Origin of the sequence: Xanthomonas arboricola pv. guizotiae, from assembly GCF_002940205.1 — a bacterium.
Taxonomy (GTDB): Bacteria; Pseudomonadota; Gammaproteobacteria; order Xanthomonadales; family Xanthomonadaceae; genus Xanthomonas; species Xanthomonas arboricola_C.
The window spans coordinates 1-57671 of sequence record NZ_MDSK01000012.1; the positions used below are offsets into that span (position 1 = coordinate 1).

Genomic DNA, 57671 nt, shown 5'->3' on the forward strand with positions numbered 1-57671 from the left:
GGTAAGCAATGTTCGATGAGGGCAAATTGTGCTGGCGTGATCTCCATGTCCAATAGTTTAACCTCCCCAGCCACTAGCGTTAACAGGACCTAGTTTGCCTGACCCGCCGGGGTCAATTTACGGCAGCTGAGGATGAGGCCGCCGTGAGCCGGTTGCCGGCGGCCGCAAAACTGCCATGATCGGGGCCATCTGCCGCCACGGAAGCGCGCCATCGCCACCGGCACCACATCGCCAGCCGACAGCGTCGCCGTCACCCCGCGGGTGCATTGGCGGCACAGCCTGCGCATGCGCGTGTTGCTGGCCGCCACCGCAGTGCTGGTGGTATTGCTGGCGGTGCTGGGGACGGTGTTCTACCTGGGCGCACGCGCCGAGCTGGTGGAGGCGGCGCGGATCGAGGTGGATGGCCTGACCGAGCAGACCGCGCTCAGCCTGGCGGCGATGCTGGACTCGGTGCAGGTGAGCGGCCGCACGCTGGCGGCCAGCAGCAGCGCGGTGGGGCTGCAGCCGTTCAATCTGCGCGCCTTGCTGCTGGCCACGCTCAGCGGCGACCCGGATATCGGTGCGGCGCGCCTGATCATCGAGCCGCGCACGCAGAAAGCCCGCGACAGCGGATTTGTCTGGTACGTGCATCGCGACGGCACGCGCGTGCTGGAGAAATCGGTGCAGGACCTGGGCGACGACTACCGCGCGATGCCGTGGTATCTGCGCACCCTGCGCGACGGGCGCGCGTGGTGGTCCGAGCCGTCCCTCAGCACCAATGGCGGCAACGCGCTGTACACCAGCTACAACCTGCCGTTGCGCCGTCCGGGCGATGCGGTGGATGCCGCGCCGGTGGGCATGGTCAGCGTGGACCTGCCGCTGCAGCACCTGCGCGAGATCATCGACCAGCTGCCGCGCGACATCAGCATCCAGCCGATGCTGCTGTCGCCCGAAGGCATGCTGGTGTTCAGCCCCGACCCGGCGCTCAACCTGCATCGGACGCTGGACAGTTACGTGGCGCATTCGCGGCCCGACCTGCTGCCGCTGCAGCGCGCGGTGGCGGCGGGCCAGCCGATCTCGTTCGCGCACACCGCGCCGGATGGCGAGCGCTTTTTGACCCATAGCGCGGCGGTGGGGCGCAGCGGCTGGACCTTCGTGCTGTCCGCCTCCGAAGGCTACGTGCTGTCGGGCCTGAACCGGTTGGCGGTCTGGGTGGCGGTGGCGGGCTTGCTGGGCGCGGTGGCGTGGTGGTGGTTGATGGGACGCATCACCCGCTCGCTGACGCGGCCGATCGAGGAATTGACCGACACCGCCGAGCACTTTCGCCGCGGCGAATTCGACTACCCGCTGCAGCACATCGGGCGCCGCGACGAGGTGGGCGTGATGGCGCGTGCGTTCGACAGCGCACGCGATGCGATCCGCGACCACATCGCGCAGATCGGCGAGATGACCGCCGCGCGCGAGCGCATGCACAGCGAGCTGCAGATCGCGCGCGAGATCCAGCAGGCGATGCTGCCCTCCGGGCGCACCTTCGACCGCGCCAGTTCGCATCTGGAAACCTGCGCCTGGCTGGAGCCGGCCAAGGCGGTGGGCGGCGACTTCTACCACTTCGTCGAGACCGAGCCGGGGCTGCTGTGGTTCGTGGTGGGCGATGTATCCGACAAGGGCGTCCCGGCCGCCTTGTTCATGGCGCGCGCGGTGAGCGTGCTGGAAATCGCCGCGCGCCGGCATACGCGCCCGGACAGCATCCTGATCGCCGCCTCCACGCGGCTGGCCGAAAACAACGACACCTGCATGTTCGCCACGGTGCTGTGCGGGGTGATCAACGTGGTGAGCGGCGACTACTGGCTGGCCAGTGCCGGCCATGAGCCGCCGGTGCTGATCGACATCGACGGTAGCGCGCGGCCGTTGCCGCTGGACACCGGCGCGCCGCTGGGGATCGAGCCGCAGGTGGCCTACCCGGTGCTGCAAGGCCGCATGAGCGCCGGGCAGACGCTGCTGGGCTATACCGACGGGGTGACCGAGGCGATGGACGAGCGAGGCACCAGCTACGGGCTGGAGCGCCTGCTCGGCGCCTTGCGGCCACGCCGCAGTGCGGCGGCGCAGTGCAAGGCGGTGATCGCCAACATCGCCCACTTCACCGGCCAGGCCGACCCGTACGACGACATCACCCTGCTGGCGATCCGGCTGCGCCAGGAGCATGCTGGGCGGGTCGCAGACGCTGGCCGGGACACCCCCGGAAAGGCAACGACCCGATGAAGCTCGATCTGGCCATCGCGCCCTCGCTGGCCCAGCTGGCCGGCGCCAACGACGCGCTGGAACACTCGCTCACGCTGGAAGGGCTGCACGCCGAGCGCATCGGCCAGGTACGGCTGATCGTGGAAGAGCTCGGCTGCAATGCGCTCACCCACGGCCAGTGCGCCGAGCAGCCGCTGCGCCTGCAACTGCAGCTGGACCCGCAGGCCCTGGTGCTGGAGATGCACGACCCCGGCAGTGCGTTCGACCCCAGCACCGCCGTGATGCCAGACCTGAGTGCCGAGCTCGACGAGCGCGCGATCGGCGGGCTGGGGCTGTTCCTGGTGCATCAGTTCGCCGATCACATCGACTACCGCCGCGATGGTGCATACAACGTGGTGCGCGTCACCCTGCTCCACCCGTACGCCCCCGTCCCCGAGGCACTGTCATGACCACGCTCGCCATCCAGATCGACCCGCCGCAGGACACCCGTCAACGCGTCATCCTGACCGGGCGCCTGGACACCCACACCTACCAGGACCTGGACGCGGCGCTGTCGCCGCTGCTGGGCACCCTGATCACCACGCTGGTGCTGGACCTGACCGCGCTGGAATACATCTCCAGCGCCGGCATCCGCTGCATCTTCAAGGCGCGCAAGGCGCTGGCCACGCGCCAGGGCAAGGTGCTGGTGAACAACCCGCAGCCGCAGATCCGCAAGGTCTTCGACATGGTCAAGGCGGTGCCGCTGAGCGATGTCTTCGCCTCCACCGAAGAACTCGACGCCTACCTGGCGGCGATGCAGCGCAAGGTCATCGAACAGCATGCGCAAGGCGATACGCCGATCGTGCCGCACTTCGCCGAGGCCTGAGCGCGGCCAGCGCCGCACAGCGAACAGGCGCTGGCTGGATGCGGACGGCGCGCATGGCAGAAGGACACGCGTGGTACATGCCGATGCCCGGCATCGGAAGCGCGCCCGCCTGGCGATGATTGCAGTGGTTGTGCCGATCGCTTTGCGGTGTCGCCTCGCCTGCGCGCACATCGGTGGGCATGCCTGCGTGCGGCGCGTGCGCGGCAGTGGTTAGGCTATGACGCCCCGATCGCTGCGTTGCAATGCCCAAGCTGATCATCTTCGATTTCGACGGCACCCTGGCCGACTCGTTCGGTTTCTTTCTGAGCACGCAGCGCGTCCTGGCCGAGCGGCACGGTTTCCGCGCCGCGCAAGCGCATGAAGTGGAGGCCGCACGCCGCCTGAGCACCCGCCAGCTGCTCAGGCAATCGGGGCTGAGCAGCTGGCGCATTCCGCTGGTGGCCGCCGACTTCATCCGCCTGATGCGCGCCGCCCCGCCGATGGCCCTGTTCGACGGCATTGCCGAAGTGCTGCAGGCCGTGCACGCCCGCGGCACCCGCCTGGCCCTGGTGTCGTCCAACTCGGTGGAGAATGTGCAGCGCGCGCTGGGCGAGGAGCTGAGCGCAAAATTCGCAGTGATCGACGGCGGTGCGCATCTGCTGGGCAAGCAGCGCGCCTTGCGTCGCGTGTTGCGCAGCACCGGGCACACCACAGCGCAGGCAGTTTACGTGGGCGACCAGGTCGCCGACTGGGAGGCGGCGCAAGCGGTGGGACTGCGGTTTGCTGCGGTGGCCTGGGGCTATACGCATCCGGAGGCGTTTGCGGGATTGGCGGGGGCGCGGTTGATCGAACGCGTGGACGACTTGCTTGCGTTGGGCGGGGAGTAGGCGGCGGGGATTGGGGATTCGCCAGAGGGAGACGCTTCCGGCTGCTGCGTGCGCACCTACCCTCATCCGCCCTTCGGGCACCTTCTCCCGGAGGGAGTAGGGAAACCCGGATGCCGTGCACTGAATGGTCGCTGGCAGCCACGGACCGACTGCTACACCCCACCTACCCTTGGCAAGGGCGCCGGCACGTTCAACATGCCGCCCGCTGCCACGTACGCCGCCAAGGCCTGGCCCTGGCTCAGCAGATGCCCGTGCATCGTGCGCTCTGCGCCTTCGGCGTCGCCGCGGCGTACGCAGGCCATCAGCTCGCGATGCTCGGCCAGCGACTGCGCCATGCGCCCGGGCGTCAACAGCTGCCGGCCGCGGTGCATCTTGAGGATGCGGTGCAGATCGTGGGTGACGCGGATCAACCACGGATTGCCGGCGTACTGCTGCACGGTCTCGTGGATCAGGTAATTGTTGCGGTAGTACTCGGCCAGGTCGCCAGCGGTGGCGGCGGCTTCCATTGCCGCGTGCAGCTCTTCCAGGCGTTGCACGCCGGCCGCGTCGATGCGCTTGACCGCATCGTGCGCGCAGCGGCCTTCCAGCATCGCCATCACCGGGAACAACTGGTTGAGGTCTTCCAGGGTCAGCCGCGTGACCCGGCTGCCGCGGCCGGCGTCCAGCTGCACCAGGCCTTCGGCGGCGAGCAGCTTGAGGCTCTCGCGCAGCGGGGTGCGGCTGATGCCGAGTTCCTCGGCCAGCGCCGGCTCGTCGATCCATTCGCCCGGCGGCAGCGCGTAGTCGTAGATCTTCTGGCGCAGGCGCTCGGCCACTTCCTCGTACAGCGGTACGCGCTTCTTGGCGTTGCGCGAATCAGGGGCGAGGGTCATGGCAGGCGGGTCGTCGATGCTGGCGTGGGGGCGCCCATTCTACCGGGGCGCCCCGACACCCTGCCGGACGCGGGCCGGATCACAGCCAGCCCGGCACCACGAAGAGCAGCCAGGCCACCAGCGGCCCCAGCAACACCACCAGCCCGCTGTAGACCAGGAAGCGGCGGAACAGCGCGTCGCGCTCCTCTTTCGCGGCAGAAGCCACCACCAACGCACCGTTGGTGGAGAATGGGCTGACATCGACGATGGTGGACGACACCGCCAGCGCGCAAATCACCCCGGCCGCGCCAAGCTGGCCCTGCATCAGGAACGGTACCGCCAGCGGAATGGTGGCGCCCAGCACCGCCGCCGACGAGGCGAATGCGGAGACGATGCCGCCGACGTAGCAGACCAGCAGCGCCCCCAGCAGCGGCATGCCGATATGCGACACGCCGGTGCCGATGTAGTCCACCGCGCCGGCTTTTTCCAGCACCGCCACGTAGGTGACCACGCCGCTGATCAACAGCACCGTGGACCAGCTGATGCCGTCCACCGCGCCCTTCTGCGCGCTGGGCGAGATCAGCGCCAGCGCCACCGCCACGGTGATCGAGACCAGGCCGACGTTGAGGTTGTAGACCAGCGCGGCGACGCCCAGGCCAAGCAGGCCGACCAGCGTGATCACCCGATCGCGCGTGATGGCGACCGCCTCCAGCGCCAGCGGATTGGTCGACAGGGTGCCGCCACCGGCGGCCACCAGCGAGCCATGCCCTTCGATCGCGAACGGGCGCTTGGAGGCCTGGTCGTCGGCCACCGCCACATACTGCGCATCGGCCAGCGAGACCTCCTGCCGGCGCATCAGCTTGAGCCCGCCGAAGGCGCAGAAGCAGATGATCGCCATCATCAGGTTGAAGCCCAGGCTGGTGAGGAACACCGCCATCTCGGTGACGTCCAGCCCGGCCTTTTCCACCACCTTGTTGGTGATGCCGCCATACACGCTGATCGGCGAAAAGCCGCCGCCCTGCGCGCCATGGATCACCAGCAGGCCCATCATCAAGGGATTGATGCGGTACTGCTTGGCAAAGCGCAGCGCCACCGGGCCGATGATGGCCACCGCCGCCGGCCCGAGCGCACCGAAGGCGGTGAGCAGGCCGGTGATGACGAACATCACCCAGGGAATGGCGACGATGCGCCCGCGCACCGCGCGCACCGCCCAGTGCACCAGCGGATCGATGGTGCCGTTCTTCTGCGCGATGGCGAACAGATAGGTGATGCCGACCAGGGTCAGGAACAGGTCGCCCGGAAAGCCGGCCAGCACCTCCTTGCCGTCCAGACCCACCCACACGCCGCCGATGATGAAGGCCAGCGCGAAGGCCACCGCGCCCATGTTGATGGGCAATGCGGTGGCGACGATGAACATGATCACCAAGCCAAGAATCGTTGCAATTTGCGGGGTCATGCGCCCTCCCAGACACCTGATACGCGTACAGCACGGATGGCCACCCGCCACCCAAGGGTTACGCCGTGTGCAGCACCTGCTCAATCGTCATGCCGCGCATGCGGCGTTGACCCACTCGACCACCCCGTGGATGCTCTGAAATTCGTCGACCGATCGCGCTTCGCAGCCCGGCACGCGCTCGCGCGCCATGCGCGCCAATGCGCTACCGGGCCCCAGTTCGAGAAACACCCGCGCGCCGCGTTCGGCGGCCTGCACCAGCACCTCGTACCAGCGCACGGTCTGCGCGATCTGTGCGGCCAGCGTGTCCACCACCAGGGCCTGCGTGGTGACGGCACGCGCATCGATGCCGGCCAGCACGCGCAGCCTGGGCGCCTGCATGGCCGCATCGTTCAATTCGACGGCGAAGGCGTCGGCCGCCGCCCGCAACCACGGCGTATGCGCCGGCACGCTCACCGGCAACGGCGTGACGCGTGCGCCCTGCGCCTGCGCTGCATCGCCCAGTGCCTGCAGCGCCGCCTGCGGCCCACCGAGCACGGCGTGGTCGTCGCCGTTGACGATGGCGATGGCCGCGCCATGCGTCCGGCACAGCGCCTCCAGCGTACGCAGCGGCAGGCCGAGTACCGCCATCAAGCCGGCATGTTGCGGGCTGGCCGCATCCATCAGGCGCGCGCGGGTGGCAGCCAGCTGCAAGCAGGTGGCGATCTCCATGCTGCCGGCAACCGCATGCGCGGCCAGCTCGCCGACGCTGTAGCCCAGCACCAGCACCGGCGTGGGCAGCTGCGCACGCAGCACCTGCCAGTGCGCCAGGGTGCCGGCGCAGACCAGCGGCTGTGCGATGGCATTGGTGTAGCGGGAGTTGTCGGCGGCCAGCGTTTGCGCCGAGGCGCCAAGCAGCTTGCTCGCAGCAGCGATTACCTCGGCCGCGGCAGGCACATCGGCAACCCGCGCGAACATCGCGGCGTGCTGCCCACCCTGGCCGGGACAGAGCACGGCCAGGCTCATGCGGTGGCCTGCTTGCAGGCGGCGGCGCGCGCTGTGCATGTGCCGCCCTGATTCGCGCTGCGGGCATTTTGTTCCGTGACCAAGCGAAGCAGGCCGTTCACTGAGACGGTGCGAAGGGCAGCGACGCCACACGCCTGCATGGACGTTGCCTTCGCAGGTGCCAGTGCTCGACACAGGCTCATGCCGTCTCCTGACAGTGCAGGAACCAGGCACAGGCGAGCAGATCGGCGCTGCCGCCCGGGCTCAGGCGACGCGCGACGAATTGCCTGCCGATGGCGTGCAGGCATGCGCGCCACTGCGGGTGTGCGATGCCGCCATCGTCCAGAAACGCATGCGCCTGCGCCTTTGCGTAAGCCAGCCCGTCTTGCCCGCCGCGATGCAGCAGGTTGAGATCGTCGACCTCGGCAACCAGGCGCATCAAGGTCTGCGCCAGTGCGGCCTCGCGCGTGGCGCCGCTGCGCAATGCACTGCGTAGTGACGGCAATGCGATCTCGCGCAGCAATGGATACCCGGCCGCGGCCTGTTCGCGCACGCCACTGATCCGGAACGCCGCGCGCACGCGCTGGCCATTGCTGCATGGATCCAGCGGCGCGGCCCGTAATGCATCGCGCCAGACCTGCACCGCGCTGCAGACTGCTTCGCCGGCAGGGGCATGCCCATGCACGGCACGCAAGCGCGCCGCCTGCGCAGTGAGCAAGCCCAGGCTGAAGATCGCACCGCGATGGGTGTTGATGCCGCCAGTGCTGCGCAGCATCGCCGCTTCGGCCGCAATGCCGAGCTGGCGCAATCGCTCGAACGGCGCGTTGTCGATACCGGCCTGTGCAATCGCGACGAAGTAGCCGCGCAGGGCGAACAGGCTGCGCAGGAATGTCGACGCGTCCATATCGGCATGGCTGCCGCTGTCGAACGGCGTGACCAGGCCGGGCTTGGGCGCGCAGCCGAGTTCCGCATGCAGGGCGGCGACCGCCAGCCACCCCAGCCGATGCGCCAGTGCGCTGGCGGTGCCGGCTTCGGGATGCGATGCGTGTTGCCGGGCTGCACTGTCTTGCAGCTCGCCATGCGTGCGTGCAGCGCGCGATGACGCATGCACGCGGTTCGAACCAGCGCCTTCGAGCGCGAGGCGCAGTAGTGGCTGCGGCGGTACGTCGTGCGTCGCTGCCGGTGTCGGTGCGAGCGTCGATTCGTGATCGGCACGAATCAGGTGCGTCGATTGGCTGGCCGCATCAACCAGGGATGGTGCGATGCCCGTTTGTTTGGCTCCTGTCACTGGCCGCTGCCGCTCCACCGCGTTGCAAGGCGTCACGGAGCGCCTGGCATCGGTAGTGCGATCGACCAGTGTGCTCATGCCGCGCTCCATACCGCAAACAGCGCGCTGCGCGGCAGCAAGCGGCAGCCGTTGGGGGACTTCACCAAGACCTGTTGCGCGCTGACGGCGTATTCGCGCCAGTTCACCGCAGTGTCGTCGGGCAGCAGCAGTTCGCCGTCTGCGCGCAGCCCGTGACGCCGTTCCCAACGCTGCAGCACTGTCACCACGGCCTGCGCCTGCTCGGGTGTGGCGATGGACCACAGCAGGTCCAGATCCGATTGCGCATGCACATACGCAAGCCCGGTCAGGGCCTGCCATGCAAAGCTGCCGAAGACGCGCGGCTGCAGGGCGTTGGCATTGCACTGGGTCAGCAAGGCCTGCAGTGCTGGCTGCGTCGCGGCGGGTGCGGCTGCGATCACCGCGTCCAGCGCCAATGGCGCGGTGCTGCGCGCAACCTCGTGCAGGCTGGTGCTCAATGCCAGGCGTTGCTTGCCTTCGTCTGGCGGCAATGGCACGCCCAGCCGCAGGCTGCCGGGTGCCTCGCTGCCATCGCTACGCGCCACCACTGCCGGCAGACCCGCGGCAAACCACTGCTGCAGCCGTGGCTGCGCACCCGGCGTCAGCGCCTGCCAGCGCGCGCCGGGATGCAGCCACACCAGTGCGTGGCGGCCGGGCATGCTCAGCCCTCGCCCGCAGCCACGGCCGCAGCGACATCGCGCGCCAGGGTGCGCCCGCCACGCTGCGCGCCAAGTGCCCGGCGTTGATCGCCATCGCTGGGCGCGGCCAGGGCAGCGAGCAGCGCCTGCGCCAGATCGCCGTCCCAGAGCGACTCCACCGCGCCCATGCGCACGTAGTTCTCCACGCCGGGCGCGAACACCGGCGAGCTCTTGCTCAGCGCCTGCAGGGTGTCCACGCTCTGCTTGGTGACGCGCGCCATCGCGCGCAGATCCATCACCCGGATCTGCGCATCCGGCAATGCGTGGATATGGTCGGCCATCAGACCGAACGACAGAAAGCCGCCGCTGACCGATTCGCCATACACCAGCGTGACCAGCCGCGCGCCGCGCTTGCGCGCCAGATCCAGCGTGCGTGCCAGATGCGCGAAATAGCCGTTGATGCCGAGCAGTTCGTCGCGGCGCGCCAGCCGTTGCCCGGCGGTATCGGCCAGCATCACGATCGGCCGCTGCGGGTGCGCGCGCGTGCTCGCCAACACGGTCGCCGCCAGTGCCAGCGCGTGGTCCACACCGACTTCCAGCTTGTTGGCGGTGCCGATCACGGTGACCTCGCCCGCGGCCGTGGTGGCACTGCCGGTGAGCACATCGTCGTTGCGGGCGATGGCGTGGCCGAGCGGAAACAGCTGGTCCAGCAGTTGGCTCAGTTCCATGGCGTGCTCCGGTCAGCGGTGGCGGCGAGGAAGGCGTCGGTGTCCAGCAGCGGCAGGCGCTGCGCCTCGACGATGCCCTGCCGCTGCCAGATCTCCAGGCCGTCGCGGCAATCGCCGTAGGCGGCGATGCGCGCGGACAACTGCTGCTGTGCAGCTTCCAGCGCCTGCAATGCGGCCTCGCCTTCCGGCTCGGCCAGCGTGTCCAGCGCCTGCACGGCGGCATCGGCGAATGCGGCGATGCGGTCGGCCACCAGCGTCTGCGCCTCGCCCAGCAGATAGCGGTGCTTGCCGCCGGTGACGCGCCACACCAGGGCACGGTCGCGCGCGTCGAACTCCTCCACACCGCGCACGGTTTCGATCACGTCCGGGCCGGACAGCGACAGGCGGCCTTCTTCGGACATGATCACCGCGCTGCAGCAGCGCGCCACGATGCCCATGCCGCCGAAGGCGCCGTTGCCGCTGCCGATCAAGGCCAGCACCGGCACGCCGGCGGCGCGCGTGTTCAAGGTGGCGCGCATGATTTCGGAGATGGCGATCAGGCCGGCGTTGGCTTCGTGCAGGCGCACGCCGCCGGTGTCGAGCAGCAACAGCACCGCCGCCGGCTGCGTGGCGGCGGCGCGTTCGAGCAGGCCGGTGAGCTTGGCGCCGTGCACCTCGCCGACGCCGCCACCCATGAAGGCACCTTGCTGCGCGGCGATCAGCACCCTGCGCCCACGCAGCCTGCCTTCACCGACGACGATGCCGTCATCGAAGGCGCCGGGCGTGTCCAGCTGGGCCAGATGCGGGCTGATCAGGCGACGGCGCGGACCGACGAATTCGCGGAAGCTGCCGGCATCCAGCACACCATCGATGCGCTCGCGCGCGTCGGCCTCGTAGTAGCTGCGCTCGGCCATGGGAATGGTGGTGCTCATACGTATCTCCCAACGACAAGCGTAGGAGCGCACCCGGGCGCGACTGAAGCGTTACCAGGAACGCCCGTCGCGCCCTGGTGCGCTCCTACGAGATTGCTGCGCTCGGCACTATCGACAGTGGTGCTCCCCACGACGCGCGTAGGAGCGCACCCGGGCGCGACTGCGGCGTTACCAGGAAAGCCCGTCGCGCCCTGGTGCGCTCCTACGGGGTGAGAGGGGTGGCTCATGCGGCGGCTCCCTGCAGGACGTCCAGCGCCTGCTCCAGGCGCAGGCTCACCACCGCTGGCGTGGCGCCGACATCGTTGATGCTGATGCGCACATCGCGCAATGGATGACGCGCGGCGAAATCGTCCAGCACCGCCTGCCAGATGGTGCCGAACCCGCGCGCGGCGGTGAGGATCTCGATCTCCATCGCGCCGTCCAGCGGCACGCGCTCGACCAGCACTTCCAGGTTGCCGGAGGCGACCACGCCGACCAGCGCATGGTCCAGCCCGGCGCGTGCGCCATGCTGACCATCGAAGCGATACCGCAGGGTTTCCATGCTGTGCCCCTACCAATTGCGAAAACGTTTCGGCGGGTCGTACAACCCGCCGGACCAGCGCACCAGGTCCTTGACCGTGCGCGCGGCGAGCAGGTCGCGCGTGGCATCGCGTGGCCGGATGCCCAGGTCTTCCGGCCGCTTGATGACGCCGCGATCGCGCAGGTTTTCCACCGCGCGTTTGTCGCGGCCCAGGCCCACGGCGGTGTAACCGGACACGCCACGGATGGCCTGTTCGCGCTCTTCGGCGCTGCGGCACAGCAACAGGTTGGCGATGCCTTCTTCGGTCAGCACGTGGCTGACGTCGTCGCCATAGATCATCACCGGCGGCAGCGGCATATTGGCGCGCTCGGCCAGCTCCCAGGCATCGAGCCTGTCGACGAAGGCCGGCGCCATGTGTTCGCGGAAGGTTTCCACCATCTGCACCACCAGCTTGCGTCCGCGCGGCATCTCGCCGGGGCGCGCCGCCTCGCGCCCGGCCTTGAGCCAGGCGTCGCTGGCGTGCCGGCGGCCGCGTGCGTCCGAGCCCATGTTGGGCGCACCGCCGAAACCGGCGATGCGGTCGCGCGTGGCGGTGGAGCTGTTGCCCTGCAGATCGATCTGCAGGGTGGAGCCGATGAACATGTCGCAGGCATACAAGCCGGCGGTCTGCGACAACGCCCGATTGGAGCGCATGCTGCCGTCGGCGCCGGTAAAGAAGATGTCCGGGCGCGCGGCGATGTAGGCCTCCATGCCCAGTTCCGAACCGAACGAATGCACCGAGTGCACGAAACCCGATTCGATCGCCGGGATCAGCGCCGGATGCGGATTGAGCGCCCAGTGCCGGCAGATCTTGCCCTTCAGCCCCAGCGATTCGGCATAGGTGGGCAGCAACAATTCGATCGCGGCGGTGTCGAAGCCGATGCCGTGGTTGAGCCGGTCCACGCCGTATTCGGCGTAGATGCCCTTGATCGCCATCATCGCCATCAGCACCTGGATCTCGGAGATCTGCGCCGGGTCGCGGGTGAACAGCGGTTCGATGTAGTTGGGCCTGGGCGCCTGGGTGACGAAGTCCACCCAGTCGGCCGGGATGTCCACGCGCGGCAGCGTGTCGACGATCTCGTTGACCTGCGCAATCACGATGCCGCCCTTGAACGCGGTGGCCTCCACGATCACCGGGGTGTCTTCGGTGTTCGGGCCGGTGTAGAGATTGCCGTGGCGGTCGGCGGCCTGTGCGGTGACCAGCGCGATGCGCGGGGTCAGGTCGATGAAGTAGCGGCCGAACAATTCCAGGTAGGTGTGGATGGCGCCGATCTCGATGCGGCCCTCGCCGACCAGCCCGGCCAGGCGCGCGGCCTGCGGGCCGGAGAACGAAAAATCCAGCCGCCTGGCGATGCCGCGCTCGAACACGTCCAGATGCGCGGGCAGCGACAACACCGATTGCACCATGTGCAGGTCGTGCACGCGCGCCGGTTCCACCTCGGTGAGGCAGCGCGCCAGGAAGTCGGCCTGCTTCTGGTTGTTGCCTTCCAGGCAGACGCGGTCGCCGGGTTCGATCACCGCCTCCAGCAGCGCCACCACGTCGTCGGCGGCCACCACGCGCCCCTGCGGCGCCAGGGCTGCGGCGCGCTGCAGGCGCTGGCGCCGGCTGTCGGCCTGGGTGTCCCACTGTCGACTCATGCCTCTGCCTCGCCGGGCCAGGCCCGTAATGTCAAAGTAATTACATCGTAATTATTAGGTTCGTGGATGTCCAGCCGCGTTGCAGCATCTGCGTCTGTCGCTGAGTCGTTGGTCAGCTACACGACAGGCAGCTGCTTGCCGGCCAGCCAACTTCGATATATCGTTTCGCCATGCTTCGATATATCGAATGAAACCGCACTCACTCCACCCGGCCTTGCCTCCCGATCTCGACGCGGCTCCCGGTCCCACGCCCGGTCGCGGTGGTCGCACGCGGGTGCGGCCGCTGGAGCACGGCGATCTGCGCCTGCTGCTGCTCGCGCTGATCGCCGAGCGCCCGCGCCATGGCTACGAATTGATGCGGCAGATCACTGCGCTGTTCAAAGGGCTGTACACGCCCAGTGCCGGCGCGATTTATCCGGCGCTGGCGCAGCTGGACGCCGACGGCTGGGTGCATACCGATCTGGACGCAGGCCGCAAGCGCTACCAGGTCACCGACGCCGGCCGCGAGCACGTCGCGCAGCACCGCGATACGCTCGACGCCGCGCTGGCCCGCACCCATCGGCGTGCGCGTGAGCTGATCAAGGCACAGACACCGGCACCGATCCGCGATGCGATTCACCGCATCAAACAGGGCTTGTTTGCGCGGCACGGGCATTGGACAGAGGAAGAAACCAGACGTATTGCTGCATTACTCAACGCCGCCGCTGACGGCATGGAGCGCGATGACGGCTGAGTGCGCGTAGCGCTGTACTCCTACGCCAACCGCTGCTGGCTTGACGGCGATTTGCGACTGGTGCATGTCATCGCAGTGTTTGCGTTGCGGATGGACGTGATGTGCATGTGCCGCAGCACATGCGCTTCAGCTGCATGAGGCTTCGCCCGTCCCCTCATCCGCCCCTGCGGGGCACCTTCTCCCGCAGGGAGAAGGAACTGTCACTGCGCTGGATGCAATCGCGCATCCATGGGTCAGGTCACCTACTCACTGCTTCATTTACTCGCCACGTCATCGACTTCGTAACCGCCTCATCTTTCCCCATCGCCGCGCACCTTTGCGCGCACTCCAGGACTCGCACACCATGGCTGCTCACACCAATACCCAAGTCCGTCGCGACACGCGCCTGCGCTCCGTGCAGGTGGTGCGTTGCGAAGCGCTCACCCCACAGATGCGTCGCATCGTGTTTGGCGGCAGCGAGCTTGCCGGCTTTCAGAGCGAGGCACCGGACGATCACGTCAAGCTGTTCTTCCCCAATGCCGATGGCGCCTTCGTGCTGCCGACGATGACGCCGGACGGCCCGCGCTATGCCGAAGGCGCACTGCCCTCGCCCGGCCGCGATTACACCCCGCGCGTATTCGATCCGCAAAGCGGCGAGTTGAGCATCGACTTCGTGCTGCACGGCGACGGCGTGGCCTCCAGCTGGGCCGCGCACGCGCAACCCGGCGACCCGCTGAAGATCGGCGGCCCGCGCGGCTCGTTCCTGGTTGCCGACGACTACGACCACTACGTGCTGATCGGCGATGAAACCGCGCTGCCCGCGATCGGCCGCTGGCTGGAAGCGATGCCCGCCGACATGCATGCAGAGGTCTTTATCGAAATCGCCGATGCGGCCGAGCGCCAGGAACTGCTCAGCGCCGCCGAGGTGGACGTGTACTGGCTGGAACGCAACGGCTTCGATGCCGCCAGCAGCACGTTGCTGGAAGACAGCCTGCGCGATTACGAGCCGCACGACGGCGACACGTTCTACTGGATCGGTACTGAATCCATGCGCGCGCGTGCGATGCGCAAGTTTCTCGAAGAGCACATGGGCGTGGACAAGGAGTGGGTGCGCGCGAAGGGATATTGGAAAGCGAATCCGGGAACGGAGTAAGCGCAGCGCAGCTCGCCGCATCACTGCACAGCTAGGTTGTACCAGCCGCGCTAGAGCAAGCAGTCCGCGCCATATACGCAGCGGCGCGCTTGCGCGCGAGAGGCCTTACCGCCCGGCAAGCGCATCGTCATTGCGTCTATCGGTCATGCGTCGCGGCCAAGGCCGCTCCTACACAATGGCATGCGCACCCTGCGGCTCTTCGCTCATCTCTTCGCCGGGCTGATGCCCCTCAGGCACCCAACGCAAAAGCCCGCCGATCGGCGGGCTTTTGCGTTCCGCACATCGGTGCGATCGCTCGCACCGATGCATCGACTGCGCTGCGCCTTACTTGGCGGCGGCAGCGTCACCGGCCTTGGCCTGCAGGGCTTCGGTGGTGATGCGGATCTTCACTTCGTCGCTGACGTTCGGGGCGTACTGGCCCACGCCGAAGTCGGTGCGCTTGATGGTGGTGGTGGCGTCGAAGCCGGCTGCCGGCACCTTCTTCATCGGGTGCTCGCCGGCACCGTTGAGGGTGACGTCCAGCACGACCGGCTTGGTCTGATCCTTGATGGTCAGATCGCCGGTGACGGTCAGCTTGTTGGGGCCGGCCGCTTCGACCTTGGTGCTCTTGAAGGTGGCGGTCGGGAACTTGGCAGCGTCGAAGAAGTCACCGCTCTTCAGGTGCTCGTCGAACTTGGCGGTGAAGCTGTTCAGGCCCGACAGCGGCAGGGTGACCTGCACGGTGGACTTGGTCACGTCGGCCGCGTCGTACACCAGGGTGCCGTCGACATTGCCGAAATGCGCGCTCGGATTGGAGAAGCCGAAGTGGCTCCACTGCGCGATCACGTCGGTGTGGCTCGGATCCAGCGTGTAGGTGCCGGAGGCCACTTCCACGGCCGGCGCGGTCGAGGCGGCCGGCGCAGCAGCCGGGGCCGGGGTGGTGGCAGCGGCATCGGCCGGTGCGGTGGCGGCCGGGGTGTCGGCGGCCGGCGCGGCGGCGTTGTCGGCCGGCTTGGAGCAGGCGGCGATGGCCAGGGTCAGGGCGAGCGGCAGCAACAGTTGGCGGGTGGTCTTCATTGAAACTCCTTGAGATGAGGGACCGCATTGGATCAACGCGGATGGAACAGACGCAGACGGACGAGGACTGCAGGAAAATCGAAACGGGCGCCCGGGGCGGATTGCACAAGGCGCGGTCGTCAGGTGGTGCGGGTGGCGTGCCCCGAAGCCGGAGTGTACGTGGCTCCTGCGTGCCGGAGCGCCGGCTGCGCCCGCCCGACGGTGCGCGCAGCTGCGGTGCCAGCCGCTGTTACTCGATGCGCGCGGCTTCGTCGAAGCTCAGCCGCGGCAGCCGCGGGAACAGCCCGGCCGGATCGCCGTAGCCCAGATTGACCAGGAAGTTGGACTTGATCGGCGTGCCGGCGAAGAACGCCGCATCCACCTTGTCATTGTCGAAGCCGGACATCGGGCCGGCATCCAGACCCAGCGCACGTGCGGCCAGGATCAGGTAGGCGCCCTGCAGCGAGCTGTTACGGAATGCGCCGGACACGCGCATCTCGCGCGAGCCTTCGAACCAGCTCTTGGCGTCGGCATGCGGGAACAGGTACGGCAGCTTTTCGTGGAACTCCTCATCGGAGCCGATGATCACCGTGACCGGCGCGGCCAGCGTCTTGGTGGCATTGGCCTCGGACAGTGCCGGCTTGAGCTTCTGCTTGCCCTCCGGCGTGGTCACGAACACGAAACGCGCCGGCGACCCGTTGGCGGCGGTCGGGCCCCACTTCAGCAGATCGTAGAGCTCGCGCAGCTGCGCTTCGCTGACCGGCTTGTCGAGAAAGGCGTTTTGCGTGCGGGCGGTGCGAAACAGCTGATCCAGCGCGGCAGCGTCGAGCAAGTCGGACATGGAGACTCCGGGAAGCAAGGGAATGGGCGACAGTAGGGTGCAGCACCGGCGCCAGCGTGAAGACCCGCAGTGTAGAGTGACGCGATTGCGGCAACACACGCTCAATCTGAAACAAATCTATGTCGGATCTGAAACGATGGCGCTGACCTGGGCGGTCAGCGACGGCCGCGCCGGCAATGCACGTCAGGCCGAGGCCTTGGCGCAGGCGCTGCACGCCACGCCGGTCACGGCGCTGCATCTGCAGGCCCGCGCGCCGTGGCGTTGGGCCGCACCGCGCCGGTTGCCGGGCGCGCAGGCGGCCTTTGGATCCGGCTTTGCCCGGCAATTGCAGCAGCCGCCGGCGCTGGCGATCGGCTGCGGGCGCCAGGCCGCGCTGGCCACCCGGCTGCTGCGCACGCGCGGCAGCCAGGTGGTGCAACTGCTGGATCCGCGCCTGGACCCGCGTCACTGGGATCTGCTGGTCGTGCCCGAGCACGATGCGCTGCGTGGCGCCAACGTGCTCACCCTGCTCGGCAGCCTGCATCCGGTGGACGATGCCTGGCTGGCCGCCGGGCGCGCCGCCTTCGCCGCGTTCGGCGCGCTGCCCGGCCCGCGCGTGGCGCTGTTGATCGGTGGCCCCACCGCGCAGCTGCCCTGGACCACCGAAGCGCTTGCGGCACTGTGCACGCACCTGCGCGCGCAGGTGCTCGCCGCCGGCGGCAGCCTGTTGGTCACCACCTCCCGGCGCACCCCGCCCGAGGCGATCGCGACGCTGCGCAAGATGCATGCAGGCCTGCCAGGCCTGCTGTGGTGCGACGAGCGCGACGGGCCCAACCCGTACGCCGGCCTGCTGGGCTGGGCCGACGCGATCGTGGCCAGTGCCGACTCGGTCAACCTGCTCTCCGAAGCCTGCGCCACGCGGGTGCCGGTGGCAGCGGCGTTTGCCGGACAGGCGCAAGGCCGGGTGGCGACGTATGTGCGGGCACTGCAGGCGCGTGGCCGTCTGTGCGATGCCGGCGATGTTTTCGCAACGCCGCAGCAGCTTCACCCACTGCGCGAAACCCAGCGCATCGCCGCACTGGTGCGTGCGCGCCTGCACGTATGACGGTGCCGCCGCCGATGCCACGGGGCAGACACAAGGACGATGCACTCCCCATGCGATTCGCGCATAGGCGCCGACCATGCTGGCGGCCATGCGTTGACCGGCAGGCTGGTTGAACCAACAGCACGCCGTCGTATCGCGCATGCGCGTCGGCGCACTGGCCCGCCTGCGCCAACGCACGGATAATCCGCGCTGTTCCACCGCTACCGTACCGTCATGTCCAGCACCGCGCCGACGCCGTTCACCCCACTCACTGCGCGCGCATTGGCGTGGGCGGTCCTGGTCATGGGCGCGGTGGTGCTGTTGTCCAACATCCTGGTGCAGTACCCGATCAACGATTGGCTGACCTGGGGCGCGTTCTCGTATCCGCTGGCGTTTCTGGTGAGCAACCTGATCAATCGCCGTTTCGGCCCGCGCGCGGCGCGCAAGGTCGCCTGGTGCGGCTTTGCGCTGGCGGTGGTGTTGTCGCTCTGGCTGGCCACCCCGCGCATCGCGGCGGCCTCGTGCACCGCCTTCATCGCTGCGCAGCTGCTGGATATCAGCGTGTTCGACCGGCTGCGCAGTGGCAATTGGTGGCGTGCGCCGATCGTGGCCACCACCTGCAGCGCCACGCTGGATACGGCGATCTTCTGGAGCATCGCCTTTGCTGGCGCTGGCCTGCCATGGATCAGCTGGGCGGCCGGCGACCTGGCGGTGAAGCTGGGCATGGGCGTGTTCCTGCTCGGCCCGTTCCGCGCACTGCTGTGGCGCAGTGCGCCGCGCCCGCAGGGCTGACCGGCTCGCCTGCGCACCGGCCATCGGGCCAACACCAGGCGCGGCGCAGGGACGCCACTGCAACGCACCCGCGTTTCTGCCGACCCGGCCTGCGCGCCGCACTCGTCTCACCTTGCAACGCCAGCCACCGGCCACTCAAGGCGCTAGCATCGCCACATCCTTGCCGAGCGGAAACTCCAGCCCTTGCGCGTGCGCGGTAGTGAAGATGCTGTGCCGTGCCTGCTCGATCGCGGGCGTTGGCGGGATCAGCCGCGGCCGGCGATCCAGGGTGCAACTCAGGCCCGCTTCCACCAAGGTGGCATGCGCCTGGTGCAGCGGTGCGGCACGCTCGGCCGGCAGCCATTGCACCTGCACCAACGCATCGATCAAGGCGGGCGTGGCGCAGGCCAGCAGCAGCGCCGGATGCTGTGCGGCCTGGCCGAGCACGCCGGCCTGCAGCACGAATTCCAGATCGACCAGGCCGCCGGCGCCCTGCTTGAGATCCAGCCGTCCCGCATCGCTGCGATCCAGTTCGCTGCGCATGCGCGCGCGCATCTTGCGCACGTCCTCGTGCAGCACGGCGGTGTCGCGCACGCGTGTCAGCGTGTCGGCACGCACCTGCGCGAAGGCCGCGCACAGCGCCGCATCGCCGGCCACCGCACGTGCACGCACCAGCGCCTGATGCTCCCAGGTCCAGGCGCGCTCGCGCTGGTAGTCGCGGTAGCTGGCCAGCGATGACACCAACGCGCCCTTGCCACCATCCGGGCGCAGCCGCACGTCGATCTCGTAGAGACGGCCGGCGCCGGTTTCGGCGGCCAGCAGTGTCATCACCTTCTGCGCCAGCCGCGCAAACCAGCGCCCGGCGTCCAACGCTCGCTTGCCATCGGAGGCTTCCACCTCGCGTGGATGGTCGTAGAGGAACACCAGATCCAGGTCCGAGCCGAAGCCCAGCTCCAGGCCGCCCAGGCTGCCGTAGCCGATGATGGCGAATGCCCCGCCCGGCACCTGCCCATGCGCGGCGATCAGTTCGCGGCGCGCCAGCTGCAGCACCGTCTGCACCACCGTTTCGGCCAGCCAGGCCAGTTGCTGGGTGCTGTCCACGGCCTGCTGGCGGCCATCGAGCGTGGCCAGTGCGATGCGGAAGCTCAAGGCGAGCCGGCGCTCGTTGAGTTCGCGCAGCGCCGCTTCGGTGTCCTCGATCTGCAAGGTGTCCAGGCACGCGGCGTGCAACGCGTCGCGGTCGGGCAACGGGCCGCTGATGCGGGTGTCGAGCAGTTCGTCCAGCAACAGCGGATGCGCAGCCAGGCGCTCGGCCAGCAAGGCGCTGCGCGAGAGCACATCGACCAGGCGTGCGAGTGCGCTGGGTTGTTCGTCCAGCAAGGCCAGGTAACTGGTGCGGCGCAAGGTGGATTGCAGCAGGCCGAGCACGCGGCGCACGGCGGCATCCGGCTGGCTGGCGCGGGTGGCCGCATGCAGCAGCGCCGGCATGACGCGGTCCAGCCGCGCGCTTGCGGTATCGGAGAGCGCACGCACGCCGGAGGACTGCGCAAACTCGGCCAGCACCTGATGCGCGCCGGCTGGATCGTGCAATCCGATGCCGGCCAGCGGCGCGGCATCGCCTTCCGGCAGTGCGCGCCAGTAGTCGGCAAGCGCGTCGGGGGCGGTGGCGCGCACGCGCGGTGCCAGCAGCTCGGCGAATTCGGCGGCAACGCGCGCGCGGTGCGGGGCGAGTGCCTGCAGCAGTGCCGGCCAATCCGCATAACCCAGGCCCAGCGCGATGCGTTCGCGATCCAGCGGCGCCTGCGGCAAGGCATGGGTCTGTGCATCGCGCAACATCTGCAGACGATTTTCGAGCCGGCGCAAGAAACGATACGCCTCGGTCAATGCATGCCCGTTGTCCGCATCGATCTGGCCGGCCTCCACCAGCGCCTGCAGGGCAGGCAGCAGGCGACGCTCGCGCAGGCTCGGTTCGCGTCCGCCGCGAATCAGCTGCAGCGATTGCGCCAGGAACTCGATCTCGCGGATGCCGCCCGGCCCGCGCTTGATGTCGTCCAGACGATCGTGGCGGGCGACTTCGGCAGTGATCGCCGCCTTCATCTCGCGCAGGCCGTCCAGTGCGGTGAAGTCCAGATAGCGCCGGTAGACGAAGGGACGCAGCGTCTCCAGCCAGGCTTCGCCGGCGTCGATATCGCCGGCCACCGCGCGGGCCTTGAGCCAGGCATAGCGCTCCCAGTCGCGTCCTTCGCGCTGGAAGTACTGGTCCATGCCGGTGAACGACACGGCCACCCGGCCGGCCGTGCCGAACGGGCGCAGACGCAGATCCACGCGATGGCTGAATCCATCGGCGGTGGTCTCGTCGAGCAGCTTGGCCAGCTGCTGGCCAAGCCGCGCAAAATACTCCTCCGCTGCCAACGGGCGGGCACCATCGGACTGGCCGCCCTGCGGATACGCATAGACCAGATCCACATCCGAGGAAAAATTCAGCTCGCCACCACCGAGCTTGCCCAGCCCGAACACCACCAGCCGCTGCACGCTGCCGTCTTCGGCAATCACCTGGCCATGGCGGTCGCAAAATTGCTGCTCCAACGCCTGCAGCCCACATTGCAGGCAGGTTTCGGCCAGGCGGGTGGCACCGGCCAGGGTGGCATCGACGCTGTCCAGATCGAGCACGTCGCGCCAGACCAGGCGCGTGGATTCGGCGCTGCGGTAGCGCCGCAACTGCGCCGGCCAGGCCTGGGGCTGTGCGGGGTCGAATACCGGCAGTGGCAACGGCGGTGGATCCGGCTGCGCCAGGTGCTGCAGCAAGGCCGGCTGACGCGCCAGGGTATCGAGCGCAAACTCGCTGGCGAGCGCAACCTGTTCGAGTCGCCGAGCGAAGTCATCGCCGGGCCAGGGCTGGTCGGCCGGCACGGCATGGCGGACACGCGCCACGGCCCGCTCGATCAGGGCGGTGAGCGCAGGAGACACGGATGAGGTAGGCAGCGACATGCGCCGATTCTGGCATCCCTGCGCGATGGCGGCACGTGCGTGCGGGCGATCCAGCACTGTCTAGAGGCAGCAATACGACTACTGGGTTCATCGCCGCGCTGCGTGTGGTCCCATCAGCACGCGGTCATGTCGGCGGGCGTGATGTCCTCGCTGGTTGCGGGCTCCTTGGCGGCTTGTTCGACGTCTCGATTTTTTTGGGCGTTGTGTCTGAAGGGGACTCAGCAGTGTGGATAGATCAGTTGCGGAGCGGTTGATCTGTGACTTGCTGCAGGGCCCTTGCCCGCCCACCATCGCAGGACACGCCGCAAGTACGTCCATGTAGGCTCTTACGCGACGGTGGGCGGGCAAGGACCTGTCGAGATGGTCGGTGTGCATGGTTGCAAGCGGTGCACGACGTGCGCTGGTTGGATCACTCGGCATTCGCCCAACTTTCATCATTTCTCCATCGCAGGCCGAGCGTCAGGCAAGCCTCCAACACGCAACCTGAAAATGCCAGGTCTGCGACGCAGTCCGAGTCACACGCTTTCAGGAAAGCAGCCGACCAACTGTCTGGTGCGGTGGCCTCGCCGGTTGCGGGACCGTGTGGCGGCATGGATGCCGCCACCGAGCCCCCAGGGACGGGTTCACGGCGTGTCCCGCAAGCGGTGAGGCCACCGCGCACTCGACTCACCGAGCTTTTGATTCAAGCATCCGATCGCGGCTGAACAAGCCCACCGTTCTCGGTCTCGACTGCCTTGTGCCTTGTGTACTGGGGCTTGGGAAGTGCAGATGGATCAGTTGTAGAGCGGCGGCTCTGCAGACTGGTTGCAGAGCCCTTGCCCGCCCACCATCGCAGGACACGCCGCAAGTACGTCCGTGTAGGCCCTTACGCGGCATCCATGCCGCGTAAGGGCCCGCGACGGTAGGCGGGCAAGGACCAGTCAAGCTGGTCGGGTGTGTGTGGCCTTCAAACAACAGCAAACTACAGCACACGCCAACCCACCACCCCGCATGCGATGCAACCCACCAGCACTGCCAGCCACGCACTCCAGCGCGGCGCATACGCCAGGCCCAGCGCCACCCATAGCGCGGCCACGCTGACAAACCCCAGCCACACCAAGGTGCCCACCGTTGCGCCCCAAGCAAGCACGCACAGCACCAGCGCGGCGATCAACAGGCAGACAGCCATCGCACGCAGCAACCATCGCTGCATCACCGGCGCAGTGCGGCGGCCGGTGAGCTGCTCGTAATGGCGATGCATCGCCACCGCCAGGGCCATCATTGCGGCGTGGCAGAGCGCGGTGCCCAGCAGCGCAGCGATCAGCCCATCCATGGCGGATGTCCCAGCAACCAGCGCGCGCCGCCCAGCGCAGCGATGCCCACGCCCAGCCAGCCCCACATGCGCAATGCACTGCGCGCACGAAACATCCACAGCACGACGACCGTATAGATGGCGAAACTCAGCAAGGTCGTGCTCAGCACCGAGACCGCAGGCGACACGCCGGCAAACCGCGACAGCAGCTGCGCCAGCACGCTGCAGCCGGTGGAGGTCAGCGCATAGCCGCCGACACTGGCAGCGAGCACGCGACCGGCAACCGACCAACGGTAGCGCGTCACCGATGCGGTGCTCGAAGCAGGATTCACAACACATCCATCGCGGCAGTGGCGCCGCGCCTGGCACGTGTCGGCGCCGCTCGCACGTCGCTGCGATGCGCCCGATATGCCGCGTAAGCAAATGCAACGCCGAAGACGAGCGAGACCAGCTCGACCCCGGCGCGCTACAGGTCGCCGGCAGCCAGGTACACGCCCAGATGCTGCCCGGTGGTGACCGCATTGAGCAGCGGCAAGCCGACACACAGCAGCGCGGTCATCGCCAGTTGCTCCACCCATGCACGCGCGGGCGGGCGCAGCAGCGCATGCAGCAGCGTGGCCGCCCAGACCCACAGGAATGCGTGGATCTCGATCTGGCTGCGCCCGGCCTGCGCAGCCGGCACCAGGCGGTTGGCATGGAAATACGCAATGCTCGCCAAGGCGGTTCCCGCAAGCGCGGCGACATTGAACGCTTCCACTACACGATAGACGCCGGCGGTGGCCGCGCCAAACGCCTGCTCGCTACGCCGACGCCGCTTGATCGAAAACAGCAAGGTGCCGGTGGCCATCATCAACGTGCCGGCCAGGCCGCAGATGAAATACAGCCATTTGCTGGTCCAGCCGCCGAACCCGGCCACGTGCAGGGCCTTGACGACTTCTTCCACATCCTGCGCGTGCAGGTCCGTGCGTGCGGCATCCGCGTGCCGCTCCAGCAGCGCGCCACTGTTCGCGTCGAATACCACGCTGTTGGCTGGGTTGAGCAGGCGCCGCGAGCTGCCGGTCGCGGCCACGCGCGCGATCACGCGCAGCTTGCTGCCGGGTTGATCGGGCCGCTCGATCACCAGCGTTTGCGCGGGCGCAGCGTTGAGCGAACCTGCTCGCTGCACCAGCTCCGGCAGATAGGCGGGCACGCGGTTGACCGCGGCGGCGTCTGCGCTGGTCGCAGGCACTGCCGGCGACAGGTCATCGGCGTAACGCGTGTAGGCGCCCTCGTCGCTGCCATACAGTGCGTGCAATGGCGCGGGCATGTAGCTGGTGTGGAAATACGCCAGGCCGGTGTAGACGATCATCAGCAAAAACGGCAGCGTCAGCACCGCCGTGGCGTTGTGCGCGTCCAGCCACGAGCGCTGGCCCTTGCCAGGGCGGAAGGTGAAGAAATCCAGAAAGATCCGCTTGTGCACGATCACCCCGGATACCAGCGCGATCAGCCCGCACAGCGACACCCAGCCCACCAGCCAATAGCCGGGGATGCCGCCGTGCAAGGTGTAGTGGAAGCTCATGAAATGCCGGCCGCCTTCGGTCTGCCGGCCCCACGGAGACGGCAGCAGCTCGCCGCTCCCGGGGTCCAGCGCCGCCTGATCCTGGCCCACTGATGTCCGCCAGAACAGCGTGAGCGCCTCACCCGGATGCGCGGGCAGGGTGATCCGCCACAGGCGCGCCTGTGGCGCAAGCTGATGCAGCTGCGCCAGTGCACGCGGCACCAGCGCTGCTTCCGACAGGACCGCCTGCGTGCTCGCACCCGGCAAAGCCGGTGTGCCCTGCATCCAGCTGGTGATCGGATCGCGGAACACGCTGAGCGTGCCGGTCAGGAAGATCGCGCACAGCAACCAGCCACAGCTCAGGCCGCACCAGGTGTGCAGCCAGGCCATGCTTTGGCGAAAGTCTTCCTTCATCCGCCACGCGCCATGTGCCACCGCAGCGCTGGTGCCCGCATCACAGCGCGCCGCGCAGGGTCACCATCACATTGCGCGGTTCGCCGTAATAGCGCCCGTTAACGAAGCTCGACAAGGTGGTGTAGTAGTGCTTGTCGAACACGTTGTTGAGATTGACCGCCACCGATCATTGCCGGTTGACCTGGTACCGCGCCAATGCATTCCAGACCGCACGCCCCTGGATCGGCGCGGTGGCAGTGCCGATCTGCCGATACGCCGCGCTCTGCGCGCTGACACCGCCACCGACGGTGACGTCCTGCAGCACGCCCGGCAGACGGTAGGTGGTCCATACCCGCAGCAAATGCTGGGGCGTGTAGCTGTTGAAGGTCTGGCCCTGGCTGCTGACATCCTGCAGGTAGGTGGTGCGGTTGAAGGTGCAACCGGCAAACACGTTCCAGTCGCGCAGCACCGCTGCCGCTGACTTCGGCATCGAACCCGCGGCTGCGCACCTTGCCGCTGTCGATGTAGCAGGAATCGTTGTTGCGGCAGGTGGGGCTGGTGGTCAGGTCGGCCTGGGCGCGGTTCTTCTGCTCGATCTGGAACAGCGCAAACGCGCTATTGATGCGCCCGTCCAGCCACTCACCCTTGATGCCAAGCTCGTAGTTGGCACCGGTCATCGGCTTGAGCATCTCGCCGGCTTCGGTCTGCGCGTTCTGCGGCTGGAAGATGTCCGCGTAACTGGCATAGGCCGACCAGGTCGGGCTCAAGGCGTACAACAGGCCGGCATACGGCGTGACCTGCCCGGTCTCGCGGGTGTGCTCGATCGATTGCGACGGCGACAGTCCGGTGGTGGTGGTGTTCCACAGGGTGTCGGGCCAGCTCACGCGGGTGCCGACGATGGCCCTCAACGGATCGGTCAGCTGCCAGCGCAGTGCGCCGTACAGGCCGAATTCGCGCGAGGTGCCATGCCGGGCCTCGCGTGCATTGGCGAAGATTTCCGCATCGCTGATCGCCCGCACATTGCGCCGCAGATCGAACACATTGAAGGTCTGGACGTTGTTCTTGTTGCCGTAGACCGTATCCACGGTGGTCTCGGCGAGGTTGCTGCCGATCACCAACTCGTGCCTGTGCCCCAGTGCATTGAACTGCCCGATCACATTGGCATCGAAGCCGAAGACGTCCGCATCGGAAATGGTGCGCGCGGCCAGCAGCGCGCCGGTGCCGTTGGCCGGATTGATCGCGCGGCTGGAGCTGGCATATTTCAGATCGTGCAGCTCGCGCATCTGCACCGCGCTGAGCTTGAACACCCAATCGGCATTGAAGCGATGGTCCAGGTCCAGATACAGCCCGCGATTGGACGAGGACTGCCGGTTCCATGCCGCACCCAGATTGGTCTGGCGTGGCAGGCCGATATCGCGGCCATCGCTGAAACTGGGCAGACCGCCGAAGAACGGCCGGCCTTCCACCTGTTCGTAGCTCACGCCCAGGCTGAGCTGGGTCTGCGGCGAGAACGTGTAGTCGAGCGTGCCGTAATAGGTGGGCGTGCGGCGCGTGACCCCATCGACGAACGAGCGCTGATCCTGGTAATCGATCACCCCGCGCGCGCGCAATGCGCCATCGGCGCCGAGGTTGGCGCTGCCATCGATCAGCGCGCCGTAACGATCCCAGCTGCCCCCCTGCACCATCACGCTGACGCCCGGCACATCCAGCGCACGCTTGCGCACCAGGTTCACCGCACCGCCGGGGTTGCCCGCACCCTGCAGCAGGCCGGCCGCACCGCGCAGCACTTCGGCGCGATCGTAGATGCCCATATTGGCGCTGTAGTTGCTAGCACGGCCATACATGCCGCGGTTGAGCGGCACGCCGTCGTACTGCACGGTGGTGATGTCGAACCCGCGCGAATAGATGTACTTGCCGCCCTGCGGGCTCTGCACGATGGTGATGCCGGTGGTGCTGGCCAGCGCGTCGTAGACCGAGGTGATGTTCTGCTCGTCCATCAACTGACGGGTGACCACGCTGATCGATTGCGGGATGTCCTTGAGCGACTGCTCGCCGCGGCCGATGCTGACCGCGCGCGCGGTATAGCTGCCGGTGCCGCTGGTGGTCGCACTGCGGTTGGCCTGCGCGGTCACCTTGACGGTGGGCAGCAGCCACGCGTCCACCTCGCTGTTGCTCGCGCCCAGCTGCGGCGCGGCGCGCAACACGTAGCCGCCGGTCTGCAACGGCACGGCCTGCAAGCCGCTGCCCGCCAGCAGCGCAGCCAGGGCGGCCGGTGCGGTGTAGCTGCCATCCAGCCCGGCGGTGGTCTTGCCGTCGGTCTGCGCGGCGGTGAAGCTCAGCAACAGATTGGCCGAACCGGCCAGTTCACGCAGCGCCGGCGCCAACGGGCCGGCGGGGATGCGATAGGCCTGGCGTGCCTCCTGCGTGGCAGGCGCGGCCTGGGCGATGGTGTCGGGCATGCCCGCACACACGCCCAGGCTGCAGAGCGCAACCGCCACGGCGGTGCCGAGCGGCCGCTGCACGGCCTGCACCAGGGCGTTGCGCTGCAACGACGAAGAAGAAAGTTGGCCGCGGCGGCGGGCGGTGATCGACATGCTGTTCCCACAAAGGTTTGGTGTCGCACTGACACCGTCATTGGGGAGGTGCCACAACTGCGGCGATCGGGCAGCCCGGATGCAAACTTTTTTCGGCGAGGTGCCGGCTGGCGGCGCCTCAGCCCTGCCCGGCCGCCTGCACCGTCACCCAGTAACGGCTGCGCCGGCTCACCCGCACCGGCAGCACGCTGGGCAGCATTGCCAGGATGCGGTCGGTGTCGTCCAGCGGGAACACGCCGGAGACGCGCAGGCCGCCCACCTGCGGGTCGCAGCGCAGCAGCCCGGCGCGATAACGGTCGAGTTCGGCGATGAAGGCATCCAGGCGCCACTCGTCGGCGATCAGCTGCCCGCGTACCCAGGCCGCGGCCTGTGCATCGACCGGCGCGATGGCGCCAAGCGCGTCGGCGGTAAACCGACACTGCTCCCCTGCCTGCACGCGCCCGACGGCCTGCGCGGCCGCACGTGGCCGCACCTCCACCGCGCTTTCCAGCACGCTCAGCCGGGTGTCGTGTTCGTCCTGGCGCACGCAAAAGCGCGTGCCCACTGCATGGATATCGCCCTGCGCGGTGCGCACCAGCAACGGCCGCCCGTCGTGACCCGCGCCCAGCGCATGCGCGGTGGTCACCATGATCTCGCCGGCCAGCAACTGCAGCAGCCGCTGCTGCGCGTCGAACCGCACGTCGATGGCGCTGCGCGTGTTGAGGGTGATGCGGCTGCCGCCCTGCAACTGCACCTCGCGGCGCTGGCCGGTCGCGGTGGCGTAATCGGCGGTGGCGCGCTGCCAGCGTTCGGTGCGCGAGGCCAGCACGCCGGTGGCCCCGGCCACCCCGCCCCACAGCAGCAGATTCAGCGCCTTGCGCCGGCCAGGCGATGCCTGGCCGTTGCTGCCCGCATACGGCGACAGGCTGCGATAGGCCGCCTGCGGGGTCAGCGTCTTCAGCCGCCCGGTCACCGCCTCGATATGCGCCCACGCCCGCGCGTGGTCCGGATGCGCATCGCGCCACTGTTGCCAGCGCTGCAGCTGCGCCTGGCTCGCGGTGCCGGACATCAGCACCGTCAGCCACTGCGCGGCCTGGTCGGCGACCTCGGCGCTGATCGGTTGCCCGCCGGCCAGCGGCGCGCGCTGGCCGGCAGCGGTGCGCGCACGAGGTGAGGCGGCATCAGCCATCCGTGCAGTTCACGCCGACAGGGCGAACAGGCAATGCCGGTTGGCACGCGTGAGGTATTGCTTGACCGAGCTGCTGGACACGCCCAGCCGCTGCGCGATCTGCGCGTAGCTCAGCTCCTGCAGATGCGCCAGCAAAAAGGCTTCCTTCACCTTGGGCGGCAGGCCATCCAGCGCCTGGTCCACCTGCTGCACCGCTTCCAGCGCCAGCAGTTGCAGCTCCGGCGACGGCGCCAATTCCTCAGGCAGCGCAGCCAGCAGTTCCAGGTAGCTGGTTTCCAGCGACTTGCGCCGCTGCCGGTGCGCCATCAGCCGGCGCGCGATGGTGGCCAGGAATGGGCGTGGCTCGCGGATCTCGTCGGTGGCGCCCGCGCTGATCACGCTGATGAAGGTGTCCTGCGCCAGGTCGGCAGCCACGAACGCATCGCCCAGCTTGCGCCGCAGCCAGCCCTGCAGCCAGCCATGGTGGTCGGTGTACAGGCGCTCCACCTGTTGATGAAGCGCGCCTTGCGTGACCGACACGATGACCTCCTGGACGGCTAGACCCAGGCGGCAAGGCGCCCGGCGATAAATGAGAATTGATCTCATTCTAGCGGAAGCCGGCGACGTATGCAGGCGCGGCCGCTGGCCACCCACATCACGCGGATCGAGGATTTGCGGGCGGTTGACGCCCCCGGCGACCCGGCAGTGGCCTGGGCAAGCCTTCAACAACTGGGGTTTTCGTGCGGTGAGCGGAGGCGAAGTGGCTTGACTGGCCAAGCTTCAGGCAATAAAAAAGCCCGCTTGCAGCGAACTGCCAGCGGGCTTTGCTCCCTCCCCCACGTCGGGATGCAGGATCATAGTGCGCGCCCCGAACGCCACTTGCACGCTGCACTGCAAAACAACACCAGGCAGTACAGAACTGGAGCTTTTTCCTTCACACCGCACTGGCGCGCGGCGACCTCAGCGCAGCAGATCGGGCTGGGCCTGGTACCACTCCGGTGCATGCAGCAGGTGCCATTCCGGGGTCTGGCCGCGCAACCCCACCGCCGCGCTCAACATGCCCCAGCGCGCGAGCAGACTGCCGCTGCGTTGGCTGCCCTGCAGACGCAGGCGCGCATCCACCTGGAAGCGTTGGTTGCGTGCCTGCAGGCGATCGACGATGACGGTGTCGCCCTGCCAATGCACGCGCCCGGTCACCTGCGCCTGGCCCGCATCCACCAGCCGCAGCATCCAGTTCGGGATCGAACGATCACGCGCGTACAGCGCCATCAGGAACGCCAGATCGCGCACCTGGATGCGCACGCGTCCATCCACACCGACCGGCTGGTGCCATTGCATGCGGGTGTCTTCCAGCACGATGCGCGCCCACCAGCCATCGCGGCGCTGACCATCCGGCCCGGTGAATCCGATATTGCGCAGCTGGATGGTGCTGGCGTCGAGGCGAAAGTTCTCCGCACGCAGATCGCCTCGCTGCAAGCGCAGATCCGCATCCACATCGCCACGCAGTGCCAGGCCGGCAAACTGCAGCCGCGCCGCACGCGCACCGATGCGCAGGCCACCCTTGCCGATGCGGCCACCGGGCTCGATCTGCAGATCGCCACTGAGCACACCGCTGCCGCCATCGAAACGCAGTTGCTGCTGCGGCAGATAGCGGTTGTAGGCACGCAGATCCGGCACGCGCGCATTGGCGAACACCAGATGCGCGCGCGTGGCGTCGCGCAGCGTGGCCAGGTTGCGCGCATCGGCGCGCGTCTGCAGCTCCAGACGCAGGTCGCGGCCCTGCACGAAGGGGCGCGTGGGCGCATCGCTGTGCGCAATGGAGAACTGCTGCATCTGCAAGGCAAGTGCCGGCAGCAGCTGTCCGTTCGCATGGGCGCTCACCCGCAGGTCGGCACTGGCCTGCCCATCGATCGCATGCCCCATCACGCCGACATGCGCACGCACGTGCGGCACCTGCAGGCGACTGCCGGCACCGAGCTGGCCGCGATCGATGCGCAGATCCGCATCCACCAGCCCGTCGCCGTCCAGCGTCAGCCAGTCCACGTCCGGAAACAGCGCCGGAATCCAGCTCAGCGAAGACAGCTGCCAGTGCAGGCGCGCATGCCCGGAGGTGCGCGGCAGCAGGCTGCGCATCGATTGCAGCGGCAGCTGCCGGCCCTGCACGCGCAGATCCGCATCCAGGGTCAGCCCGGCATCGGCCGGCTCAGGCATGCTCACCTGCAGGCGCATGTCCTGATCCACCTGCAGTTGCGCTGCAAGCTCGCCCAGCAGGGCGGCCGGCATGCGCGTGCTGTCGTGCAAGGGTGCGCGCCATTGCAGCTGGCTGCCGGGCTGCAAGGCGCCACGTATCCAGCGCAACTGCCCATCCGCACGCCCCGTGCCGGCGCGTGTGGCGAGCGTGTGGCGCCCCTGCGCATTGCGTATGACATCCAGTGCCGCGGTGTCGCCATGCACGCTCACCTGTGCATCGGCAAGCTGCAGCATGGCCAGCCCACGCGCCTGCTCCGGCGCATGCCGCGCGATGCTGGCTTCGATGCGCAGCTGCCCGTTGCGCAGCACTTCGCTGTCACCCCAGCGCATGCGTGCGTTGTCGAAGCTCGCCCGCGAGGGAAACACTTCCATCGGCCCGCCGCGCAACTGCTTGAACAGGCCGAGCTGCAGCTGACCATCGCCTTCGATCTGCAGCTGACGCAGCGTCACTGCCTGCACCTGATCGGCGACGATGCGCTCGAACTGCAGGCTCCAGGCCGGAGCGGTCGATGCGGGACTCGTGGGTGTGCCAGCGATATCGGCGCCCTCTGCGGATTGCGGCACGCGGCTGGCCGCGCCGGTCGTCCGTGTGGGCGGCTGCGTGCTCGCCGCGACGTCCGGGGTGCGTGTGGGTGGCTTGTCCTGCGCGGTCGTTGGCGGCGGCGTACCGGCTGCGTCAGCCGGCGCTGCGGCAGCGACTTGCGTGTTCGGCGCTGTCGCCGGTGCTGGCGTCGCCACGGTACCGGCTGTGGGTACAGCCGCCTGCATGCCGCCGCGCACCCCGTGCGCATGCAGCTCCGGCACCAGCAACTGCCGATGCAGCAACGGCAATAGCCGCACCTGCCCGCTCATGCGCTGCGCGCTGACGTTCCAGCGGGTGCGTGTCGAGCGCCCTTGCAACTCCACCTTCCATAGCGTCAGCCGGCCCGGCCACCAGGTCACTGCCGGGCCCCAGTGCATGGTGAACCTGTCCGGCTTGCGATTGAGCGCGGCCGGCCCGAGTGGCGTGTTGAGCAACAGGTTGCCGAGCAGCAGATAGCTTGCGTACACCACCAGTAACGCCAGCAACGGCCAACGCACCAGGCGGGGCAAGGTCTGCCAGCGGGCGCGAACAGGCATCGTCATGACGGCAGGCTCCTGAAGACCGCGCACGCGGCGTGGCGCAGTGTGCCAAGGAAACCGTGAGCGCGGTGCGCAGCGGCGATTGCGGCTGGGCACCGGCAGGCTGCCCGGTGTGCATGGATGTCCTACACGCCCGGCAGTGTGCGCACGCCTCGTCGAAGACCGCAAAGCTGGCCGCAATACGCAAGCTCAAACCACGAGCCGCTTACTTCGCCTTCGACACCGCCGGCAACAGCCCCGGCTGCGCGTCGTACCACTCGCGCGCGCCGGCCAGATGCCACTGGCGTTGCTTGCCATCGAGTTCGATCCCGGCGCCCAGCACGCCCCAGCGCAGATACAGATCGCCGCGCCGCTGCTCGTCGTTCAAGGCCAGCCGCGCACGCACCGACAGCCGCGCATTCTCCGCATGCAGGTCGTCGATCAGCAACTGCTGCTTGCGCCAACGTACCCTGCCGGTGGCATCGAGCTCTCCCGAATCCAGCAAGCCCAGTACCCAGCGCGGATAGTCGGCACGTTGCGCAAACACCGACAGCAGCGGCGCGACATCGCGCATGCGGATCGCCGCATCGGCATCCACCTGGAACGGTGCGCTGGCCTGGATGGTGCCGGCACCGACCTGCATCTGCCCCCACCAGTTGGCATCGCTGCTGTCGTCGCCCACACGCATATTGCGCAGGCGTACGCGCGTGCCGCTGAGGTCGAAGAACTTATTCTTGAAATCGGCACGCTGCAGCTGCGCCTGCAATTCGGCATCGCCACGCATCTGCACGCCGGCCAGCGCCAGATGCGCGCCCTGCCCGCGCAGGTTGGCGTGGCCGCTGCCCACATCGCCGGCGGCATTGAGCGCCACATCGCCGGTCAGGCTGCCGCTGCCGCCGAGCAGGCGCACGTTCTTGCCGGGCAGGTAACGGTTGTAAACGGTGAGATCGGGAACGCGCGCATCGCTGAAACGCAGCTGCGCCTTGAGCGTGTCGCGCAGGCGCGCCAGTTCGGCATCGCCATGCATGGCCAGCTGCAGATCGCGGCCGTCCAACAGGACCTGCCTGGGCGCATCGCGCGGTGCGGCCTTGAAGGTGGGGATGCTCACCTCCAGGTGCGCCTGCGGCGTGGCGGCATCGTCGATGCGCCCATGCGCCTTGGCGATACCGGCCAGCCGCGTATCGAACACCTGCGCCACCGCCTCCACACGCGGAATCTCCAGGCTGCTGCCGCTGGCGAGCCGCCCTTGCGCCAAGCGCAGATCGGCCTCGACCAGGCCGCCGCCTGCGAGCTGGAACCAGGGCTTGCGCACGAACAGCTCGGCAATCCAGTTCAGCGATTCGAACTGCCAGCGCCCACGCACCTGCCCGGACAGGCGCGGCAGCACCTGCGCAGGATCCTGCAAGGGAATGCTGCGTCCGGCGATGCGCAGATCGGCCTGCAGCTCGCTGCCCGTCTTCTCGTCGCGCGGCAGGCGTGCCTGCACACGGATGTCGCGCGCCACGTCCAGCTGCAGCGCCAGCATGCCGCGGTCGGTCGCGCCGACGCCGGCCATCAATGGCAGACGCCAGACCGCATGGCTGCCTTCCTGCAGGGTGCCGCGATCCAGCGTGATGTCGGCCTCCACCCGCGCCGCGGACGGCCCACTGCGGATGTCCACGTGCGGCGCGCCGGTGTCGATCTTCAACGCCACGGTCGCCGCCTTCAGCTGCAGGCGCGCGTGGGTGATGCCGAGCTTGCGCAGGCCCGGCGCCTGGTCGCGGTAATGGCGCGGAAACTGGAATTGCGCATCCAGCTGCGCGCCATTGAACACCTGCACCCCGTCATAGCTGACCACCGCATCGCGAAAGCCCGCTTCGGAGGGAAACAGCTCCGACGGGCCGCCCTTGAGCTGCTTGAGGAAGCCGACGCTGCCGTGGCCCTGCCCGGCGATCAGCAGCTTGCCCAGGCGCGCACTGCGGATGCTGTTGCTGGTGATCGCATCGAAGTGCAGCGTCCAGCCCTGATCGCCGCGCGGCGGTGGCGGAATGGGGGTGTCGGAGGTTTCCACTTCCGCTTCCAGGCCGGTGGCATGCAGCCACGGCAGCCGCACCTCGCGCCGCAACAGTGCAAGCAAGGCCACACGCGCATTGGCGCGATCGGCGTGAAACACGTACACGGTGCGGTTGGCCTGCCCGCGCATGCGCACGTTCCAGGCCATCACCTGCCCCGGAAACACGGTCAGTGCCGGGCCGGTCTGCATGGTGAATTTATGCGGCTGCCGGTTGGTGACGGCATCGAACAGCGGCGTGTTGAGAAACAGGTTGCCGGCCAGCAGATACAGCGCATACAGCGCCACCAGCACGACCACTGCGATGCGCCCTGGCCGGGGCCAGCGCTGGAAGCGGTCGCGAAGAGAGGACATGGGCGCAGGCAGAAGTCGAGTCTGCCGCCACTATCGCGGTTGCGCTGGCGGCGAGGCGTGAACATGGCCGGTAGCGCATCACCGCATCCGCTGCACGGCAGCTGGGGACGCGTTGACGATTAGTGCCACAGCGCAGCAGTGCACAGGGCTTGCCGGCCTGCGCTCACCAGGCGACCGTAGGCCTGCCAGCGGCGACGCCAACGCCAGGCTGCAGATGCGGCAACGAAAGCGGACGCAGCGTCGATGTGTTGCCCCAACCGACCTGCCACGCAACAGCCCGCTTTGCACGCAGTTGAGGCCATCCGCACCATTGCATTGCACCATGGTCGCAGCGCGGCCGACGCATGCAGCGGCGATAATGGCAGTCCCCTGTCCCGCTGTGCCGCCCATGTCCGACGATCGCATCCTGTACGCGCCGCTGCGCGAGCGCCTGGTTTCTGCCGAGGCCGCTGCCGCATTGATCCAGCCCGGCGAGACCGTGGCGATGAGCGGCTTCACCGGCTCCGGTTACCCCAAGGCGGTGCCGATGGCGTTGGCGCAGCGCATCGAAGCGGCGCATCTGCAGGGCCAGCCATTCCAGATCAAGCTGATGACCGGCGCGTCCACCGCGCCGGAACTGGACGGCGCGCTGGCCAAGGCCGACGGCATCGCCATGCGCATGCCGTTCCAGTCCGACCCGGACGCGCGCCAACGCATCAACGCCGGCACGCTGGACTATATCGACATCCATCTCAGCCACGTCGCCCAGCACGTGTGGTTCGGCTTTTACGGCCAGATCGACACCGCCGTGGTGGAAGTCTCGGCGATCCGCGCCGACGGCAGCCTGGTGCCGTCCACCTCGATCGGCAACAACAAGACCTGGCTGGACCTGGCCAGCAAGGTGATCATCGAGGTCAACGACTGGCAGCCGGCCGGCCTGGATGGCATGCACGACGTGTACTACGGCACTGCACTGCCGCCGCAGCGCAAGCCGATCCCGTTGGTGCATGGCGACGACCGCATCGGCGAGTCCAGCCTGCGCTGCGATCCGGACAAGATCGTGGCAGTGGTGCGCACGCATGGCCCGGACCGCAACAGCCCGTTCGCTGCCGCCGACGACAGCAGCGAACGCATCGCCGAGCACCTGATCGCGTTCCTGCGCCATGAAGTGGGCAAGGGCCGGCTGCCCGCCAGCCTGCTGCCGCTGCAGTCGGGCGTGGGCAATATTCCCAATGCGGTGCTGGCGGGGCTTGCACGCAGCGGCTTCCGCGACCTGGAAGCATTCACCGAAGTGATCCAGGACGGCATGCTCGCGCTGCTGCGCGATGGCGTGCTGCGCTACGCCTCGTGCACCGGGTTTGCGCTCAGCCCGGAGGGCAACGAGGAGTTCAAGCGCAATATCGATTTCTACCGGCAGCGCATCATCATGCGCACGCAGGAGATTTCCAATCATCCGGAGCTGGTGCGCCGGCTCGGCTGCATCGGCATGAACGGCATGATCGAGGCCGACCTGTACGGCAACGTCAATTCCACCCACGTGATGGGCAGCCGCATCATGAACGGCATCGGCGGTTCCGGCGACTTTGCCCGCAACGGCTTCCTGTCGATCTTCCTGAGCCCCAGCATCGCCAAGGCCGGCAGCATCTCCTCGATCGTGCCGATGGTCAGCCATGTCGATCACACCGAACACGATGTCTCGGTGATCGTCACCGAACAAGGCCTGGCCGATCTGCGCGGTCTCACGCCCAAGCAACGCGCACGCCAGTTGCTCGATCACTGCGTACACCCGCGCTACCGCGATGCGCTGGAAGAGTATGTGGCGCGCGCCAATCGCGACAGCTATGGCAAGCACACCCCGCATCTGCTGACCGAGGCGTTGTCGTGGCATCAGCGCTGGTTGGAGACGGGGGATATGTTGGGGTGAGCGGGGAATCGGGAATTGGGATTCGGCGGTTGTAGCGCAGCGTGACGGTGTTGCTAGAGAGATCGGAGCACGGCGTCACGCCTGGTGTTTAACGCTTCGCGAACTTCATTGCTGGCATCGACATGCTGCGACATCGCGATGTCACGCAGGTGGCGGATAACGTTCCTGCCCGCTCGCATTCGGCGGCAGGACGGCTCTCTCCCCCTCCTGCCGCTGGGCGCGACGGGTCATCACCGGGTGGTGTCCAATCCGTCGGGCCGGCTCCCTGCGCCGGCCCGGCGTTCTCGTTTTGGAGCGGCCATCAGCACGCGCACGCTTGTGTTCATTGCCAGGCTGCTCGACGGGCTTGTTGGCCGCTGGTCGCAAGCAAGCGAGCGCTGTTCCGGATGTGCCGCGTTTTGGTCGCTTTGCACCTTGAAGATGCCGAACATTGAATGGAATGTGCGCCGCGTTGAATGTGCGCCGCGTTGAATGCGCTGCGCGTTGAGGTACTACAGTCACGATGCAATGCGCGTTGAATCTGTCGCCATTGCACGGTTGCGAGTGCGCCGCGCCGTTATGAACATGCAGCCTTGGATGGCTGTCTTCCGCCGTACCCTCACCCCAACCCCCGCTCCGCTCCCCGGCCCGCGTTTGCGGCGCGGGCGCGCCAAGGCACGCGCGCCAGTGACGCGCAAACCGTGCCTTGGCGCCCCGAGGGGAGAGGCTTATCCCTTCTCCCTGCGGGAGAAGGTGGCGCGCAGCGCCGGATGAGGGCGCGGGACAAGCCTCGTGCTCTCACCCCACCGCCTCGCCGATCACGCAGCTTCGGCAACCCGCCTTGCGCGGCGCGCACGTACGGCCGTCGCCAGGCGCTCGAGCACCTGCACCGAGGCATCCCACCCCAGGCAGCCGTCGGTGATGCTCTGGCCGTAGGTCAGTGCGCAGCCTGGCACCAGCTCCTGACGCCCACCGACCAGGTGGCTCTCCACCATGACGCCGACGATGCGGGTCTCGCCGCCTTCCAGCTGCCTGGCGATGTCGTCGATGACCTTGGGCTGGTTCTCGGGATTCTTGCCGCTGTTGGCGTGGCTGGCGTCGATCATCAGGCGTGCCGGCAAGCCGGACGTGTTGAGCACCTGGCTGGCCGCTTCCACATGGACCGCGTCGAAGTTGGGCTGCTTGCCGCCGCGCAGGATCACGTGGCAATCCGGGTTGCCTGCGGTCGCAGCCACCGCGGTGTGGCCGTCCTTGGTCACCGCCAGGAAATGATGCGGGTGCGAGGCCGCACCCACCGCGTCCACCGCAATCTTGACGTCGCCGCCGGTGCCGTTCTTGAAGCCCACCGGGCACGACAGGCCCGAGGCCATTTCGCGATGCACCTGGCTTTCGGTGGTGCGCGCGCCGATCGCGCCCCAGGCCACCAGGTCGGCGATGTACTGCGGCGAGATGATGTCGAGGAATTCCACACCGGCCGGCAGGCCGAGGTTGTTGATGTCGCGCAGCAGCCCGCGCGCCACCCGCAGGCCCTTGTTAATCTGGAAGCTGCCATCCAGATCCGGATCGTTGATCAGCCCCTTCCAGCCGATGGTGGTGCGCGGCTTTTCGAAGTACACCCGCATCACGATCTCCAGCGCGTCGCCAAACTGCTCGCGCAGCGGGCGCAGGCGGTGCGCGTAGTCCATCGCCGCGACCGGATCGTGGATCGAGCAGGGCCCGATCACCACCGCCAGGCGGTCGTCACGGCCATGCAGGATGGCGTGCAGTGCGGCACGCGCATTGGTCACGGTTTCGGAGGCACGCTCGTCGCAGGGCAGCAGCGACAGCAGCTGCGAGGGCGGGGCAAGGGCTTCGATCTTGCGGATACGCAGGTCATCGGTCACAGGCGGCATAACAGTGTCTCGGTGGGCGGTGTTGCATCAGGGAGCCAGGCGCGGCGGCAACAAAAAAGCCGCCAGTGTGCGCTGGCGGCTTTTCGGGAATGCTGCTGAAGATTTCTTCAGGGTGAGCGCAATCCGTCCTCCGCCAGCGGCATCGGAAAACCGTAGTACCAAAAGTAAAACTGGCTGCGGGGTGCGTTCATTGGGTGCATTGATACCACGCACGTTTGGCCGTTGCCACTGTTTCATCGGCAACGGAACGTTGCAGCGGTGCGCTCGCGAGGTGCCTGCAGGCCGCATGTGTCGCGCCGACCACCGCGGCGCACGACAAGCTGGGCGAACCGATGCACGGCATCGCCACGCGCGCCTTGGCAAGCCGGGATCGCGTACGGCTTGCCTGCGAGTTGCCATCGACGATGCATCGCACGCCACGACGCTATGCCGTGACGTGCGATGCGGCCGCCACGTTCAATCAGAACGTAAACACATACTCGGCCGCCACTTCGCGGCCGATCGGGTTGAACAAGGTGGTGTTGTAGAAGCCGTAACCGTAGAAGCGCTCCTTGTTCTCGTAGCCCACTTCGTTGAACACGTTGTTGACGTAGAAGTTGACCTTGGCGTGGTCGGTGATCCTGTAGCCGGTGCTGAGGTTCCAGTAGACCGCAGGTCCCACGCGGCCGAAGTAGCGCTTGCTGCTCTCGCCCAGATGCACGTTGGCGGTGTCGGTGACCACGCATGCGTCCGAGGCACTGGGTTGGTAGCCGTCGTCGAAGCGCTCGCAGGTGCCCCAGTTGACCGCACGCATGGAGCCGAGCCGGCGGAAGTACACCGTCCAGTCCCAGGCGCCGCCGTTGTCCCAATGCAGGCTGCCGCGCACACGGCTGCGCACGCGTTCGTCGCGACGGTTTTCATCGCTGTCGGTGCGGTAGATCTGCTCGCGATAGGCGAGCAGGTTGTTGTAGTCCAGCGACAACTGGAAGTTGCCCCAACCGGCGGTGGCAAGGCGATATTTCAGCGCGGCGTCGATGCCGGAGGTTTCCATCTGCGCCAGGTTGATCGGGCCGCGCTCGATGCTGGCGATGGTGCCGTCGGCATTGCGCACCACCCGCGAGCTGATGGTGTCGCAGTAGCCGGCGCCGCCGGGATTGTTCCAGGCGCCGCCGCTGATGGTGGTGCCGGTGCGGCAGCCGGCTTCGGCCGAGAGGATCTCGTCGCGGTCCAGATCCTTGATCATTTCCTCCAGCTCGATGCGGTAGTAATCCACGCTCAACGACAGGCCTTGCGCGATGTCCCACACTACCCCGCCGGTGAACGAGCGGCCGGTTTCCGAGCGCAGATCCGGCGTGCCGCGACGGTTCACGTCCACGGTGTAGTAGATGTTGCTGTTCTCGTCGTTGCAGCCGCCAGTGAGATACGCACCGGTGGCGATGCAGCGGTACTGGTCGATCACGGTCTGGTTGGTGGAGCTGGGTTCGCCGAGCACGTAATGCATGTCCGGCGCGCGGAAGCTGGTGGCCAGCGTGCTGCGCACCAACAGGCTCTCGACCGGGCGCCATTCCAGACCCGCGCTCCAGGTGGTGTCGCTTTGGGTGCCGACATCGGTCGGAATCGCCGCCGAAGAACGGTAACTGCCGTAGCGATCGTAGCGGCCGGCGACATTGGCGCTCAACGTCGACAGCAGCGGAATCTGGAATTCCAGCCCGGCCGAACTGCGCATGCGCTCACCGCCGCCACTGTCCACCACATCGACCGGATAGCACTCGTTGGCGCAGGGGTCGGGCGACAGCTGGTAGCCCTGCTTGGCGACTTCGGCCACGGTGGCGAAGCGGATCGGCCCGGCCCAGCCCTGCACCAGATCGCCGCTCAGGCTGAAGCTGGCCTGGTTCACCCACGAATACGCCGAGTTATGCGATTTGGCGACCAGCTCGTCGTACTCGCTCGAGGACAGCGGCGCATACAGGCGCGCCTGGTTGATTGCATAGATCGGCGTGCCGTCGGGAGCGGTGCCGGTGGGGCTGCCGAGGAAATAATCGGTGGCGCGGGCGGTGTCCACGGTGCGTACGTATTCGTCCACCGTGTAGCGCGAGCGGCCCACGCTCAGCTCCCAGTCGAAGCGGTCGGCCCACACGCCACGCAGGCCGGCGCTCAGGTCCCAGGACTGCTCCTTGTTGTAGTTGACCAGCCGGTCCCAACCACCGGCCTCGCGCCGGGTGAGCTGCCGGATCGCATACAGCGAGCGGCCGGTGTCGGCGTCCTGGAACGGGCCCAGGTACACGTACGGCGGGTCGTAGGTCCAACGGCCGATGCTGCGGTTGGCCGACAGCGTGGCCCAGGCTTCGGTGTGCTCGCCGAACTTCCAGGTGCCGTAGAGATAGGCCGAGTAGTCCTCGCTGCCGGTGACCAGCCCCCAGTCGCCGTAATCGCGCGCGACGCCGCAGTAATCGCCGGCATTGGTGACCACCCCGGTGTTCTGGTTGTAACTCAGCCGCTGCCCATCGATGAACTCGCCGCCGAAGCGCGCGCAGGTGCCGGCAGGCGGTGCGAGGCGTTCGTTGGTGTTGGCATCGACCAGGCTCAGGCCGGTGAACGGGTTGAAGCCGTAGCGGCGGTTCTGCCCGGTCCAGTTGGAATAAGACATGTCGTCCGAGTCGTCCATTTCGGGGCGATCGCGCCCGCTCAACGGATCGCGCTTGGTGGCCTGCAGTGCGTAGGTCAGGCTCCAGTTTTCGCCGGTGCGTCCGCCGGCCCAGGACACGTCGAAGCTGTCGCGGCCGCCTTCGGTGGCAGTGCCGCCGCGCAGCCGCACCTGGTCGCCCTGGTAGTCGCGCCTGAGGATCACGTTGATCACGCCGGCCACCGCGTCCGAGCCGTAGATCGCCGAGGCGCCGCCGGTCAGGATGTCGATGCGCTCCACCGCCGCGGACGGGATGTTGCTGTAGTTGGAAAAATTGCTTTCTCCGCCGTAGGGCAGCGGGTAATCGGCCACGCGGTGCCCGTTGACCAGCAGCAGGGTGCGGCCCGGCCCCAGGTCGCGCAGGTTGATCGGCGAGGCGTTGGGCGTATGCGAGCCCCATTGCGTATCGGCTTCCACCGAGCCCTGCTGGTTCATGCTGTTGAGCACGTCGTAGACGGTGGCGAAACCCTCCTGCTGGATCTGCTGCGCGGAAATGGTGACCACCGGCTGCGCGCCTTCGACCTGCGCGCGCTTGATGCGCGAGCCGGTGACGCTGACCGCGTCCAGGGTGGAGGTGGCGCGCGGTTGCTCCGGCTCGGCCTGCTGGGCAACCACCGGCGGTGCGATGGCGGCGGTCAGGGCGAGGGACAAGGAAATCGACAAGGCAAGGCGATGACTGCGGCAGTTCATAAGATCCCCCGGGAGAGGCCGGCATGGCCGGCGTGGCGTTCCACTGCAACGACGCCTGCGAGCGATGCACCGCATCGCCGCCCCCTGTCCGATGGCCCCCCGACCGTTCGGCGCAAGCGCCTGCCCAGCGACGCTAGAGCTGTGATGACATCGGTGTCAACACACTGACATGAATATGTGATAGCCAGCCCAAAACAGCCCATTCGATACTGCGCTGCAGGCGTGTGATCGGATCACAGCGTGCCCATCCATGCGCAGCCGGCGGCACAGGAATCACTACGTTGACGCGTCGCTACCGTTGTCATCGCCTGGTCGGGCACTTCCGGTGGAAGCGCGCCAGTTCGCATATCCGGTTGAACCGGGTGCCCGCGCGCGGATCATGAAAGAACACCAAACACCGATTTGGCGTTCCCCACCGAACGGAGATATCCGATGGACATAAAGAAAGCGCAGTCGGCAGGCCCGTCCTCTCCAGCAGAGTTTCAGAACGCACGCGAGCGCGATGAAGGTATCGTGAAACCGCAACCTGCCGCGTCACCGACACAGTCCCCGGTCAACCCGGTGCTATCGGAACTTACCCCGCGCAACCGGTCGGGCAGCTCATCTGCCACATCGGCTACGACGACTATCACCGCGCACGTGAAGTCCGCGCTGGCAAACGGCGTCCGTCACGCATCCACCGCTGTATCGCGAGCCGCGTCCGATCTGTGGTCACTCTCCGACCTGCGCACGATGCTGCAGATGCACGCAAACGATCCCGCATTTCTGGCGATCCTACGCGGCAGCGATCCGGAACACGCTACGCAACACACCTTGGCGTCTTGTAGACAGCAAATGGAGGAGCTCGGCGAGCTCATCAAAAATACAGAAGGGCTGGAAACACATCAGGTTAAGCAGTTGCTGGGCGACATCAATGCGGTAATGAACGCCCTGCAGCCGCTCGACCACGCCACACCGGCCACCTCACGTGTATTGAAGTCGATCGGCAATCTCATCAATTTCTGGCCGGTCGTGGTTCCCAGCCCGCTGATGGGCAAGCAGGCAAAAACCTTCGCCTTCACGATGTCCACGGCCACTAAGGGCGTGCTTGCGATGTCGGCCTCGGCGTTGCGCCCCAGCGCCGACGGCTTGCCGTTTCCATTCGCCGGAGGCCAGCTAGGGCGCGACGCGAACGAAATGCATCTCTACAACGTGCTGATCAACACGCTGTTCCTTACCACCGAACTTCCAAAGAAATTCGGCGATCAGGCGTTGCGCAGAAACGCCGAGGCGGTCAGCCAAAGTGTGGGATATGCCGCAGGCATTTCAGTGAGCTTCACGGCGATTATGTTGACCCCATTTCTGTGGAGCAGCATCAGCAAACTCGGCAAGACGATGCTGGACAACACGGCGCGCCTGGGCGCGGCCGCAGCACAGGCAGCGGGACTGAACAACCAGGCGCAGCAACTTCGTGCCCGCCTGACGCCTGCCCGGATCAATCAAGAGGTGCGCTTGCAGCTGCAGGAAATCCGCGAACAACTGGACGCCGCCTGCGACGCCTTTCAGCAGACGCGCAGCAGCTTCGTCCATCAGGATGGAGGGCGGGAACTCACCAGGACGGTGAATGCGCAATGCACGCACCTGCTGGAAACTTTGGACATGTGCAGCAGACGGCTCGCCAGCGTACTGCATCTGGATGGCAACCCGACGCCGAGTCTGCCCCGCGAACCACGCAACCAGGATGTCTCCTCCAAGGTGGCACTGATGATACTGGCCACTGCGGTGACCGGCTCGACGATCTACCTTATCCAACCGGATCGGTTGGGCACGATCAATCTGCTAAGCGACACCTGCATCGTCACGGCCGTGATGGCCCAGTCGGCATGGAACAAACAGGCCACGCGGCAGGACGCAATGGAACGTTTCAAGGGCATGTGCGGCGGCAGCATGGTCATCGCGCTTGCGCTGGGCGCAGAGAAATTGTCCAAGACGTTCACCGACAAGAGCCTGATCGAGTCCTCGCCCAACGCGCAGTTCTATGCCGGCGCCGTCATGTCGCTGATGGCGGTAACGATGCCGGGTCCGATCGCACGCGGCGCGGAGTTGGCGATGAATTTCGCAGGAAGCAGACTTAAGCGCCTGTTCACCGGACCGGATGGCACCCCGCTGGCAACCAGCGTTCCCTCCTCTGTCGAAGAACTGCAGGAGAGGACGCGCACCACGATGGCGTATCTGATGCGCCTTTCACCGGAAGAGTTGGATCAGTACGAGCAGATCGCGGGGGAATCCATGCTGCAAGCGATCCAGGAAGCCGGCGACGCGGCGCAGGCCGGGCCCAGCAGCAGCGTCACCATCACCGAGATCGATGACAGCCAACCCGCCCCGCGAACAGAGGCCGGGAGCGCGGACCGGCCGCGCTCCGGCTGAGGGCCCCGCGCGGAAAGTCCCGTCCCGGCAATCGCGGCCAAGCCTATAGCACAGCCGCGCGGCATGCATGTCGGTCGCCATGATGGCAACACGCTGACATAAATATGGGATAACCGCTTAAGAACGGCCCATTCGATGCTGTGCTGCACGCCTCTGATCGGATCACAGCGTGCCCATCCATGCGCAGCTGGCGGCACCGGAATCACTACGTTGGAGCGTCGCTACCGTTGTCACCGCCTGGTTGGGCACTTCCGGTGGCAGCGCGCCAGTTCGCATATCCGGTTGAGCCTGGTGCTCGCGCGCAGATCATGAAAGAACACCAAACACCTCGATTTGGTGTCCCCACCGAACGGAGATATCCGATGGAGATCAAGAAAGCGCAGTTGGCAGGCCCGTCCTCGCCAGCCGAGTTGCAGAACGCACGCAAGCACGATGAAGGTATCGTGGAACTACAACCTGCCGCATCGCCGACAGAGTCCCCGGTCAACCCCACGCTATCGGCACTTGTCCCGCGCAGCCGCTCACGCACTTCGTCTGCCAGTTCCGCGCCAACGTCGCCCGTGGAGCCATCCTCGCCCGCACCGCAGGCGTCACACTCGGCACGGGCGACTGCTCTATGCACTGCCAAAACGCTTACCGCGCGCGCGAACTCCGCGTTGGCAAGCGGCGTCCAGCATGCATCCGCTGCAGTGTCCAAGGCCGCTTCTGATCTCTGGTCGCTGGCGGATCTGCGCACCATGCTGCAGATGCATGCAGACGATCCCGCATTTCTGCAGATGGTGCGCCACACCGATCCGGAACAGGTCGCGCCGCACAGCCTGGCCGCGTGCCGCCAGCAGATCACGCAGCTACGCGGCGCCATCGAATCTGCAACCGGTCTGGAAACACGCTTTTGTCAGCAATTGCTCAGCGACGTCAAAGCCGTGGAAGATGCGCTGCAGCCGCTGGAGCATGGGACACCTGCAGCAGGGAGGGCGCTGAAGTCGCTGGCCAATCTGGTCAATCTCTGGCCCCTGGTGGTACCCAGTCCGCTGCTTGCCAACCAAGCCAAGACTTTCGCCTATTCCATTGCCGCAGCAACCAAGGGCGTGATGAGTCTATCGGCATCGGCGCTGCGCCCCACCGCCGATGGGCTTCCGTTCCCGCTGATGGGCGGGCAGCTGGGGCGCGAAGCCAACGAAATGCATTTCTACGCCATCCTGCTCAACGGATTGTTTCTCACCACCGAACTGCCAAAGAAATTCGGCAACCCGTCCATGCGACAGCAGGCCGAAGCGGTGGAAAACAACCTGGGATTTGCCGCGGCCGCATCCACGGCCTGCACAGCGATGATGCTGACGCCCTTTCTCTGGAACAGCCTCAACGCGCTCGGCAATCGAATGCAGCATGGTGTCTCCCACCTGGGCGCGGGTATCGCGGACCGTGCCGGCCTTCAGACGCAGGCTCAGCGGTTGCGTGCGCGCCTGACGCCCGGACAGATCAGCCAGCAACTGCGCACGCAACTCAACGAGATCTGCGCCGCTCTGGAGCAAGGCCGCGACGCTTTTCAACAAGCGCGCCGAAACTTTACCGAACCCGGCACAGGGCACGAACTCACCCGCACGCTCAATGCTCAATGCACGCATCTGCTGGAGACGCTCGATCAGTGCAGCAAGCGCCTGAGCACTGCGCTGCAAGTCGACCAGGACCAGCCAGTCACCATCCCGCGCCAACTGGCCAACCAGGATTTCTCTTCCAAATTGGCATTGGCATTGTTGGGTGCCGGCGTGACCGGGCTGACCGTCTACCTGATCCAGCCGGATCGGATCGGCACGGTGGACCTGCTGGCCGACACGGCCGTGGTGACGACCGTGATGATGCAGTCGGCGTTGAACAAGCACGCGACCCGCCAGGACACGATGGAGCGCTTCAAGGCCATGTGCTCCGGCAGCATGGTCATGGCACTGGCGCTGGGTGTGGAAAAACTGTCCAAGACGTTCGCAGACAAGAGTCTGATCGAAGCATCGTCGGCATCGCCCTACTACGCTGGCGCGATCATGTCGCTGATGTCGATGACGATGCCTGGCCCAATGGCGCGTGGCGCGGAACTGGCGATGAACTGGGGCGCGCGTCAGGTCATGCGGGTGTTCAAGGGGCCCGATGGCACCCCGCTCGCAACCCGCATGCCGTCCTCGCCCGAAGAGCTGATCCAGACCGTACAAGACACGGCGAATTATGTGGCAAGTCTGTCGCCGGAACAGGCGCAGCATTACGCGCAGATGGTTGGAGATAGCGCCCTGCAAGTGATCGAGGGCGCGGGTGCGGAAACCAGGCCCGGCAACAGCGTCACGATCACCGAAATCTCCGAAATCACCGAGATGGACGAGGCTGCCGAGGTCGCGGTACAGACCGCCTCCCCGGAACCGGAAGCGATTGCGCAACCGCACCCACTCAGCCATGACGCAACACTGCGCACAGCGGGCTCGCCCTGACATTGCAACCGACCGCAATGGGCTGCCAGCACGCACCTGCGCTGTAGTGGAGCGCACACACAAGACCCCCGCCTTTCGGCGGGGCCTTGTGTGTGATGCAACAGCCAACACCAGGGCTTCGCCACGCGCGATCACCCCCCGACCCGCTCCGAACCCCGGCCAGCGCTAGCGTCAGGGCGCACTGAGGCGCGCTCGCCAACGGCGCGTAATCGGCGACACTACAACGACCGCACCGACCCACTCACACCAGGTATCGCCGGAACCACGCGATGGTGCGATCCCAGGCCAGGGTTGCGGCCGCCTTGTCGTAACGCGGCGTGGAATCGTTATGGAAACCGTGGTTGGTCCCCGCATACACGTAGGCCTGATAGACCTTGCGCTGCGCCTTGAGCGCGGCCTCGTACGCCGGCCAGCCGGCATTGACGCGCTCGTCCTCTGCGGCGTAATGCAGCAGCAGTGGCGCGCGGATGCGGGCGACCTCGGCATCGGTGGGCTGACGGCCATAGAACGGCACCGCCGCCGCCAGCTCGGGATACGCCACCGCCGCCGCATTGGCCACACCGCCGCCGTAGCAGAAGCCGGTAACGCCCACCTTGCCGGTGGTACGTTCGCGGCTCATCAAAAACTCCACTGCGGCGAAGAAATCGTTCATCAGCTTGGTCGGGTCGACCTGCGCCTGCAGCGCGCGGCCCTTTTCGTCGTTGCCGGGATACCCACCCACCGAACTCAGGCCATCCGGTGCCAGCGCGACAAAGCCGGCCTTGGCCACGCGCCGCGCGACATCTTCGATATACGGATTGAGACCACGGTTTTCGTGCGCCACCACCACGCCCGCCACCGCGCCGGTGACCTTGGCCGGCCGCACCAGATAGCCGCGCACCTGGCCATGGCCGTTGGGCGAGGGATAGGTGATGTACTCGGCCACGATGTCCGGATCGGTGAACTCCACTTGCGTGGCGAGCGCGTAGTCGGGCTCAGCGATTCCAGGATCGCCGCCGCACTCAACCCGGCCACCGCGAACGCAGCGGCGCGGTCGAGAAAATCGCGCCGACTGAGTTTGCCGTGCACATAGCCGTCGTACAGCGCGAGCAGATCGGGGTGGAAATCCTGGGCGGTCAGACGACGCATCGGCGTTCTCCTTGGGGATGGCTGGACTGCGCGCGCAAGTGCGCGCATGTACGCAGCGCGGAAAGCGGCATCAGTTTTACGACACAACACCGCATCCAGCCGAGCATGCCGATGCGTCTGCAGCGGCGCAAGCAAGCCTCGTTCGTAATGCGGCAACAACCCGGAAGATCACCACGGCATGCCCAACGCGATCGGCTAGGCCTCGCCGGCGCAAACGGACTTCTACAACAGCGCGTGCAGCCCATGTCGTGATTTCAGCGACGCATCGACCTCCCCACCTGTCGACGCCCACAAAAAAACCCCGCCTTTCGGCGGGGTCCTTTTTTGATGCAACAACCGGTGCAGCTGGATCAGAAATCCATGCCGCCCATGCCGCCCATGCCACCGCCGGCCGGCAGCGCCGGCTCGTCCTTCTTCGGTGCATCGGCCACCATCGCTTCGGTGGTGATCATCAGGCCGGCGATCGAGGCTGCGTTCTGCAGCGCCGAACGGGTGACCTTGGTCGGGTCCAGGATGCCGAACTCGACCATGTCGCCGAACTCGCCGTTGGCAGCGTTGTAACCGTAGTTGCCGGTGCCTTCCTTGACCTTGTTCAGGATCACGGACGGCTCTTCGCCGGCGTTGGCGACGATTTCGCGCAGCGGGGCTTCCATCGCGCGCAGGGCGATCTGGATGCCGTGGGTCTGGTCTTCGTTGGCACCGGTCAGGTTACCGACGGCCACCAGCGCACGCACCAGGGCCACGCCGCCGCCCGGGACCACGCCTTCCTCGACGGCTGCACGGGTGGCGTGCAGGGCGTCTTCGACGCGGGCCTTCTTTTCCTTCATTTCGATTTCGGTCGACGCGCCGACCTTGATCACTGCAACGCCACCGGCCAGCTTGGCCACGCGCTCCTGCAGCTTCTCACGGTCGTAATCGGACGAGGTGTCTTCGATCTGGGTCTTGATCTGGCCGACACGCGACTCGATCGCGGCCGAATCGCCGGCGCCGTCGATGATGGTGGTGTTTTCCTTGGAAACCTGCACCTTCTTGGCGCGGCCCAGGTCCTTGATGGTCGCCTTCTCCAGCGCCAGGCCCACTTCCTCGGAGATCACGGTGCCGCCGGTCAGCACGGCCATGTCTTCCAGCATCGCCTTGCGGCGGTCGCCGAAGCCCGGTGCCTTGACCGCCACGACCTTGACGATGCCGCGGATGGTGTTGACCACCAGGGTCGCCAGCGCTTCGCCTTCGACTTCTTCAGCCACGATCAGCAGCGGCTTGCCGGCCTTGGCCACGCCTTCCAGCACGGGCAGCAGGTCACGCACGTTGGAGATCTTCTTGTCGTGCAGCAGGATGAACGGGTCGTCCAGGTCGGCCGACTGGCTCTGCTGGTTGTTGATGAAGTACGGGGAGAGGTAGCCGCGATCGAACTGCATGCCCTCGACCACGTCCAGCTCGTTTTCCAGGCCCGAGCCTTCTTCAACGGTGATCACGCCTTCCTTGCCGACCTTCTTCATCGCTTCGGCAATGATGTTGCCGATCGACTCGTCCGAGTTGGCCGAGATGGTGCCGACCTGGGCGATCGCCTTGTCGTCGGTGGTGGGCTTGGAGATGTTCTTCAACTCGACCACCGCAGCCTTGACGGCCTGGTCGATACCGCGCTTGAGGTCCATCGGGTTCATGCCGGCGGCCACAGCCTTGGCGCCTTCGCGGATCAGGGCCTGGGCCAGCACGGTGGCGGTGGTGGTGCCGTCGCCGGCGTTGTCGTTGGTCTTGGAAGCGACTTCCTTGACCATCTGCGCGCCCATGTTCTCGAACTTGTCGGCCAGTTCGATTTCCTTGGCGACGGAGACGCCGTCCTTGGTGATGGTCGGCGCGCCGAAGCTCTTCTCGAGCACGACGTTGCGGCCCTTCGGGCCCAGGGTGGCCTTGACGGCATTGGCAAGCACGTTGACGCCACGAACCATGCGGGTACGTGCGTCTTCACCGAAACGAATGTCTTTAGCAGCCATTGTTTATTACTCCGGAAATTGGGAATGGGGAATGGGGAATCGGTAGATCAACAGCGTGAATCGGGGTGGGGGGGGATGGCGAAGGACGCTAGCCGCTTTGCCCATTCCCCATTCCCAACTCCCGATTCCCGGCGCATAGCGCCTGATCAGCCGATGACGGCCAGAATGTCGTCTTCGCGCAGCACCTTGTACTCGACGCCTTCGGACTTGTAGCTGCTGCCGGCGTACTGGCCGTAGATGACCTTGTCGCCGACCTTGACCACCGGCGCGCGCAGGCTGCCGTTGTCCAGGGGCTTGCCGGCGCCGATGGCGACGACTTCACCCTTGGTGGACTTTTCCTTGGCGGAGTCCGGGATCACGATGCCGCCGGCGGAAACTTCGTCGGCTTCGATCGGCTTGACTACAACGCGGTCGTGAAGCGGCTTGATGCTCATAGAGAAAGACCCTCTTAAGTGATTGATTGGTCTGGAAATTATCGGCGATGTTAGCACTCGCACATGACGACTGCCAGCACAGCGCGCGGAAAAAACCCGACAGAGCGGGTGCGGGCCAGAGATTGTGCTGTGTGAGCGGCTTTCAAGGGCCGGGAGCAAAAAATTTTCGCCGGGCACCTCCATCCCGGGGCCACGAAGCGGCCGACACGGCCCGGCGAGCAGTGCGCCCGCTGGCGACGGACAGCCGGGAACCGCGGACTGCGCAACGGCCGGCTGCGCCCGAGGCCGGCCGCAGGGCCGTTGGCACGCGCGACAGTGGCACCGAGCGGTCGCCGGCGCAGCCGCACTAAAAATGGAACCAGGTTCCACCGATTGTCATGCACACGTTTTACAGTCGGCCACGCATTCCCCGATCACAAGGAGCTGTCGATGAGGTTGCCGTCCCCTGCCCGTGTTTTCCCCTTGCGCTGGTCCCCCAGCTGCACGCTTGCCCTGGCCTGTGCGCTCGCGCTGGCCGTCCCTGCCGCCCACGCAGCGGTGTTCATCAACGAACTGCATTACGACGACGCAGGCGCCTCCGGCGACAGCGGCGAAGCGGTGGAAGTGGTGGCCACCGCCGGCGAATCGCTGAGCGGCTACCGCATCTATCTGTACAACGGCAGCACGCCGGGCGCGGCGACGGTCTACGCCAATACGGCGGTGCCGGCCGGCACTCTGGTGAGCTGCGGCAGCCAGGTCCGCGTCGCGACCGTGAGCTACGCCAGCAACGACGTGCAGAACGGGCCCAACGACGGCGTGGCGCTGGTCGACCCCAACGGCCAGCTGGTGCAGTTCCTCAGTTACGAAGGCGCCATCACCGCCAGCGGCGGCCCGGCCGCCGGCGTCACCAGCCAGAACCTGCCGGTCAGCGAAAGCAACAGCAGCGCGGTCGGCAGTTCGCTGCAGCTGACCGGCACCGGCAGCAGCGCAGCCAACTTCAGCTGGGCCGGCTCGGCGGCGCAGACCTTTGGCGCCTGCAACCGCGGCCAGAGCTTCAACGGCAGCGGCGGTGGCGGCGAAACCGGCGACGCGCCGTCGATCACCAGCACCACCCCGACCCAGGGCGCGACCGGCTTCCCGGCGGCGGGCGACCTGAGCGTGGGCTTCAGCGAGGCGGTGACGCTGAGCAGCGGCGCCTTCGCACTGAGCTGCGCCAGCTCCGGCACGGTGGCGCTGAGCTACCCGACCAGCGGCACCCGCTTCAGCCTGTCCACCAACACCGCCCTGGTCGGCGGCGAACGCTGCACCCTGGCGATCACCGCCAGCGCCATCCGCGATGCCAGCGGCCTGAGCCCGGCGGCCAACCAGTCCATCGCCTTCACCGTGGCCACGGCCAGCGGCGGCGGCAGCGGTTACTACGCGCGGGTCAACACCGCCAACGCCGGCCAGCTGCGCTGCTCGCTGCACGAAACCATCAAGGGCCATACCGTGTACCCGTACAGCGGCTCGGGCACCAGCACCTGGACCATCCTGGAAATGGCCGACGAGGATCCCAACAACAGCGGCCGGATCCTGGACGCCTACCGCAACCGCAGCTACGCCAAGGGCAGCGACCGCGCCGGCACCGGCAGCGGGCTGACCTACAACCGCGAGCACACCTGGCCCAACTCGCTGGGCTTCGGCAGCGCCAGCGGCGACAAGGGGCTGCCGTATGCGCCCTACACCGACACCCACATGCTCTATCTGACCGACACCGCCTTCAACGCCGACCGTGGCAACAAGCCCTATGCCACCTGCACCAGCAGCTGCGGCGAACGCGTGACCGAGGTCAACGACGGCAGTGGCAGTGGCAGCGGGCGCTACCCGGGCAATTCCAACTGGGTGCGCACCCCCGACGGCAACGGCGGCACCTTCGAGGTGTGGGGCCGGCGCAAGGGCGACATGGCGCGTGCGGTGATGTACATGGCGATCCGCTACGAAGGCGGCCTTGATGCGGCCACCGGGCGGTCCGAGCCGGACCTGGAGCTCACCGACGACCGCAGCAAGATCGTGCAGACCTCGGCCTCGCCGGCCTATATGGGCCTGTTGTCCACGCTGCTGGCCTGGCACCAGGCCGACCCGCCGGACGATGCCGAGCGGGCGCGCAACCAGGTGATCTTCAGCTTCCAGGGCAACCGCAACCCGTTCGTGGATCACCCCGAATGGGCGACCTCGAGCCTGTTCACCTCGGCCAAGCCGGCCAGCTGCCAGCTGGCCAATTGATCCGGCCCGGCCCGGCCCGGCGCCCCACGCCGGGCCGGGAGAGTCGGCCGGCAGCGGCAATCCACCTGCCCGCGCACGCCTGCTGCGCGCTGCCGTCGGCCCCGCGCCATGCAACGTCAGTGGGCAGGCGCAGGACCGGTGTAACGCAGGTCGGCGTGCGTGCGGCGCCTAGAAGACGCCAATCGCCGCATTGGCCTGCCCTGCCGGCCGCCGGCATGCAAGATCCGGAAGAGTCCCGGCCCGCTGTCTCGGCCCAGCCCCGCCAGCGCGCGGCCGTCGGGCATGCGCCGGCACCACGCGACGTCGCCCGCTACAGCGCCATCGCGTCCCCGCAGGGTCGGCCCGCCGAATCGCGGTATCGCCGGCCAGCCGCCAGGCCCAGCGAACTTGACGCCGTGTTCCGGAATCTGCGGTCGATCCCCCGCGGACAGGGGATACACTGCGCGGTCACATGAGCGCCTCCTCCCTCCATCTGTTGTTCAGCACCTGCCCGGATGCCGACAGCGCCGAGCGCATTGCGCGCGTGCTGCTGGACGAGCGCCTGGCCGCCTGCGTCACCCAGTTGCCCGGCGTGCAGTCGCTGTACCGCTGGAACGGGGCGATCGAGCGCAGCCAGGAAGTGCAGCTGTTGATCAAGACCTGGGAAGATCGCCTGCCGGACGCCATTGCGCGGCTGCAGGCGCTGCATCCGTATGAACTGCCGGAGGCGATCGCGGTCCAAGCCAGCGCCGGGCTGCCGGCGTATCTCGATTGGGTCCGGGCCGAAACCCGCAAGGAATCCTGACGTCCATGAAGTCTCTGTCCCGCTGGATCGCCCGCTGCGCATTGCTGGCCGTACCCTTGCTCGCCGCGCCGCTGGCGCTGCTGGCACCCGCCCCTGCGCAGGCTGCGGTGACCGAAGCCGACCTGCTGCCGGTGGACCAGGCCTTTGCGCTGAGCGCCACCGCCGACAGCCGCGACCGCATTGCGCTGAGCTGGAAGATCGCGCCCGGGTATTACCTGTATCGCCACCGCATCAGCGTCAAATCCGGTCAAGGCTTTGCCGCCGGCGAGCTGGCGCTGCCGGAAGGCGAGAGCAAGCACGACGAGTTCTTCGGCCAGGTGCAGACCTACCGCAGGCAGCTGCAGGCCACCCTGGCCGGCAAGGCCGAGCCGGCCGTGCAGACCGCGGTCCTGCAGGTGCAATACCAGGGCTGCGCCGATGCCGGCGTGTGCTACCCGCCGCAGCGGCGCGAGATCCGCGTCAGCCTGCCCGCCGCCGCGGCAGCCGGCGCATCCGCCAGCGCCCCGCAGCGCGAAAACCTGGGCTCGCTGGTACCACGCAGCCCGGCCGGCCCGCGCCTGTTCGGCGCCCCCGGCCAGACCGCCGGCGTGGACGCGCTGCCGCTGCCGGCCGAGCAAGCGTTCAACTTCGAAGCCATCGTCGGCGACGGCAACAGCCTGCTGCTGCGCTTCACCCCCGCGCCCGGCTACTACATCTACCGCGACCGCACCTCGCTGGCGCTGGAAGGCGTCGGCGGCGTGCGTCCCGGGCTGCCGCGCTGGCCGCAGGGCAAGGCGCACCGCGATGAGCACTTCGGCGATGTGGTGGTGTATTTCGACCAGGCCGAAGTCACCTTGCCGCTGCTGCGCGATCACCCTGATCCGGCCCACGTGACCCTGGTAGCGACCTTCCAGGGCTGCCAGACCGACGGCATCTGCTACCCGCCGATGACCCGCCGCGTCGCCCTCGACGTGCCGGCCGGCACGGTATCGCCGCCGAATCAGGCGCAGGCCGCGCCGCTGATGATTTCGCCGCTGGCCGCCGGCCAGGCACCGGCAGAACCCGCACCAGCTGCCGCACCCGCCGGCAGTGCCGGCCCGGTCGCCGATGCCTCGGCCGGCAATCCGCAGCGCACCCCGCCGCCGCACACCGACAAGGGCTTGCTGGCCATGCTGGTGCTGGCCCTGCTCGGCGGGCTGGTGTTGAACCTGATGCCCTGCGTGCTGCCGATCCTGTCGCTGAAGGTGCTGGGGCTGGCGCACAGCGGCGAGAGCCGCGGCCACGCACGTAGCCATGCCATCTGGTATTCGCTGGGCGTGCTGGTGTCGTTTGCGGCGATCGGCGCGCTGGTGATCGGCCTGCGCGCGGCCGGCCAGGCGGCCGGCTGGGGCTTCCAGCTGCAGCAGCCGTGGTTCGTCGCGGCGCTGGCCTATCTGATGTTCGCGGTGGGGCTGAGCCTGTCGGGCGTGTTCACGCTGGGCAGCAATCTGGGCGGCATCGGCCAGTCGCTGGCAGCGCGCAATGGCCCGCTGGGCGATTTCTTCACCGGCGTGCTGGCCTGCGTGGTGGCCAGCCCCTGCATCGCCCCGTTCATGGGCACCGCACTGGCGTATGCCTTCACCGCCCCGGCGCTGCTGGCGATGCTGGTGTTCCTGGCGCTGGGCCTGGGCCTGGCGCTGCCGTTCCTGCTGATCGGCTTCATCCCCTCGCTGGCGCGGCGCCTGCCCACGCCCGGCGCGTGGATGGAAACGCTCAAGCAGGTGCTGGCGTTCCCGATGTATCTCACTGCGATCTGGCTGCTGTGGGTGCTGGGCAAGCAGCGCGGCGTGGACGCGCTGGCGCTGATGCTGGTCGGCGCCACCCTGCTGGCGCTGGGCCTGTTCTGCTTCGAGCGCAGCCGCTGGAAGAGCCATCGCATCGGCATGGGCCTGGCCGCAGTGATGCTGGTGCTGGCGATCGTGCCGGTGGTCGGGGTCACCCGCCTGCGCCTGCCGGCCGCCACTGCCGCCGAAGGCGTGGTGGCGTTCTCGCCGCAGTTGCTGGACCGCCTGCGCGCCGACAACCGCGTGGTGTTCGTCAACATGACCGCCGACTGGTGCGTGACCTGCAAGGCCAACGAAAAGAACGTGCTGAGCAGCGCCGACTTCCGCGATGCGCTGCGCCGCGTCGACGCGGTCTACATGAAAGGCGACTGGACCAACGTCGACCCCACCATCAGCGCGTTCCTGGACCAGCACCAGGCCGTCGGCGTGCCGCTCTACGTCGTTTACGGCCCCGGCGCCCCACCGGCGATCCTGCCGACCGTGCTGACCGGCGCGATCACCGAGGATGCCTTGCTACGCGCGGGGCGGTGAAGTGCATGCGCGGCGTGGGCGTCTGAGTGGCTAACCTTTCATGTCCCGGCGTTCCTGGCGCAAGGCAGCTGGCTGTCGACTTCAGGCGACAAACGTAATAGTACGAGCCGATGCGGCAAACGTTGCCAGCGCCCAACTAACGCCGGTTCGCTCAGCAGGCATCATCGAACGGTAGATGATGTACGCAGATTGATCACCCGATATTGGCCCTGATCGCCATAGCGCGCGCCCTTCTTCTCGACCTCGGCGCATAGCCTGTCCTTGCCGCAGGGCACCAGGTCGGCGCGCCGAATGCGATCCAGGTAATCGATGGAGGCTTGCAGCTGTGCAAATTCGGCCTGCTTTTCCTTGATGATGGGAACCGGGTAAGCCACTGCACCCAACCCCGAGACGCCCGCCACGAGCATCGTGACCGATGCGATCCACATGCGCCGCGTGATCCGTGTTTCCAAGGACTGCTGGGCTTGCGCGTAGCGTCGAGTGGCTTGCTGCAATGTCTCGTCCGCAGTGGCCATTTCTTTGTTGAACCGCTTGGCGGCCGGCTCCAGCGTCTGCGCCAGTGCCTGATTGGTCAGCTGCATCAACCTCGGCAGGGCGTTCTCCAGCACCCGATTGACCTTGACGTCGGCACTGCCCACCGCGCTTTGCAGCACCTGGAGTTGTTCGGCAATGAGATCGCGAAGGCGCTGTTCGCGCTGTTGGGTCGAGGACATCAGCGTCGTCAGCACTTTGATGGTTTGCTGCAACGACGCGTTCGATGCGTTCAACATCACCATCATTTCCGCCATTGCGGTAGCGTCTTGCCTGTCCATGAGGTCTCCTCAACTCGGTTGATGCCAGAAAAGATGTTGACTGACCACCACCGCCTCCGCCTCCTCCACCGCCACCGCCGTCTCCACCACCGCCGTCCCCTTGAGGACCGCTCTGCATCGGGCCCTTGGCAAACTCGGGTAAGGTCATGACCATCACCGGCCCACGGCTGGTGTTGACCTCCGCTGAGACATCCATCCCCAGCGCCTGACGTGTGGCGGCGAGCTCCTGGGCCTCCTGCTGGGCCTGCGCCTCCAGAAAATCGTTGCCCTTCTTCAACAACGCCTGCGTCGCTGCGCTATTGGCCACCCGATCCAGGGCCTGCTCGATCGCCAGCTCGTTCTTGCTGTCGAGCGCGTAGAGCACTTTGTCCACATCCGGGTCGCCGGTGATGGATTTCCGCTCAACCTGCGATGACTGGTTTGGCGCATCGCTTCCCCCTGGACCGGCGAAGCGCAGAGCTGGAGGTGGGAAGGCATCGGCTTGTGCAGCCACTCCACTGGGAGAGCGGCGGCCTTGCTCGTGCTGCGGGAACCCATCGAGGCTTGCGCCTTGCACGCTTTGCGTCTCGTGGTGAACGAAGGGATAGGGTGCTCCACGCTCGCGATACTCCTTCCATTCCTTGTGGAAGCGTTCGTCTTCCCGATCACCCCGCTCAATCTCCTCTTGCAGCTGGCGCAGCGAGCGCATGGTCTCTTCCAGGAACAGAGCACCGCCCGGGTCTGCGGCGCTACGGTCCTGCGCTGGGGTCGATTGGGTGCGTCGGTCTTCGGCCTCGGCAGATCCTGCAGGGAAGCGATTCACAGCGCTTGCACCAAAGGACTGCTCGTACGCCGGCGCTAGGTGTTGAGGTGGCGGCAACGGCGCATCATGAGCAGCAAGCAAGGTGTCTGAAGGACGGGACTGCTCGGCCCTGGCTTCTTGCTCAGGCGTGGTAGGCGCCGTGGCCTGCGATGCCATCAACGGCTCTGCTGCCGCAGGCGTTGTTGGGGCCATGGCGCGAACCAACTTTCCCTCCTGCCCACGCGCCATTTCTTGCTGGTGGATCGGCACTCGCCCCATCTCCGCCTGCTGCGTTTGCACATGCTGATGCAGCGCTGGCGGCACCGCATCGGCCTCCGCGCTTTGCAAAGGCTGCTTGCCCGATTCCCGGCCTTCGGAAGGAGGCGCTTGGCTGCGCGCGGTGTCGCGGCTTTGCACCGCTTGCGGTTCCAACGCGCGTTCTGCTTCTGGTGCTTGACGCGGCTGCGCGTCACCTGGGCCAGTCGTCTGCTTCGGTGGGTCAGGTGGGTGGTGAGCCAACTGTTCGCCTGTCTGTTGGTTCTGGATTTCTGACTGCTGACGCGCGTCTTCCTGCTGCAACTCGGGCCGCGTTGTTTGTTGAGTCAGCACCACATCCGCAGCGTGCGGCTGAGGGTCGGCTTGTTGCGAGGCGTGCTGGCTGGGGTCTTGCTGCTGTGCTTGCTGAGCCTGACCTTCTTGGACCTCAACCTGCCTGGCTTCTTGAGCCTGTCGGTCTTGCTGCTGTTCCCGCTGCTGGTTGTCCTGGGCTTGGCGCTCCTGCGCTTGCCGTTCCTGGACATCCCTTTCCTCACGCTCCTGCAGCTCGCGT

The 57671-nt window shown here is 67.2% G+C and carries 41 protein-coding genes, 1 other RNA gene and 2 pseudogenes (1 of these 44 running past the window's edge); 14 read left to right on the forward strand and 30 right to left on the reverse strand.

What is annotated here, in order from left to right:
- The first annotated feature begins 285 nt into the window (after positions 1-285).
- Genes XarbCFBP7408_RS09115 through XarbCFBP7408_RS09125 form a run of 3 tightly spaced genes read left to right on the forward strand, consistent with a single transcriptional unit; the run spans position 286 to position 3082 of the window.
- Complete coding sequence (locus tag XarbCFBP7408_RS09115) at positions 286-2238, forward strand: SpoIIE family protein phosphatase (protein ID WP_258072085.1); 1953 nt, start codon at positions 286-288, stop codon at positions 2236-2238.
- Positions 2235-2666 carry an ATP-binding protein gene (locus XarbCFBP7408_RS09120; protein WP_104562687.1) on the forward strand — a complete coding sequence of 144 codons (432 nt, stop codon included), beginning with the start codon at positions 2235-2237 and terminating at the stop codon, positions 2664-2666. Before XarbCFBP7408_RS09115 ends, XarbCFBP7408_RS09120 begins: the two co-directional genes overlap by 4 nt.
- Positions 2663-3082, forward strand: a complete 420-nt coding sequence (locus tag XarbCFBP7408_RS09125; RefSeq protein ID WP_104562688.1) for an STAS domain-containing protein — start codon at positions 2663-2665, stop codon at positions 3080-3082. Before XarbCFBP7408_RS09120 ends, XarbCFBP7408_RS09125 begins: the two co-directional genes overlap by 4 nt.
- A 4-nt stretch (positions 3083-3086) precedes the next feature.
- On the opposite strand, the gene XarbCFBP7408_RS09130 is transcribed toward XarbCFBP7408_RS09125, so the two are convergent.
- Positions 3087-3161, reverse strand: a non-coding RNA gene (locus XarbCFBP7408_RS09130) — sX9 sRNA.
- Positions 3162-3324: 163 nt separating this feature from the next.
- Between XarbCFBP7408_RS09130 and XarbCFBP7408_RS09135 the strand changes: the two genes are divergently transcribed.
- Positions 3325-3948 (forward strand): HAD-IA family hydrolase, encoded by a 624-nt coding sequence (locus XarbCFBP7408_RS09135; RefSeq protein WP_104562689.1) that lies wholly within the window; start codon positions 3325-3327, stop codon positions 3946-3948.
- A gap of 152 nt (positions 3949-4100) precedes the next feature.
- Here XarbCFBP7408_RS09135 and XarbCFBP7408_RS09140 read toward each other — a convergent pair whose 3' ends face one another.
- The 9 genes from XarbCFBP7408_RS09140 to mdcA form a co-directional block, all read right to left on the reverse strand.
- Positions 4101-4820, reverse strand: a complete 720-nt coding sequence (locus tag XarbCFBP7408_RS09140) for a GntR family transcriptional regulator (protein ID WP_024937864.1) — start codon at positions 4818-4820, stop codon at positions 4101-4103.
- A 79-nt stretch (positions 4821-4899) separates the two neighbouring features.
- Positions 4900-6255 (reverse strand): SLC13 family permease, encoded by a 1356-nt coding sequence (locus XarbCFBP7408_RS09145; protein ID WP_104562690.1) that lies wholly within the window; start codon positions 6253-6255, stop codon positions 4900-4902.
- A gap of 87 nt (positions 6256-6342) precedes the next feature.
- The gene (gene mdcH, locus XarbCFBP7408_RS09150; protein ID WP_104562769.1) at positions 6343-7257 is read right to left on the reverse strand and encodes a malonate decarboxylase subunit epsilon; all 915 of its coding nucleotides are present in this window, start codon (positions 7255-7257) and stop codon (positions 6343-6345) included.
- Between the two features lie 178 nt (positions 7258-7435).
- Complete coding sequence (mdcB, locus tag XarbCFBP7408_RS09155; protein WP_104562770.1) at positions 7436-8248, reverse strand: triphosphoribosyl-dephospho-CoA synthase MdcB; 813 nt, start codon at positions 8246-8248, stop codon at positions 7436-7438.
- 350 nt (positions 8249-8598) lie between these two features.
- Complete coding sequence (mdcG, locus tag XarbCFBP7408_RS09160; protein WP_104562691.1) at positions 8599-9240, reverse strand: malonate decarboxylase holo-[acyl-carrier-protein] synthase; 642 nt, start codon at positions 9238-9240, stop codon at positions 8599-8601.
- A 2-nt stretch (positions 9241-9242) separates the two neighbouring features.
- A complete protein-coding gene (gene mdcE / locus XarbCFBP7408_RS09165; protein ID WP_104562692.1) occupies positions 9243-9947 on the reverse strand; it encodes a biotin-independent malonate decarboxylase subunit gamma in 705 nt (234 codons plus the stop codon).
- Positions 9938-10840 (reverse strand): biotin-independent malonate decarboxylase subunit beta, encoded by a 903-nt coding sequence (locus XarbCFBP7408_RS09170; RefSeq protein WP_181106384.1) that lies wholly within the window; start codon positions 10838-10840, stop codon positions 9938-9940. The genes mdcE and XarbCFBP7408_RS09170 overlap by 10 nt, the downstream gene beginning before the upstream one ends.
- 241 nt (positions 10841-11081) lie before the next feature.
- Complete coding sequence (mdcC, locus tag XarbCFBP7408_RS09175) at positions 11082-11399, reverse strand: malonate decarboxylase acyl carrier protein (RefSeq protein ID WP_016902872.1); 318 nt, start codon at positions 11397-11399, stop codon at positions 11082-11084.
- Between the two features lie 9 nt (positions 11400-11408).
- On the reverse strand, positions 11409-13055 hold the full coding sequence (gene mdcA / locus XarbCFBP7408_RS09180; RefSeq protein WP_104562694.1) for a malonate decarboxylase subunit alpha: 1647 nt from the start codon (positions 13053-13055) through the stop codon (positions 11409-11411).
- Positions 13056-13242: 187 nt separating this feature from the next.
- Here mdcA and XarbCFBP7408_RS09185 point away from each other — a divergent pair, with 187 nt between their 5' ends.
- Together XarbCFBP7408_RS09185 and XarbCFBP7408_RS09190 are read left to right on the forward strand one after the other, a co-directional pair.
- Complete coding sequence (locus tag XarbCFBP7408_RS09185) at positions 13243-13788, forward strand: PadR family transcriptional regulator (RefSeq protein ID WP_258072086.1); 546 nt, start codon at positions 13243-13245, stop codon at positions 13786-13788.
- 343 nt (positions 13789-14131) lie between these two features.
- A complete protein-coding gene (locus XarbCFBP7408_RS09190; RefSeq protein ID WP_104562771.1) occupies positions 14132-14920 on the forward strand; it encodes a siderophore-interacting protein in 789 nt (262 codons plus the stop codon).
- 324 nt (positions 14921-15244) lie between these two features.
- Here the strand turns inward: XarbCFBP7408_RS09190 and XarbCFBP7408_RS09195 are convergent, their stop codons facing one another.
- The gene (locus XarbCFBP7408_RS09195; protein ID WP_104562696.1) at positions 15245-15976 is read right to left on the reverse strand and encodes a YceI family protein; all 732 of its coding nucleotides are present in this window, start codon (positions 15974-15976) and stop codon (positions 15245-15247) included.
- A gap of 229 nt (positions 15977-16205) precedes the next feature.
- Positions 16206-16796, reverse strand: coding sequence for a malonic semialdehyde reductase (locus tag XarbCFBP7408_RS09200; protein ID WP_039523198.1), 591 nt, complete (start codon positions 16794-16796; stop codon positions 16206-16208).
- 136 nt (positions 16797-16932) lie between these two features.
- Between XarbCFBP7408_RS09200 and XarbCFBP7408_RS09205 the strand changes: the two genes are divergently transcribed.
- Positions 16933-17880, forward strand: a complete 948-nt coding sequence (locus XarbCFBP7408_RS09205; protein ID WP_104562697.1) for a mitochondrial fission ELM1 family protein — start codon at positions 16933-16935, stop codon at positions 17878-17880.
- A gap of 213 nt (positions 17881-18093) precedes the next feature.
- Positions 18094-18651 (forward strand): VUT family protein, encoded by a 558-nt coding sequence (locus tag XarbCFBP7408_RS09210; RefSeq protein ID WP_104562698.1) that lies wholly within the window; start codon positions 18094-18096, stop codon positions 18649-18651.
- A 135-nt stretch (positions 18652-18786) separates the two neighbouring features.
- On the opposite strand, the gene glnE is transcribed toward XarbCFBP7408_RS09210, so the two are convergent.
- The 9 genes from glnE to XarbCFBP7408_RS09260 all read right to left on the reverse strand — a co-directional run bounded on the left by glnE (position 18787) and on the right by XarbCFBP7408_RS09260 (position 34335).
- On the reverse strand, positions 18787-21618 hold the full coding sequence (glnE, locus tag XarbCFBP7408_RS09215; protein ID WP_104562772.1) for a bifunctional [glutamate--ammonia ligase]-adenylyl-L-tyrosine phosphorylase/[glutamate--ammonia-ligase] adenylyltransferase: 2832 nt from the start codon (positions 21616-21618) through the stop codon (positions 18787-18789).
- 961 nt (positions 21619-22579) lie between these two features.
- The gene (locus tag XarbCFBP7408_RS09225; RefSeq protein WP_104562700.1) at positions 22580-22930 is read right to left on the reverse strand and encodes a DUF3325 domain-containing protein; all 351 of its coding nucleotides are present in this window, start codon (positions 22928-22930) and stop codon (positions 22580-22582) included.
- Complete coding sequence (locus XarbCFBP7408_RS09230) at positions 22918-23241, reverse strand: hypothetical protein (protein ID WP_104562701.1); 324 nt, start codon at positions 23239-23241, stop codon at positions 22918-22920. Before XarbCFBP7408_RS09230 ends, XarbCFBP7408_RS09225 begins: the two co-directional genes overlap by 13 nt.
- A gap of 134 nt (positions 23242-23375) precedes the next feature.
- On the reverse strand, positions 23376-24836 hold the full coding sequence (locus XarbCFBP7408_RS09235) for a PepSY-associated TM helix domain-containing protein (RefSeq protein ID WP_258072087.1): 1461 nt from the start codon (positions 24834-24836) through the stop codon (positions 23376-23378).
- 122 nt (positions 24837-24958) lie between these two features.
- The gene (locus XarbCFBP7408_RS09240) at positions 24959-27433 is read right to left on the reverse strand and encodes a TonB-dependent siderophore receptor (RefSeq protein WP_258072089.1); all 2475 of its coding nucleotides are present in this window, start codon (positions 27431-27433) and stop codon (positions 24959-24961) included.
- Positions 27434-27551: 118 nt separating this feature from the next.
- A complete protein-coding gene (locus tag XarbCFBP7408_RS09245) occupies positions 27552-28601 on the reverse strand; it encodes a FecR domain-containing protein (RefSeq protein ID WP_104562702.1) in 1050 nt (349 codons plus the stop codon).
- 9 nt (positions 28602-28610) lie between these two features.
- Positions 28611-29120: a sigma-70 family RNA polymerase sigma factor gene (locus XarbCFBP7408_RS09250; RefSeq protein ID WP_104562703.1), complete on the reverse strand. Its 510-nt coding sequence runs from the start codon at positions 29118-29120 to the stop codon at positions 28611-28613.
- A 420-nt stretch (positions 29121-29540) separates the two neighbouring features.
- Positions 29541-31955, reverse strand: coding sequence for a hypothetical protein (locus tag XarbCFBP7408_RS09255; protein ID WP_104562704.1), 2415 nt, complete (start codon positions 31953-31955; stop codon positions 29541-29543).
- Between the two features lie 202 nt (positions 31956-32157).
- Entirely contained in the window at positions 32158-34335 is a 2178-nt protein-coding gene (locus tag XarbCFBP7408_RS09260) for a hypothetical protein (protein WP_104562705.1), read from the reverse strand.
- A gap of 388 nt (positions 34336-34723) precedes the next feature.
- Here XarbCFBP7408_RS09260 and XarbCFBP7408_RS09265 point away from each other — a divergent pair, with 388 nt between their 5' ends.
- Entirely contained in the window at positions 34724-36238 is a 1515-nt protein-coding gene (locus XarbCFBP7408_RS09265; RefSeq protein WP_104562706.1) for an acetyl-CoA hydrolase/transferase family protein, read from the forward strand.
- 797 nt (positions 36239-37035) lie between these two features.
- Here the strand turns inward: XarbCFBP7408_RS09265 and XarbCFBP7408_RS09275 are convergent.
- From XarbCFBP7408_RS09275 to XarbCFBP7408_RS09280, 3 genes are all read right to left on the reverse strand, one after another.
- Complete coding sequence (locus XarbCFBP7408_RS09275) at positions 37036-38109, reverse strand: 3-deoxy-7-phosphoheptulonate synthase (protein WP_104562708.1); 1074 nt, start codon at positions 38107-38109, stop codon at positions 37036-37038.
- A 27-nt stretch (positions 38110-38136) separates the two neighbouring features.
- Positions 38137-38346 (reverse strand): hypothetical protein, encoded by a 210-nt coding sequence (locus tag XarbCFBP7408_RS22345; protein ID WP_146011412.1) that lies wholly within the window; start codon positions 38344-38346, stop codon positions 38137-38139.
- Positions 38347-38569: 223 nt separating this feature from the next.
- Entirely contained in the window at positions 38570-41461 is a 2892-nt protein-coding gene (locus XarbCFBP7408_RS09280) for a TonB-dependent receptor plug domain-containing protein (protein ID WP_104562709.1), read from the reverse strand.
- Between the two features lie 432 nt (positions 41462-41893).
- Between XarbCFBP7408_RS09280 and xopX (XarbCFBP7408_RS09285) the strand changes: the two genes are divergently transcribed.
- Complete coding sequence (gene xopX / locus XarbCFBP7408_RS09285; RefSeq protein ID WP_104562710.1) at positions 41894-43867, forward strand: XopX family type III secretion system effector; 1974 nt, start codon at positions 41894-41896, stop codon at positions 43865-43867.
- A gap of 362 nt (positions 43868-44229) precedes the next feature.
- Complete coding sequence (gene xopX, locus XarbCFBP7408_RS09290; protein WP_104562711.1) at positions 44230-46338, forward strand: XopX family type III secretion system effector; 2109 nt, start codon at positions 44230-44232, stop codon at positions 46336-46338.
- Between the two features lie 241 nt (positions 46339-46579).
- Here the strand turns inward: xopX (XarbCFBP7408_RS09290) and yghX are convergent, their stop codons facing one another.
- The 4 genes and pseudogenes from yghX to XarbCFBP7408_RS09305 all read right to left on the reverse strand — a co-directional run bounded on the left by yghX (position 46580) and on the right by XarbCFBP7408_RS09305 (position 49891).
- Positions 46580-47287 (reverse strand): YghX family hydrolase, encoded by a 708-nt coding sequence (yghX, locus tag XarbCFBP7408_RS09295; protein ID WP_258072090.1) that lies wholly within the window; start codon positions 47285-47287, stop codon positions 46580-46582.
- A 122-nt stretch (positions 47288-47409) separates the two neighbouring features.
- Positions 47410-47514: pseudogene (locus XarbCFBP7408_RS23470) on the reverse strand (hypothetical protein); the annotation flags it as partial.
- Positions 47515-47816: 302 nt separating this feature from the next.
- Positions 47817-49457, reverse strand: coding sequence for a chaperonin GroEL (gene groL, locus XarbCFBP7408_RS09300; protein WP_104562712.1), 1641 nt, complete (start codon positions 49455-49457; stop codon positions 47817-47819).
- A gap of 146 nt (positions 49458-49603) precedes the next feature.
- Positions 49604-49891: a co-chaperone GroES gene (locus XarbCFBP7408_RS09305; protein ID WP_003483210.1), complete on the reverse strand. Its 288-nt coding sequence runs from the start codon at positions 49889-49891 to the stop codon at positions 49604-49606.
- Positions 49892-50320: 429 nt separating this feature from the next.
- On the opposite strand from XarbCFBP7408_RS09305, the gene XarbCFBP7408_RS09310 reads away from it, so the two are divergent.
- The 3 genes from XarbCFBP7408_RS09310 (at position 50321) to XarbCFBP7408_RS09320 (ending at position 55249) form a co-directional block, all read left to right on the forward strand.
- A complete protein-coding gene (locus XarbCFBP7408_RS09310; RefSeq protein WP_104562713.1) occupies positions 50321-52132 on the forward strand; it encodes an endonuclease in 1812 nt (603 codons plus the stop codon).
- Between the two features lie 451 nt (positions 52133-52583).
- Complete coding sequence (gene cutA, locus XarbCFBP7408_RS09315; protein WP_024940554.1) at positions 52584-52916, forward strand: divalent-cation tolerance protein CutA; 333 nt, start codon at positions 52584-52586, stop codon at positions 52914-52916.
- A gap of 5 nt (positions 52917-52921) precedes the next feature.
- Positions 52922-55249, forward strand: a complete 2328-nt coding sequence (locus XarbCFBP7408_RS09320; protein WP_104562714.1) for a protein-disulfide reductase DsbD family protein — start codon at positions 52922-52924, stop codon at positions 55247-55249.
- 161 nt (positions 55250-55410) lie between these two features.
- Here XarbCFBP7408_RS09320 and XarbCFBP7408_RS23375 read toward each other — a convergent pair whose 3' ends face one another.
- A complete protein-coding gene (locus XarbCFBP7408_RS23375; RefSeq protein WP_104562715.1) occupies positions 55411-56061 on the reverse strand; it encodes a hypothetical protein in 651 nt (216 codons plus the stop codon).
- Positions 56062-56098: 37 nt separating this feature from the next.
- Positions 56099-57671: pseudogene (locus tag XarbCFBP7408_RS09330) on the reverse strand (hypothetical protein); its annotated part runs 1484 nt beyond the window's last position; the annotation flags it as partial.

Bases quoted from the DNA above. Each gene is read 5' to 3' on its own strand.
- XarbCFBP7408_RS22345 (WP_146011412.1), bottom strand. From the start codon at position 38,346: ATGAAACAGTGGCAACGGCCAAACGTGCGTGGTATCAATGCACCCAAT.
- XarbCFBP7408_RS09145 (WP_104562690.1), bottom strand. From the start codon at position 6,255: ATGACCCCGCAAATTGCAACGATTCTTGGCTTGGTGATCATGTTCATC.
- groL (WP_104562712.1), bottom strand. From the start codon at position 49,457: ATGGCTGCTAAAGACATTCGTTTCGGTGAAGACGCACGTACCCGCATG.
- xopX (WP_104562711.1), top strand. From the start codon at position 44,230: ATGGAGATCAAGAAAGCGCAGTTGGCAGGCCCGTCCTCGCCAGCCGAG.
- mdcC (WP_016902872.1), bottom strand. From the start codon at position 11,399: ATGGAAACCCTGCGGTATCGCTTCGATGGTCAGCATGGCGCACGCGCC.
- XarbCFBP7408_RS09125 (WP_104562688.1), top strand. From the start codon at position 2,663: ATGACCACGCTCGCCATCCAGATCGACCCGCCGCAGGACACCCGTCAA.
- XarbCFBP7408_RS09115 (WP_258072085.1), top strand. From the start codon at position 286: ATGCGCGTGTTGCTGGCCGCCACCGCAGTGCTGGTGGTATTGCTGGCG.
- XarbCFBP7408_RS09200 (WP_039523198.1), bottom strand. From the start codon at position 16,796: ATGTCCGACTTGCTCGACGCTGCCGCGCTGGATCAGCTGTTTCGCACC.
- glnE (WP_104562772.1), bottom strand. From the start codon at position 21,618: ATGTCGCTGCCTACCTCATCCGTGTCTCCTGCGCTCACCGCCCTGATC.
- cutA (WP_024940554.1), top strand. From the start codon at position 52,584: ATGAGCGCCTCCTCCCTCCATCTGTTGTTCAGCACCTGCCCGGATGCC.
- mdcG (WP_104562691.1), bottom strand. From the start codon at position 9,240: ATGCCCGGCCGCCACGCACTGGTGTGGCTGCATCCCGGCGCGCGCTGG.
- XarbCFBP7408_RS09135 (WP_104562689.1), top strand. From the start codon at position 3,325: ATGCCCAAGCTGATCATCTTCGATTTCGACGGCACCCTGGCCGACTCG.
- XarbCFBP7408_RS09210 (WP_104562698.1), top strand. From the start codon at position 18,094: ATGTCCAGCACCGCGCCGACGCCGTTCACCCCACTCACTGCGCGCGCA.
- mdcA (WP_104562694.1), bottom strand. From the start codon at position 13,055: ATGAGTCGACAGTGGGACACCCAGGCCGACAGCCGGCGCCAGCGCCTG.
- mdcH (WP_104562769.1), bottom strand. From the start codon at position 7,257: ATGAGCCTGGCCGTGCTCTGTCCCGGCCAGGGTGGGCAGCACGCCGCG.
- mdcE (WP_104562692.1), bottom strand. From the start codon at position 9,947: ATGGAACTGAGCCAACTGCTGGACCAGCTGTTTCCGCTCGGCCACGCC.
- XarbCFBP7408_RS09190 (WP_104562771.1), top strand. From the start codon at position 14,132: ATGGCTGCTCACACCAATACCCAAGTCCGTCGCGACACGCGCCTGCGC.
- XarbCFBP7408_RS09235 (WP_258072087.1), bottom strand. From the start codon at position 24,836: ATGGCCTGGCTGCACACCTGGTGCGGCCTGAGCTGTGGCTGGTTGCTG.
- XarbCFBP7408_RS09260 (WP_104562705.1), bottom strand. From the start codon at position 34,335: ATGTCCTCTCTTCGCGACCGCTTCCAGCGCTGGCCCCGGCCAGGGCGC.
- XarbCFBP7408_RS09140 (WP_024937864.1), bottom strand. From the start codon at position 4,820: ATGACCCTCGCCCCTGATTCGCGCAACGCCAAGAAGCGCGTACCGCTG.
- XarbCFBP7408_RS09310 (WP_104562713.1), top strand. From the start codon at position 50,321: ATGAGGTTGCCGTCCCCTGCCCGTGTTTTCCCCTTGCGCTGGTCCCCC.
- XarbCFBP7408_RS09265 (WP_104562706.1), top strand. From the start codon at position 34,724: ATGTCCGACGATCGCATCCTGTACGCGCCGCTGCGCGAGCGCCTGGTT.
- XarbCFBP7408_RS09185 (WP_258072086.1), top strand. From the start codon at position 13,243: ATGAAACCGCACTCACTCCACCCGGCCTTGCCTCCCGATCTCGACGCG.
- XarbCFBP7408_RS09195 (WP_104562696.1), bottom strand. From the start codon at position 15,976: ATGAAGACCACCCGCCAACTGTTGCTGCCGCTCGCCCTGACCCTGGCC.
- XarbCFBP7408_RS09280 (WP_104562709.1), bottom strand. From the start codon at position 41,461: ATGAACTGCCGCAGTCATCGCCTTGCCTTGTCGATTTCCTTGTCCCTC.
- XarbCFBP7408_RS09120 (WP_104562687.1), top strand. From the start codon at position 2,235: ATGAAGCTCGATCTGGCCATCGCGCCCTCGCTGGCCCAGCTGGCCGGC.
- XarbCFBP7408_RS09320 (WP_104562714.1), top strand. From the start codon at position 52,922: ATGAAGTCTCTGTCCCGCTGGATCGCCCGCTGCGCATTGCTGGCCGTA.
- XarbCFBP7408_RS09245 (WP_104562702.1), bottom strand. From the start codon at position 28,601: ATGGCTGATGCCGCCTCACCTCGTGCGCGCACCGCTGCCGGCCAGCGC.
- XarbCFBP7408_RS09240 (WP_258072089.1), bottom strand. From the start codon at position 27,433: ATGTCGATCACCGCCCGCCGCCGCGGCCAACTTTCTTCTTCGTCGTTG.
- XarbCFBP7408_RS09170 (WP_181106384.1), bottom strand. From the start codon at position 10,840: ATGGCCGAGCGCAGCTACTACGAGGCCGACGCGCGCGAGCGCATCGAT.
- XarbCFBP7408_RS09275 (WP_104562708.1), bottom strand. From the start codon at position 38,109: ATGCCGCCTGTGACCGATGACCTGCGTATCCGCAAGATCGAAGCCCTT.
- XarbCFBP7408_RS09255 (WP_104562704.1), bottom strand. From the start codon at position 31,955: ATGACGATGCCTGTTCGCGCCCGCTGGCAGACCTTGCCCCGCCTGGTG.
- xopX (WP_104562710.1), top strand. From the start codon at position 41,894: ATGGACATAAAGAAAGCGCAGTCGGCAGGCCCGTCCTCTCCAGCAGAG.
- XarbCFBP7408_RS09205 (WP_104562697.1), top strand. From the start codon at position 16,933: ATGGCGCTGACCTGGGCGGTCAGCGACGGCCGCGCCGGCAATGCACGT.
- XarbCFBP7408_RS09305 (WP_003483210.1), bottom strand. From the start codon at position 49,891: ATGAGCATCAAGCCGCTTCACGACCGCGTTGTAGTCAAGCCGATCGAA.
- XarbCFBP7408_RS09225 (WP_104562700.1), bottom strand. From the start codon at position 22,930: ATGGATGGGCTGATCGCTGCGCTGCTGGGCACCGCGCTCTGCCACGCC.
- XarbCFBP7408_RS23375 (WP_104562715.1), bottom strand. From the start codon at position 56,061: ATGGACAGGCAAGACGCTACCGCAATGGCGGAAATGATGGTGATGTTG.